The following is a 56,553-nucleotide window of genomic DNA, read 5'->3' on the forward strand; positions in this document are numbered from 1 at the left end:
TAACTTTATGATAATGGAGATTCCTCTTTTTTTGTAAAAAAAATATAGAACCAATGACTTTTTTGAAGTCATCAGTCCTATATATTGTAGAGCCTATTTTTGAAAAGGGAGGCGAAAGCTTCTCTTTTTTCGTTTATGCATTTTATATTCTCTTAAGATTATCCTAAAATAAACATTAAGGATAGAAATGCATAGATAAACATTACAAATTAACTTTAGACTTTGTTATAATAAATACCATATGTAAGTGAAGGGATGGATAATATTGCGACGATTTTTTGAAAATAAAAAATTAATTGTCCTGCTTGTTAGTGTCATCACTTCATTCAGTATGATTGCCTACTCAATATTTAGTCAATCACAGATGCCCAAACCAATCTTATGGGTGAATGATGTGACCGCTGTTGTGGGTAGATTTGTTTCTACACCTACGAATGCGATGATGCGCTTTACAGATTCAATTAACGATTTAATGAACACTTATGAAGAAAACCAACGATTGAAAAGCCAAATTTCTTCGCTTGAGGAACTAGAGGCTCAAAATGAGATATTACAAAGTGAGAATGAAGAATTATCTGCCTTACTAGACTTACAACCGTCTTTGGTGGGTAAAAATGTAATTGCTTCATCTGTTATTTCTAGATCACCTGATACTTGGTTAGACTCTATTACAATTGATGTAGGGGCCAATAGTGGCGTTGAGAAGAACATGTCTGTAATGACTGAGAGTGGTCTTGTTGGGCATGTAACTGAAGTATCTGCTACTAGTTCTAAAGTTCAGTTACTAATTACTGAAAATAATCAAATGACGAATGTTGCTGTCAGTATTCAAACGGATGATGGTATTGTGTCTGGTATTTTATCCGACTATGATGAAAAATCACAGGAATTGATTCTTGAACAAGTGCCGAAAGATGCTCAAATTTCTGAAGGTAACACTGTGACAACAAGTGGGCTTGGTGGAGTATCTCCAGAAGGGTTAATTATTGGTGAAGTAACCTCAGCTTCATCTGATAACTTTGGCTTGTCTCAGTCTGTTAGAGTAAAACCAGCTGCTGACTTTAAAGATATCCGAACTGTATTGGTTGTCATGACTTTGAATAACTCTTCAAGCGACTCATCTGCTGATAGTGAGGACCAAGCTGATGAATCATCTTCTGCCTCTTCAGCTAGTGATGAGTAGGGGAGGTCAGTATGTTACATTTTTTTAAGAATAACTTTTTGATTCCAAGTTTTGTATTCTTAATTCTATTGTTAGATGGTAGTGTCATGACCATGCTATCCTACAGTTTAGGTAGTGAGAACTTTCAAATCAGTCCCCAGTTTACGCTAATGGTGATCACCTTACTCGCTGTATATTTAATGAATGATACGAATATATTCTTAGTGAGCATTGTCATAGGTTTTATATACGACGCCTATTATTCTTCAATCTTGGGTGTGAATTTATTCCTATTTCCGATAATCGTCATTCTAACTAGGGCTGTCATTAAAAAGTTCCCAATGAATTTTTATACAATCTGGTTGTGGCTATTAATTGTTTATACTGGTTATACGCACTTTATCTATGCCTTGTATTATTTAATCGATATACATAATAGCGCCTATAATTACTTTTTAAGCCAAAACTATATACCATCATTATTATTCAATGCCTTCTTAGGATTTATTTTTATTTGGCTAATTCAGAAATTAGTGATTTGGTTTGAAAAATAATGCTTGATTAAAAATTAAAAAATGATTATAATGAATTTACAAATATGAAAAGTGTTGATTGGAAGAGGTTACGAACCTTTTATTAAAGAGAGCCTAGCGAAGCTGAGAATAGGTATAAAAATCGTATCTACACACCCAAGAGCAAATTATTAAAAATAATTCGTGCGTGAGCGTTAATCACAGTGTCAAGTTTGACACGCAGAGATAGTAATCGTGAGGTTACTATGAAAAAAGGTGGAACCACGTTTATTTCACGTCCTTTTATACCAACGGCGTTTGGTGTAGAAGGGCGTTTTTTTTATTCAACTGGAGGGTGGAAGTAATGAAGAATTTTACATTTAGTAATCTATTATTATCAATTATTTTATCGTTAGGATTAGTGTTTGCTGTAGGACAAACATCAGTTAGAGCAACGGAATCTGAGGATACGAGCGGCGAAACTTATGTTATCGGTTTAGACGATACATTTGCGCCAATGGGTTTCCGTGACGGGTCAGGTGAATTAGTCGGCTTTGACATCGACCTGGCCAATGCTGTAGCTGACCTATATGGTTGGAATTTAGAGTTTCAACCAATTGATTGGGCGATGAAAGAAACTGAGTTAAATTCAGGGAATATCGATATGATCTGGAATGGTTATGGCATCACACCGGAACGTGAAGAAATGGTTTTGTTCTCTGAACCTTATATCGAATCTGGTCAAACGGTTATTAGTAAAAAAGGTTCGGGTATTGAGGAACTTTCAGATTTAGCGGGTAAAACAATAGCCACTCAATCTGGGTCTACAGCCTTAACATTTATGCAAGAGTGGCCAGAAGACCTATACAACCAATTAGCTGATGAACCCGTCTTATATCCTTCATACAATGAAGTATTTGCTGATTTGGATGCTGACCGTGTGGATGCTATCTATGCTGGGGATATTTATTCTCGTTATACCTTAAATCAAAAAGGGACTTTGGATGAATATGAGTACTTTGTAGATGAAACATCTATCGAACCGATGGGTGTTGGTTTCAGAAAATCTGATACCGAATTAAAAGAACAAGTGGATGCGGGGATTGAAGAGTTAAGACAAAATGGTACATATGATGAAATTGAAGCGAAATGGTTTGGTGAAGATTCAGAATCCACGGGCTCATCAAATATTGTGATGACAGTATTACCATCATTATTAAACGGATTAAAACTCACTTTACTTTTATTTGCAATCGTATTAGTCATTTCAGTACCAATCGGTTTCTTAATCGGAATCTTACGTGTCTTTGGACCAAAATGGTTACAAGGAATTATTGAAGCTTATGTTTTCATCATGCGTGGTAGTCCACTAATGCTTCAATTGATGGTGATTTTCTTTGGTTTACCATATATTGGTATCGCTATGGATCGATTCCCAGCAGCTGTTCTTGCATATGTGATTAACTATGCTGCTTATTTTGCAGAAATCTTTAGAGGTGGTATTTCAGCAGTGCCGGACGGTCAATATGAAAGTATTTCGGTATTAGGTATTGGTAAAATCCGTGGTTTTAGAAGAATTATCTTACCACAAGTAGTAAACATTGTATTACCTTCAATTGGTAACGAAGTGATTTCCTTAGTTAAAGATACTTCATTAGTATATGTTATCGGTCTTGGCGAGTTACTAAGAGCCGGAAATATCGCAGCGAATACCTATGCATCGCTAGCACCATACTTAGTTGCGGGAGCTATATACCTAATCGTCACAGCAGGACTCACATTCGTCTTACGCAAATTTGAAAACCAATTGAAATGGTAAAAGGGAGGTCATCGTATGTCATTGAAAGTATCAGGACTAAATAAGGCTTATAAGGATAACCAAGTTATTAAAGATTATAATTTTGAAATCAACCCAGGTGAAGTGGTGATATTACTAGGTCGTTCAGGGACAGGTAAAACAACATTTATGCGTATTATCAACAATCTTGAAGAAGCTGACCGCGGCACGATTGAAATTAACGGCAAAGTCTTATCAAAAGACAACGGCACTAAAGCAGTCTATAGTTCAAATAGTGAACGCCGTGCTTATCAAAATGAATTAGGAATGGTTTTCCAGGATTATCAATTATTTCCGAATTTAACCGTAATTCAAAATCTGATTGAAGCCCCCTTAGCACAAGGTCTGAAAAATAAAGCAGCATTGATTGAAGAGGGTAAAAAATTATTAGCAGATGTTGGTTTATCTGACAAAGCAGATGTATTCCCATCCACATTATCGGGTGGACAGAAGCAACGGGTAGCAATTGCTAGAGCGTTAATGTTAAACCCAAGTGTATTGTGTTTTGATGAACCTACTTCAGCTTTGGATAGAGAATCAGCGGATCAAATCGGTGGTTTGATTACGGCCTTAGCTAAAGAACAAGGCAAAGCCATTCTGATTGTTACCCACGATACAGTCTTTGGTAAACAGATTGGGACAAGAATTGAATCATCTACTGCATTCGCCAAATAGTCCAAAGAAGGTTTTATCAACTTTTTAACTTAATTATGATGATTTTCTTGACGGGGTTAGGTTAATTTGGTAATATATATGATGTTGTAAAAAGTGTGAGCACCACACTGCAACCGCACATGATATCGTATATTAAGCGTCGAAAAGACCACGTGTCGTGGCGAGTCTAAGTCTATATAAGGAGGTGCGTTAGATGTACGCAATTATTAAAACTGGTGGAAAACAAATTAAAGTTGAAGCTGGACAAGCTATCTACATTGAAAAATTAAATGCAGAAGCAGGAGAAAAAGTTACTTTTGATCAAGTAGTTTTTGTTGGTGGTGACGATGTTAAAGTAGGAACACCTTTAGTTGAAGGTGCGACTGTTGAAGCAACTGTTGAAAAACAAGGTCGTCAAAAGAAAGTAACAACTTTCAAATACAAAGCTAAAAAAGATTCTCACCGTAAACAAGGTCATCGTCAACCATACACTAAAGTTGTTATCGACTCAATCAACGCTTAATTAAAAGTGTGATGACATGATTCAAGCAATTTTTAAAACTGACGAGAAAGATCAATTTGTTAGCTTTGAAGTTTCTGGCCACGCATTTGCTGGTGAATATGGGCAAGATGTTGTCTGTGCAGGCGTATCCGCAGTAGTTTTATCAACTGTGAATAACCTGACACGTATGGCAAGTATCGAACCGCTTATTGAAGCCGATGAAGAAAATGGCGGTTACTTGTATGTTGAGTTAACCAAGGATCTCTCTACGGAGCAGGGTCAACTTGCTCAAATGTTATTAACAAGTTGCTATTTGGCCTTGTCTGAAGATATTGAAGCCAATTACAGTGACTTTATACATGTATCCAAAACAACGAAATATTAGAGGAGGTTATCCCATGTTGAAATTTAATTTACAATTCTTCGCCCACAAAAAAGGGGGCGGGTCTACTGCCAACGGTCGTGACTCTCAAGCAAAACGTTTAGGTGCTAAACGTGCTGACGGTCAAGAAGTTTCAGGTGGTTCAATTTTATACCGTCAACGCGGTACTAAAATTTACCCAGGTGTAAACGTAGGACGCGGTGGAGACGATACTTTATTTGCTAAAGTTGATGGAATCGTTCGTTTCGAACGTAAAGGCCGTGACCAAAAACAAGTATCAGTTTATCCAGTAGCTGCTGAATAAATCGTTGATATATCAACATTTATAGGCTGTCTTATTTCCCCAAGGGGCAGATAAGGGGCAAACTACTCCGCAATGTTCAAATTGAGCATTGCGTTTTTTTGTTGTGCTCGCATTTTTTTCGTAAAGTGAGCATATACTTTATCTATCATCTTAGTGTCAGCATGACCTACTTGTTCAGCGATTATTTCCTTTGATACGCCGTTCTGAACAGCTAGAGATATAAACGTATGTCTAAAGTAATGGGTGCTCACAGGCTTGCTTATAATGCCTTTTAAGCTAACGTTCATCTGTGCAGGTCTAATAGGATATCCAGTATTGCCTACAAATAAAAGTCGTTGTTCTCTATTTTTATTCGTTTCTAACATTTTCAATTTAGCGTGTTGGATTTGTTCAGTTAACGCCTTTTTCACATCATCATTAAAAAATACCACACGATCGTCACCGTTTTTAGGAGCGGTAAATATTTTATGGTCATGGTCATAATTCTTGCTGACAACAATCGTGTGTTCTTCTAAATTAACATCATCAAAATTCAAAGCCACCATTTCACTAAACCGCATACCTGTCCCAGATTGTATGATTGCCATACGAGCATATTCTTCATTATCTTCACTTTTAAAATAGTCGATAATTTGATTTAGTTCATCAGGCTCTAGGTATTTTAATTTATTCTTTTCAGACCGATTGATTTTAGGCACTTCTAGCAGGTCTAGCAACATATGTTGGTCAATCCCTTTATACTTCATAGCAAATTTTATTACTTGTTTCAATGTGTTGTTGGCGAGTACAACTGACGAATATTTATATCTACCATCTGTTAACAACTCTAAATAATAGTTATTAATCATATTTGCTGCTAATTTTTCAAATTTAACGTTACCAAATTTATTGGTTAACAACTTTATATTGTTAGCTGTTCGCTGGGCAGTCGACTGTTTAACATTTTGCTTGTGTACTTTAAACCAATCATTTGCAATATCCTCTAAAGCTAAGCCACTTTGTGGTGCGTTTATTAATTCTTCAATTCGTTGATTTAATATTGCAGTAGCTTGCTTCCTAGTGCTTGCTGTGTTCTTTTCCATTGTCACGCTTACACGTTCCATTTTATCTGTAAGCGGATCTTTGTATCGTTCAACAAATTTTACTTTTCCATTAGCTGTTTTTTCCGACCACATTTAAAATTTTCCTTTCTTATGTTAAAATAGGGTATACAAAAAGCACACACATAGTGCGTTTTGTTAAAACTTCAGTACCTCACTCTTCGACCGACCAAAGTGTAGAGTGGGGTTTTTTGTTAATAAAAAAGCCGATGCATTTGCATCGGCGAAACCTGCATATTAAGTGCAAGCCAAGGGAATATCCTTGTTTCCTCAAATAAATATTACCATTATTTATTCAGGTGGTCAATGCATTTGTTTATTGAAAAGAAACCGCTATGGTAATCTAAGCTATCGTCATAAAGTTGTATGTTCTTTTTGACTCGTTCCATGACAATTTTTCCTTCTTTGAATCTTCTTTGGTTTAATTCCAATGAACAATTTTTTTTATGAACAGAAAATAGGACTACTAAATCGTGTATTTTGTGATATTGGATGGAATTTCTGCCTATTTTAATTTCTTTTCCTAATGATACAGTTCTTTGTCTAGGTCTCTCAATTTTATCCTTATCATTGAAAAAGTTTATAAAGTAAACATCATTATGAGCACATGAGTTTCTTATGTTCTTAATGAATTGTAAGTCTGAATGATTGATAACCTTATTGAAATCAGGATACTTGCTAATATAAAATTCAATAAATCTATTCAATGTCCCGAATTCAATTATTTCAAGAAAAACCCAAACAGATACTTCATTTTTTCGTTTTCTGTACATTTCCTTTTTATATTTATTGCCGCTAAAATGACTCATTGCTTTATTATATAAATATGGAAACTCATCTTTAAATTCATCCAAAATTGTATATCCATCTTCAGAATTATTTTTAGTCAGATGAGTCATCAAGTTTGTCTTAGAAATATGTTCAATATCAAGACACAGGTCAAATAGATAAGATCGTAAATATGTATCTATTGATGACATATCATATAGAGCCATGAAATCTAGACCTCTATATTTTCCGTCAGTTTTATAAAAGTTTTTTCTGTAGCTAATTAGCCGATAATAGTAATTTCGTTCTGATAGAATTTTAATGACATCTTCACTAGAGTGATAGTTAAAAGTTATTCCTCTATCTCTAATTTTTTCATATAAACCTTTAAAAGACTCTTTAGATTTCAGTTTTTCTCCTCCTAAATATGATATATTATTTTTGAAATATGAAAGTCCTATTTCAGCTCCCCAGCTATGAAGTAGGGCCGTTTTTTGTTTATTTTTTTAACATTAATTGTGTTTGTCTGTATTCAAATGCCTCAGCATCTTCGGTTACCTCGATTGCTAATTCTGTATGTGTATCTAATATTTCTTGTATTTTAGAGAAAGGGACTTTAAAGTACTCTTTTCTTTGATTAATTTGGTTAACTCTATACTTGGCTAATTTTTTATGAATTTCGTTTTCCAATCCAAATGCATTTTCACTAAAAATTAGAGCATGAATATCAAACTGGAACGGAACCGAAGCGCTACTTAATTCTCTAATTCTGTCTAGAGGCTCAAGCCTTCTGGTGACGCCTACTTTATACACATCTTCACCGAAAGAACCTATGTTAGAGATGATATATACATACCCGGCTGTCGCATGTCCTTCCCTATAATCGATATCTTCTTCTATTTCATCTAATTCTATTAACTTAGTTTCGTATTCTGTGAGTTGCCTTAGCAATTCTTCCTTATTTTCAGGGTTGGAGTCTTTCAATAAGTCTTGTACTTTTTGAATCATATTTGAATAATGTGTTCTATCTTTATTTAATTGTGCGCGTCTACTTGCAATTTCTTTTTGTAATTTTTTATCTTCTTTTTCTTTTTCTCGTTGCTCGCGCAATAACTGTTTCTCAGTTTCTTTTTGCATCTCAAATTCCGCTGCAAGGTATAATTCTTCTTTCTTTAGCTTTAAGTATGCAGGATGAATAGTTATCTCATTTCTTTTATATAGTTTATTTAGCTGAGTAAAGGTCCTTTCAATAGCCTTCACTTTACTCTCAACATTGCTGACTGTAATTTTGACAAGAAGTGCATCAGCTTCCCCATTAAAACCTCTAATCATAGCCTTAATAAGTTGGTTTTGCATAGTTTTCCCTTTAGCCGCACTGCCATTTAACTGCATAGGGTTGACAATAATCCCAGCCTTATTATCTTTTACCATTTGCTTTTCTTTATCTCTAATTGATGCTAATTTTTGCTTATATTTTTGGCTATCTGAAAATTTATATTTTCTTTCATAAAATCCATAATCCAAAATTTCTATGTCTTTTTCAGCATTAGAAATTTGATTCTTTAAGTCTTTCAATTCTGCTTTTTTCTGCGAAATCTGACTATCTAGAGCTTTTACTTTATTAGTCAAAACTTCATCAACTGGTAGCTTTTTCAAGAAATCAAACAAACCCATTACTTCCTCCCTAAATCATACCTTTGACTTTATACATATAAATAGCACTTTCCACAATATTCTCTGGTAACTCTAAATCTTCAGCTATTTCATATAATAACACAGCATCTTCACTATCTTGGTATCTAGCTATATGGTCCACAGGTATCAATTGACCGTAAGACCATCTTCGTGCCATCGCCTCATCCTTTGCATATTTATCGTAGTTAGTTATGTTCTTATGGGAAGAAGTGAAGTAATGACCGACTTCTTCTGCAACAGTTGATAATTGGGCTGATAGGGGTTTTCTTTTATTTACGTATATATGATTGCCCAAGATCATACCAGATAAATCATCGGGCATATCTTCTTCAAAATGGAAATACAGCTCATTATCATATTTAGAAATAAAATCTTCTAATTCATTCAAGTAATCACCTACTTTTTATGACGTTTTTTAATTTTCTCTATATAAGCTTGTACCTCAGCTTCTTCTTCATCGGTTAAATTATCATTCTTATGTGCTGCGATTAAGATGTCATCAGCTTCTTCAGATTTTCTTTGTTCTTCAAGTTGTTCCTCTGCGAATTTAAAAACTCTCTTTTGTCTAACAGGTTCTAGATCATTGTATATAGTGTTAATATCACTTAATTGAGTCTCCTCTTTTGAGAATCCTAAAATATAAGCAGATTCTAAATCAAGAGCTTTAGCAAAATCATCTACTTTATTTAAGGGAAATTCTCGTGTGCGATTAAAATATCTAGATATTGCTGATTTAGCCATATTAACGCGTCTAGCAAGTTCACTAATTGATAGACCTTTTTCTTTAGTTCGGTTTTCTATAATAGTAACTATTTCTTCGTTGGTCCTCATTTTGTAACCTCCTCAAATCTTGTTGGTTTGATTATAACACCGTTCCCAAATGGATACAATAAATAAGTTTAAGAAAGCATAAAAAATATTTTTTAAAACAAATTGTTGACATTCGAGAACAAACGGAGTATATTTATGTTGTTCCCGAAAGAGAACAAGAAGCGAAAGGAGGTATCTTATGAAACTTAATTTAAAAAGATTACGAGCTGAACGCATTGCACAAGGTCTGTCTCAAGAAGAAATGGCTCATCTAATGGGCTGGAAAAGTCGTGGAGCATACGCTAAACGAGAAAATGGCTTCGTTAATATTGGCGCTGATGAATTGGCTCATATGGCAGAAATTTTAGGATATGAAGCGGATGATTTAGGGATTTTTTTTACAGTAAACGTTCCCAAAAGAGAACAGTTGATTTGAAAGGAGCATAAAGATGAACGAAATTAACTTATTCAATTTACAAGAAAAAGAAGATGGTTCTGTTGCTGTAAGTGGTAGAGAATTACATGAGTTTTTAGAAATTGGTACACCATATGCAAAATGGTTTGAACGGATGACTGAATATGGTCTTGAAGAAAATACAGACTATATAGTGACGGACATTTTTGTCCCTAACTCAAAAGGTGGAAAACAAATACAAATTAACCATGCCTTAACAATCGACACTGCAAAAGAAATCTCGATGATCCAGAGAAATGAAAAAGGCAAACAAGCACGTCAATACTTTATCCAGGTAGAGAAAGCTTGGAATAGCCCAGAAATGATTATGAAGCGAGCATTGCAGATTGCTGACCGTAAAGTTATTGATTTACAAGAGCAGATAGCTTTGGACAAGCCAAAAGTGATTTTCGCTGATGCAGTATCAGCAAGTCACACCAGTATTTTGGTGGGTGAGTTATCCAAATTGCTGCGACAAAATGGTGTGGACATTGGTCAAAACCGCTTGTTTTCTTGGTTGCGTGAAAACGGGTTTTTGATTAGGAGAAAGGGTACTGACTTCAATATGCCGACTCAAAAGTCAATGGACCTAGAGTTATTTGAAATCAAGGAACGGACGATTAATAACGCTGATGGTTCTATTCGTACGACACGTACACCTAAGGTAACTGGAAAAGGGCAGCAGTATTTTATTAATAAATTTCTGAAAGAGTTAGAAATAGTTTCGGGGGTGTAGGCATGGAAGTGGTAAAAGTAAGGGCTATGCACAGTCCATATGTGTACGCCAAAGACATCAAGGTGCTAATTAATCAGAAAAACGTATCAAACTTCTTACGAGATTTCAGAGAATTTGTAGATGAAAATCCAACTTATTTTAGTCCATATCGTGGCTATCACAAGCGCACAGGAAAAGATTCACTTTATGATGTGATTCCGATTCTATGGTTTAACGAGAATAAGGAATTTGCGACTGCAGGAAGTAGAACCGTGACATTTAAGCAAGATTTACCAAGATTAAAAGAATTAGTAGAGATACACACATACAAAGTGGGGGAAATGTAAAAGATGAAAAAGACAATAAAAACACTCGCTTTAATCGCAGTAACTGTTACAGCAGTCAAAGCTTTCAAACGAGTGAAATTCAACCATTACTTAACTCAATACAAAGAAAATGGGAAACAAATAGCTGAATCTTGGATTCAATTAGATTGTGATGACTATTACCACACATTTTCTAGTAAAAAGATTGTTTTAAATTAAATTTTTTTCCATTTACGACCTTTTTCTTGGGTAGGTGGTAAACGGTCACCTTGATCAATGGTTACTTGTCTACCTTTTGGTACAGATCCACCTCTAGGCCCGACTTCCTTATACTCTCCTGGACGTTTATTATCCTCTCCGGGTTTGTACAATTGCTTTGGCATGGTTGTCACCTCATTTCTTTATTTAGTCACATCGCTCAGTTGGTAGATGGGTCGATATGCTAATTACAGTATAACAAGGTAAATAATATTAATCAATATATAGTGATGATGGTTGATTTCTAATACAACATATAGGGGGTTAAGAATTGATTAGTAGAGAATTAATACTAAATTTTATTAAAAATAACGAGTTAAGCACTCGACAGATAGCGTTAAAAGCTAATATCAGCTCACAAAACCTATATAACTTTTTAAATGGAAAACTGAAAAGTATGGATGTTAACACAGCATTCAAGTTAGCAGACGCATTAGGCGTTGATATTAACGAATTTAGAGAGGATGAGGAAGATGAATCACGATAGTAAGAAGTTTCTATATTGGTCAGTTGTCACAGTTGCATATTTTATCGGTTGGGTATCGGCAATTGAATTCAACTTCAATGGTTTCATTACAACACTGCTATTTTGGGCTTTAGTTGGGAATGCATATAGGACCTATCAATATGCTAAGACGGCAGATTTATTTGTTGGATTTGAGGAGGACTAAATATGAAAACAAAAACAATTGATTGGATTAAAGAGCAGCGCCAACAACAGATTGAAATATCAGTGAAAGCATATGCTGAAAGTGGCGATGTGGTGCATTTAGAAGATATAGAAGCTATCAATGAGCACTATGATGAAATTCTAAAAGATATGCAGATATCTAGTTACTTTCACGCAAGAAATTTTTCATAAAAAAAGCACCTACGGCAATAGGTGCTAAATAAAACTTAAGTTAAGGAGATTATATCATGCAAATTAAATTAAACAAAATGAGTATTAGAAATTTTAAAGGCATTCAAGCTTATGATCTTACACCAGAGGGTGAACCAGTAAATGTTCAAGGCGATAACGGTACAGGTAAGACAACGCTGTATGATGCATTCTTATGGGCGCTATTCGGTAAGAATTCAACTGATCAGTCAGATAGTAAATTTGACTGGAAACCATTAGATAGTCAAGGAAACGAATTACATCACCTAGAAACAGAAGTGGAATTGCTGCTTGATGTCGGTGGCCAAGAAAAGAAACTAAGTCGGATGATTGCAGAAAAATGGACCAAAAAGCGTGGGTCAATTGAAGATACATTTTCTGGTCATAGCACCACATTCAAGATTGATGATTTGTCAGTTAAGAAGAAAGAATATACCGACTATTTAGATGACTTAATTGGTGAAGAACGCTTTAAGTTATTAACCAACGTTAACTACTTCCCTGAGGTCCTTGATTGGAAGAAACGTCGTGAAGTCCTAATTGAAATGGTTGGAGATATTACCGATGCAGATGTTATTGCTTCAAATAACGATTTAAAGCCACTTTCAGAGCTTTTAAAGGGCAAGTCAGCAGAAGAACTAATGAAACTAACTAAACAGCAAATGAAGCAAGCTAATGACGATATCAAGGCATTACCGAGCCGAATTGATGAAGTGGATAGAAGTTTGCCTGACTTAACTGGCTTAGATAGGAAACAGCTACATACTGATGAATCAGCTAAAGAACAACTAATCAGTCAGTACCAAGAAGATATCGCAAATATCAAGAATGGCGATGGTCAAAGTAAGTTGAAAAATGACTTGGCTAACAAACAACTAGAATATCGTGAAGCATTATCTGACTATAAAGACCAACTAAAAGAAGAATATTCTGGCTTTGAGGAAATGCTGCAAGCTAAACAAACTGAAAAAAATGAGCTAGCAATGCAGTTAACAGAGGCTAACAACAAGATACAACAAGCTAACTTTAACCTTAAAAATGTCACAAAAGAGATTGAAGCCACAACAGCAGAAAAAGACCGCTTATCTAAACAGTTCTTTGAGGTCAGAGATGAAGTAATGCCTAGCTTTGATGAACATCGAACAACATGTAAGATGTGTGGCCAAGAATTACCTGGTGATCAAATTGAAGAAATCAGAGCAAACTATCAAAAAGAAGTAGAAGAATTTAATCAAGATAAAGCTACAAAGCTTGAAGATATCCAAGTAAAAGGTAAAGAAAAAGCCATGAAAATCAAGGATCTCGAAGAAACGGTTGAATCATTTGAAAAACAGAAATTGGATATCAATAGTGCAATTGGAAAGCTTGAAAAAGGTATCGCTGATATAGATGAATCTATTGCCCAAATTCAAACAGAAATCAAATCTATTAAAGATGACCAAAAACCGTTTGAGGATACTGAACTTGGTCAAAAGCTAACTAAAGAAGGTAAAGACATTCAAGCCAAAATCGATGCGGGTGATGCTAACCATGAAGATGATATCGCGTTATTAAACGAGAAAATCGACATCGTTAAGGCTGAATTACTCCTTATAAATGATGACCTATATAAGTTCACTACATACGCTAATCAATATAAACGTAAACAAGAGCTTATCGATAGCGAGAAAGAGATTTCAGCACACTATGGGGCGTTACAAACGCAACTTTACCTGTTAGAAGAATTCACCAGAACAAAAGTCAATCTTCTAACTGATGCGATTAATGAAAAATTCAAGTTCGTTAAATTTAAGTTGTTTGAAGAAAACATCAACGGTGGCCTTGAAGAAATTTGTGAGCCAACGGTTGACGGTAACAACTACTCAACAGGATTGAATAACGCAGCACGAATCAATGCAGGTCTAGATATCATCAACACCTTAATGGACTACTATGAAATTAAAGTGCCGGTATTCATCGACAATGCAGAAGGTGTAAATGAGCTAATCGACATTGACACACAACTCATCACTTTATCAGTTTCAAAACATAAAAATCTAAATGTATCTGAATTTTAGGAGGAATTAAAATGGCAAATAATCAATTAGCAAACACAAAAATGTCGTATGAAGTAAATGGTGAACAAGTCGAACTAACAATGAATACGGTTAAGCAATATCTAGTTCAAGGTCAAGCAGATAAGGTCACTGACCAAGAATTAGTAATGTTTATGAATCTATGTAAGTATCAGAAACTAAATCCGTTCTTAAAAGAGGTTTATCTTGTTAAGTATGGTAATAATGCTCAAAACATTACTAGCAAAGAAGCTTTTATGAAACGTGCGGAAAATCATCCTAAATACGATGGATTTAAAGCTGGAATTATTGTAATTAACAAAAGTAATGGTGAGCTAAATCGTAGAGAAGGTACTTTCCATTTGGAAAACGAAACCCTAGTTGGTGGTTGGGCGCAAGTATTTAGAGAAGATAGAAAATATCCAACTATTGCTGAAGTAAGTATGAAAGAATATTCAAAAAATCAATCTACTTGGAAAGACATTCCATCAACAATGATTCGTAAAGTAGCTTTAGTACAAGCTTTGCGTGAAGCATTCCCAACTGATTTAGGGGCAATGTATACAGAAGAAGAATCACAACCAATTCGTCAAGATGTAACGCCAACTGTTGATGATTCCGTTCAACAAGAAATCGAACAGAACGCAAATTCAGAAGAACTTGATTTTACTGAAGGAGAGATTGTAGATCCATTCCCTATTCAAGAAGAACCACATGAAGTACCTAAACAAGCTAATAATATTAAACCAAAAATAGAAAACACAAATCCTAACTTTGAAACAGTATTACCAGGGTTCTAATCATGCTAGAAATCGAAACATTTGGATCCAATTCTACAGGTAACTGCTATCTCTTAAAAGACGGTAGCAGTCACTTGTTACTAGAAGCAGGTATACAACCAAAAAGGATGCAACTAGATTGGTCAAAAGTAGAAGGAGTGCTAATAAGTCATGAACACCAAGATCACGCCAAATACGCTAGGGATATCGTTAACAGAACAGCGGCAGACATATTTTGCTCAGCGGGTACAGGAAGTGTACTCAGCGGTGTACCAAGCCACAGAGTCAATCATGTTGAAGCTAAGAGAAATTTTACCACCGATAATTGGAAAATTATGCCGTTTGACATTGAACACGACGCTAAAGAGCCTTTGGGTTTCCTCATCGAAACGCCGTCTGGCCAAAGAGTGTTGTTTGCGACAGACACATACTACATTCGATATAGATTTACTGGCATCACTCATTTAATGATTGAGTGTAATTACAGTCTAGAAATTTTAGTACGTAATTATCAGCATAGAAAAATTGATAAAAAGCAGCGTAATCGGATTATTACAAGTCACTTTGAATTAAACAATGTAAGACAATTTTTGCAATCTAATGACTTGTCAAAATTACAAGAAGTTCACTTGTTGCATTTGAGTGATAGAAATTCAGATGCAGAGCAGTTTAAACGAGAAATACAGGCGATTGTAGGCGTTCCAACCTACATAGCAGAATAGGAGGAGGTGAAGGTATGGCCAAGAGAGTAGTTAGCACAGTATTTTGGGAAGATGAGAAGGTAGTTGATATGTTTTCGCCAGAGGATAAGTATTTCATGCTTTACCTGCTGACTAATCCCAGAACAACATCAATAGGCATATATGCGCTACCAGTCAAGATAGCAGCATTTGACCTTGGCTATTCGATTGATTCAGTAAAGGTTCTGCTAGAGCGATTTGAGAACAAATACAAGATGATTGTGTACTCAAAAGAGCAACAAGAAGTAGCGGTACTGAATACTTTGAGATATTCAATTTCAAAAGGTGGTAAGCCCATTGAAGATATGGTTTTACGTGAGATTGAAAAAGTTAAAAACATCAGTTCTTTAGAAATGACTCATAGCCGAATGATTGAATGGTGGTCAATTTCTGGACGGGATATTGATTTTAAGATTAAAGAGATCTTTGAAAAAGAGATTTTTAAAAGAAAAGAAGCAAAAGAAAATAATACTAATAATAAAGCTAATACTAATACTAATACCGATACGGTCGACGTATCGTGCAACGATTCGCTAACCGATACGTTAGAAAATTCGGTAGCACCATCGGAAGAACAGGTTGGTGTCATCGGTGCCATTGATTTTTACCAACAGAATTTTGGTGTCTTGAATCCTTACACTAGCCAACAAATAGTTGATGCAATAGATACCTTTAACGATGACATTGTCATTAAAGCTATGCAGATAGCTTTAGATAATAACGCACGTAACTATAACTATGTTCGAGCCATTTTAAAGAAATGGTACGAAAACAATGCGACAACCATTGATGATATTGATGCACTAGAACTTGAACACAAAAATAAACAAGCTAAGAAGTCATATGGAAAGTCACAAAAAGAATCTGTAGCACCAAAATGGCTAAACCAAGAAACAAGACAAGAGAAATACCAAGGCAAAGAATCAGCTATAGAACCAAAACAAGTTAGTGATGATGAAATTGCAGCATTAGAAAAATTAAAGAGTTCAGTATTAGGGGGAGAATAAAATGGCAAAAATCATGATTAGCTCAACAGCAGGAAAAGTAACTTTTGAAGCAGAAGAAATTACACAAAGAAAGGTAATGCTGCTATTACAGTTAATTGGCACCCAAGATGAGCCGACTGTAACCATTGATACAAAAGCTTTTGAAGAAAAATTTGTTCCAGAAAAAGAAAAAGAAAAAGAAGAAATGGAACATGACAAAAAGTGGTACGAATATGGCGATTCGGTAAAAGTGGCGATTGATTGCCCTGCATGTAACACAAAACAACAAGTTTATGGTCGATATGGAAATCGCTATACAAAATGCCCAGATTGCTTCACAAAATTACACAATGATCCCGCCACAGTTGAAGGATTTGGAGTGAAAGACGATGAAGGCAATTTCTATTCAGCTAATTCTATTCACTACACAGATGATGAACAAAGAGAGTTAAAGAAAGTGTTTGGTAATGATGGCGAATAAAGAGATCATCATTCCTTACGAATTAATGGACTTGAACACATATATAAACAACAACAGGGCTAATCGCATGAAAGGTGCTAAATCAAAACGAGCATTTACAAGGTTATGTGCGTTGTCAGCTAAAGCAGCGATGAACCAAGGCCTTGAAATCAAAGAAGATGAAATGCCTATTGATTTGCATTTTAAATGGTATGTGCCAAATAGAAAAAAAGATAAAGATAATATCGCCTTTGGTAAGAAGTTCATTTTGGACGGCATGCTAAAGGCGGGGTTGCTTGAAAATGACGGTTGGAAACAGATAGGCAATTTCAGAGATTCGTTTTATATCGACAAAGAAAAGCCAAGAGTAGTAGTGGAAATTGAAGGAGTAAGCAAATGAATGCAGATAACACAATAATTTTAAACGGACGACTAACAAGAGATGTAGAGCTATCGCATATGCAAGACGGCAAGGCAGTAGCTAAGTTTACAGTGGCCGTTAACAGAGCGTACAAGGATGCCAATGGCGATAGACAAGCTGACTTTCATAATTGCGTGATCTTTGGAAATCGAGCTGAGGCAGTTGCTAACTATTTCCACAAAGGCGACATGATAGGAGTAGCTGGTGAACTGAGAGATAACAACTATGAAAAAGATGGTGTGCAGCACTATAACAAACAGATTGTTGTAGATAGTTTTGGATTTAGAGGTCAGAATAGCCAAAATAATAACGCTAGTGGCTCTCAAAACAACAACGTGGGCGAATACAACCAACAAACACAAAGCACCGCACAGGGGCAGTATGGAGCAAATAACGCTAGTCAGTTTGGTGGTTTTGCTAATCAACAAAATAGCATCAACGTCACAGATGATCAGTTACCGTTTTAGGAGGGTAGAATATGAATTACTTATCAACTAGAGATTTATACAAATTACTGTCTTTTGAATTTGACATGACCCAAACCAAAATGCGTGAAGATTGTGAAGTAAGGATGTTCCTTTGGCATAAAGACGAAGATATTAAGGATATGCTACCTAAAATTGACAAAGGATTAGCCCAGCTTTTTGGACATGATTATCGTAGTCCTGAAAACATCAGGAAGTATGAGCGCCACAGAGACATTGCACGCGATATTGACCCGAATATAATCGCTCAATACCGAATTAATAATGGCTATAGCATTAGTAAACTAGCAAGTTTAGCAGACATACCATACGAAACTGTCCGCAAAATAGAAAGTTCAATTTCAGAGATTTCATCTTGGAGACAATATCAGAATTTAGCAGCGATTATTGGCAATGATTTATTAAAAGCTGATAGCAAGTATAAAGAGCGAAAAGACAAAAATCGCAAGCCTAAGAAGAAATCAATTACATTTAAAAATATTGCAACAAGAGGTTCAAAACTAAGTTGGGAAATGGGACATAAGGTTGTGTATTAGGAGGCAAATAATGGTGAGTAAAGTTAGTTTAGAAGATCCATTGACACATTTAAGACGTGAAAGAGAACGATGCTTAAGCGAACGAGAATTATACGAATCCCGTCTGTTTGACTTAATAGACACGGTGATAGTAATTAATCAGACTATTTTAAATTATGACAAAGCCATTGAAAAATTAGAGGAGGAACAGCAACAGGAAAGGGAGCGTGAGAGGGAATGAGGGATATTAAGTTTAGAGCGTGGGACAACGGAATGGAAATGATGGTCTACCAAGGTGATGATGAAATCTATATCTGTTTTGACGGTGAGAAGTGGAAGTTGCTTGATTACTATAGAACGCATTGGGAAACAGATGAATATGGTATGAGTGAAATTGAACAGCCGTGGGAAGTTGAAAATATTGAACTCATGCAATACACAGGGTTAAAAGATAGTAACGGTGTTGACATATACGAGGGCGATATTATCAGAGGAATGGATGTGTTATCGGCTAGAACAGGCGGTAGGGTAGATGACAGAGAAGTAGTAGGACAAGTTGTCATTGATAGCTCATCAGTTTGGGGATTTTCTATTGTGGTGTATGAAACTGAATACCATTTAAATGACTTTTTAGAAAACGACCAAGAAGCGAAAGTCATCGGAAATATCTACGAAAACCCAGAATTATTGGAGGACTAACGATGAAACACCCAGACATTGAAAAATTAAAATATCAAGCATTGTTGGATCGCATCGAAGAATTAGAGAAACGTGTAGAAGAATTGGAGAAAAAGAAAAATGACAACTAAACAAAAAGTTATCACACTACAAGTTATCGCCGCTGTATACATAATCGGTAGTACGATCTATAACAATTTAGACGGTATTGACTGGTTATCAACAACAACAGGTATGCTAGGACTGATTGGGAATATGTTCTTGGTTTGGAAATCAAAAACTACTTTCGCCTTTAATATGACAAACAACGTGCTTGGTTTCGTTTTAAATTTCCAAAACCGCTTTTTCGCAGAAGTAGGGATGAACGTGTGGTACTTTGGGACACAACTTTTTAAAGGTATCCCGTACTTTAAAACAAACACGGACGAAGCAGGGGAAGTTATCACTGATGGTGTAACAAACAAGAAAGCACTGGCTAAACAAGTAACAATCGGATTCGCTGCTATGGGTCTGTTCTCACTATTACTAAAAGGAAATATGGTGTTCTTGGATAGTTTCCAAAATGGTATAGCAATTGCTGCTCAAAACAGAAATATGGGTGGTAAAGCAGACGGGTGGTTATTATGGATAGCTTCAAACTTGATCAACATTGTTGTGTGGGGTTGGGTAGGTAACTGGGTTATGGTAGGTAGTTTTATTGCATACGCAATCAACGCCTATGCTGGATATCTAAATTGGAGTGATTAATATGGGCTTAATAACACAAATACTAGTGTGCATTGGCGCTTTTGCCCTAATTGTCGTGGTAGGTACTTTTGTAGGGATACTACTTGTTACGGTAGAAGACATCATTGCAGAGCGTGAGCAGGAAAGGGAAAGATCAAAATGGCGTACAAAAAAGTAACGGTAATTCAAGGGAAATCAGGTTGCTTAGAAATAGACGGGGAAAGTGCCTATGAGCATGTAGATAGACAGGTTAAATCTAATAAGCAAGATATCTATGTAAACGAGGATATCGGTAGTATGGTGACTGAGAGAATCATTAGGGCAAGTGATATTGAAGCGTACTATGTTAAGGATGTAATAAACTAGAAGGAGTGTTGGCATGCTATTTCCAGAAGTTGATGAAAAAGCTACAAAAGAAAAAGTGGATAGTTTACTAAAGAACTATCATAAGATTAGACGTCTGTCAGGCATGCCAATTGAGCAGAAGGTCACAGCAACATACAGCCTAGATCCGAAAAGCTTTACGGGTATGAATTCAAGCGCAATTGAGAATGGGACTATTAAGAAATTAGATGCAGTTAGCTTATATCGAGATATCAATGCTGCAATTAATACCTTGGATGCTTATTCTAGAAAACGCATATACGATAAGTACATTAATTCTACTAGGTACTATGACTATGAAGTATTTAGTGCAGAACAGATTAGTGAAGCAACTTACTATCGTGAAGTTGGTAAAGCTATGATAGAATTTGCGGAAGCTTTTCAAAGTGGTAGTTTGCTAGTTTTTGAAAATGAGTGATTATTGATTGAAAGTTGACAGAGTGGTGATTGATTATTCGTGTATTATGCTAATTGAGATAAGTAGCGATGGCTTATCTCGATTTCCTCCTTTTTTTGGATCACCATTCGTGAGATAAACGAGTAAAGTCCTTGAGCCACGGAAATGGTGCAAGGCAAAAGTTGGGCACCTCCCGACTATATATAACAGTGACTATGCTTGGTAGCGAGAATACAGCACGATTCTGTGGGTTCGATTCCCACAATAGTTATAGCAAGGCACAGTCAGCTCAAATAATGAAGCTCATTTAACCATCACTGACTAACCTTGCTTATTGAAAACTGCATAAAATGTACAGTAGGAAGTGTCGCATAGCCCTTTGAAATAAAGGTCGTGTAAGTCGACTATTCTGGTCATAGTATGTAGTTTTGAGTAATATCGCTCAGTTGGTAAGTCATCCTTAGGGGTGACTTTTTTTAATACATTGAAAGGTGGTGGGGCTATGGCCAAAGGTAAATATCAAGAGTGGGTAACTGATGAAGGGCTTTTGAAAATTGAAGGTTGGGCTAGAGATGGCCTCACTGATAAGCAGATTGCACATAATATAGGTGTTACAGAGCAAACCTTGAACAACTGGAAAAACAAATACCCTTCATTATTTGAGTCCTTAAAAAGAGGAAAAGAAGTTGTTGATAGGCAAGTGGAAAATGCTTTGTTAAAACGGGCTTTAGGTTACAACTATGAAGAAGTAACTGAAGAAGAATCTGAAGATGGTTTCAAGCGCAAGGTGGTTTATAAGCATGTTTCCCCAGACACAACAGCACAAATATTCTGGTTAAAAAACCGTAAGCCTGCTGAATGGCGTGATGTTAAACAGATTGACGGCAATATGAATGTCAACACGCAAAACCCATTTGAAGAAATTTCAACTGACGACATTAAGAAGTTGATAAGAGATGGCTAAACAGCACATTGTTATCAGACAAGCGAAATTAGAACTCGCAAGACGTGACTTCTTTTATTATTGCCATTTGACTGCACCGAGTTTCTATAAGCCAGAAAGACAGTTTCTTGTTGATTTATGCGGCGAATTTCAAGGTTTTATTGAAAATAATGATGACGATGTATTGGTTATCAACATTCCTCCCAGACACGGAAAATCACGGACGGCAGGAAAGTTTGTTGAATGGGTACTTGGTAAAGATCATTCTCAAAAGATTATGACCGGTTCGTATAACGAAACCTTATCCACAACCTTTTCAAAATCTGTTAGAAATGCCATTCAAGAAGTTAAAGCGGACGAGAACATTACTGTGCTTAACGATGTTTTTCCACAGACGGAAATCAAACGTGGTGACGGTGCGATGAACTTGTGGGGATTAGTCGGTGGTTATCAAAACTACTTAGCAACTTCCCCCGGTGGTACGGCAACAGGTTTTGGTGCAAACATAATCGTGGTTGACGACTTGATTAAAAGTGCTTTGGAAGCGAATAATGCAGCAGTTTTAGATGGCCATTGGGACTGGTTTGTAAACACAATGCTTTCACGTTTAGAAAGTGGTGGAAAAATTATCATAATCATGACGAGATGGCATTCTAAAGACCTTGCGGGTAGAGCACTAGAAGAACTACCTAAGATAGGTTACAAGGTCAGACACGTCAATATGAAAGCTTTTAACGAAGAAACAGAAGAAATGCTTTCTGACGACATTTTGAGCTTTGAAGAATACAGTCGAAAAACAAAAGCGATGTCACCGGATATCGCCAACGCTAACTACCAACAAGAGCCAATCGACTTGAAGGGTGCTTTATATTCGGGCTTTAAAACATATCGAGAAAGGCCAGAATTTAAAGAGATTGCTGCTTATATTGATACGGCAGACACTGGTAGCGATAATCTAGCAGGATTTATTTACGGCGTTACATTCGATGATGATGCTTATATCCTAGATACGATATACACCAAGGAACCGATGGAAGTCACAGAACCGTTAACAGCTCGTAAATTTGCCGAAAATTCGGTCAATGTGGCTCATATTGAATCAAACAATGGTGGACGTGGATTTGCTAGGGCTGTTGAAAGGCAATTGCCTAATAATCGCACTGTTATTTCGAAATTTACTCAATCTAAGAATAAGCAAGCAAGGATCTTATCAAATGCTACTTGGGTCATGGAACATGTTTATTTCCCAGAGAATTGGCACAACAAATGGCCAGACTTGTATAAGGACTTAATGACTTATCAGCGTGAAGGTAAGAACGCTCATGATGATGCGCCGGATGCATTAACTGGTATTGGTGAGAAGATGGGTACAGGCATCGTAATCAAAACATATAAAGGTTTTTAAGGGGGTTGAAAATGGTATTTGTATATTCACGAGAAAAGGAAATTACACCAGAAGTGGTTAACGATTTCATCAAAGAACACCAAGCAATTGTTCCACGATATGAGGAGCTAGAAAAGCTTTATAAGAGCCAAGCACCTATTCTAGAACAAGAAGATAAAGACGAATATAAGCCAGATAACCGTATTGTGGTTAACTTTGCAAAGTACGCTGTTGATACGTTCAACGGCTTTTTTATTGGTATTCCTATCAAGATTCAGCACGAAGATGAAGAAGTAACGCAAATGGTAAACGACTTTATCAATCGACAGAACCTAGACGATGTAATTGCTGAAGCATCTAAAATGTCTAGTATTTATGGCAATGCTTTTGTATATGCGTTCCAAAACGAAGAATCGGAAACGTGTGTGGTGCATAATAGCCCATTAGATATGTTTGTGGTGTATGACGACACAATAAGCAGAATGCCTTTATTTGCCGTTAGGTACTACCTAGACGAAGAAGAAACTATTGTCGGGCAGTTATTCACAGAAACCTATCAATTACAATTTAGAGCTGATGGCGAAAGTCTTGTATTTGAAAATGAAGAAGCCCATTACTTTGGCATTGTTCCTGTTATTGAATTTATCGAAAACGAAGAACGCCAAAGTTTAATAGAGCCAATTGAAACGCTTATAAATGCTTATGACAAGGCAATTTCAGAAAAAGCGAATGATGTAGACTACTTTGCTGATGCGTATCTATCAATCTTAGGCGCTGATATTGGCGATGGTATGAATAGCATTCGAGATAATCGGATCATCAACTTGTTTTCAACCAATGGCGAAATTGATGCAAAGAAAATTAAGATTGAGTTTCTAGACAAGCCAGACGGCGATACTTCACAGGAAAACCTATTGAACCGTATTGAGCGCTTGATTTATCAAACTTCAATGATTGCAAATATCAATGACGAGAGCTTTGGTAATGCTAGTGGCGTGGCTTTGAAGATGAAATTACAGCCGATGACGAACTTGGCCATCATGAAAGAACGAAAGTTTACAAAGGGTTTAAGCCAGTTATTTAAGCTTTTCTTTACTTTGCCTACCAATGTACCAAGCGGTAAGAAAGACGAGTGGAGTGGGCTAAAATACACCTTTACACGCAATATTCCAGAGAACATTGCCGATGAAGCTTCAACTGCTGTCCAGTTACAAGGGATTGTGTCAAAAGAAACGCAACTTTCTACACTATCATTTGTGGATAATGCAGCAGAAGAAATAAAGCGAATGGAAGCTGAAACAGAACAGGAATCATCAGATGGTTATAATACTGATGAAAACGGTGATTTTATTGTTGATGAAAGTGGTGAATAGCCATGGTGCACAGCAAGGAGTATTGGGAACAGCGACAAATTGACCTTTTTGCTAAACAAGACAAGAACGATGATAAATTTGTGGCTAAAATGTCCAAAGAGTATGATCGTGTTGCTAGGAACCTAGAAAAGGAAATCGCACAATATTATGCTAGATTTTCAAAAGATGATGTCATTGAATATCGTCAAATGGTTCAGCAATTGTCTGAAAAAGAGCGAACATTGTTATATCAAAACTATGATGCGTTTATGAATAAGCACCCAGATTTACGCCACTTAATGCCTGTAAGGCAGTCTATTTATAATCTGAATAGGTTAGAGGGCTTACAACTTTCAACACAACAGCAGTTACTTGAATTGGGGTTAATCGAACAGTCAGAATTTAATAAAACACTCACTAAGGCTTACGAGAATGGTTATCTGTCCAGTATGAAAGGATTAGACAACGCTCAAGCCTTTTTTCGTGTAGACCCACTTGTGATGCAGGCGACACTTGATAGCAAATGGCTAGACGGAAACAACTATTCAGATAGGATTTGGGATAACAAAACAAAGCTGATTAACACATTGAACAACGAAATACGTGATGGTTTAATCCGAGGCGATAGCTACAATATCATGATTAAAACTTTGCGACACAGAACAGACGTTGGTTTAAGCGATTCAACTAGGTTAGTCCGAACGGAATCGGCTTATATATTGAATGAAGCGAATGCTAAAGCCTTTCAAGAAGCAGGTATCTTAGAATACGAAATAACTGCTGTTATGGATGCTAGAACAAGTCCAACGTGTAGAAGCCTAGACGGCGAACGATTTAGCTTTAAAGAGCGTGTTGTGGGTGCCACAGCGCCACCTTTTCATCCGTGGTGCAGGTCGACAACTATTCCAGTTGAAAATAATTAGGAGCGTGATTCTTATGTATCTTGACTAGCAAAGTGCTGAAGGAGAATTAATATGCAAGTAACATGCGACAATTGCCATAAAGAGTACGACGTGGTCATGCGAATGGACAGAATCGGCGACATTGAAAAGAATTATTTTAAATGTACGCACTGTCAAACTGAATATATTACCGCCTGTATTGACCCAAGCCTTCGTAAAAAGCAATTGAAAGTTAAAAAGCTATATCAACAATTAAAAATGCTAAAAGGTGAAAAGGAAATAATCAAGAAAGTTAATCAGATTAATGATCTAGAAGCTGAAATTAAGGCTGATATGGCGGAATTAAAAGAGAGACTTAACCATTAGCAAACGCTAGTGGTTTTTATTTTGTCCAAGCATTGATGACATAAAAAGCTATGGATACGTGCAAGCATTTATTCACGATAAAAGATATGGAAGGAGTTAAATACAATGAAATTCAACTTACAGTATTTTGCTGATGACAACGAGCCAATCGAAAACGGCGGTGAACCGGTAGATGAATCAATCGAAAACGCAGAAACGCCTGATGAAAAGGAAACTCCGGAGCTTAAATATTCAGACGAAGATGTGGATAAGATTGTTCAGAAAAAGCTGGCAAAAGCCAAAAAGGATAAAGAAGCCGCAGTCGAAGAAGCCACCAAGTTAGCAAAAATGAACGAGGACCAAAAAGCAGAATATGACCGTGAGCAGTTAGAAAAAGAATTAGCTGAATTGCGTCGGAAAGATGCTTTTTATAACTTGTCAAAAGAAGCCTCAAAAATGCTATCAGAGCATGACATTACGGCTGATGATGAATTGCTTCAAGTAGTCGTCAAAGACGATGCAGAAGGCACTAAACAAGCCGTAGAAAGCTTTGTCAATCTATTCAATGCCAAGGTTAAGGAAGGCGTTAAACAAGCGCTAGCAGGCAATTCGCCTAAATATCCTAATACTGGCAAAACACTTACAAAGCAACAGATTTTGGATGAAAAAGATGCAACTAAACGGGTGAAATTAATTCAACAAAACCCACAACTTTTTAAACAATAAGGAGAGATAAATTATGGCAGTAGAACCAAACTTAACAACAGAATTAGGAACAGCATTATCAATTGATTTCGTGGAGCAATTCGGGCAACGTTTCCGTACGTTACAAGAATTATTAGGTGTACAACGTACATTACCAATGGCAGCAGGAACATTAATCAAAACTTACACTTCATCTGTCACATTAGACGGTACACAAGTAGCGCCGGGAGATATTATTCCATTATCTCAAGTTACCTTAGAAGATGGACCATCTCACGAGTTGGAATGGGATAAGAAACGTAAAGCCGTAACTATGGAAGATATCCAAAAATATGGTTTTGATCGTGCGGTTACATTAACTGACAACAAATTAATCAATGAAATCCAAAAAGGCGTACGTACTAAATTGTTAACTCAATTATCTACTGGTACAGCAACTGCTACTGGTACAGGTTTACAACAAGTTATGGCTAAAAACTGGGCAACAGTTACAGCTAAATTTGATGAAGATGATGTTCAAGTGGTGTCTTTCATGAACCCATACGATGCCGGTGATTACTTAGGGAATGCAAACATCTCTACTCAATCAGCATTCGGTATGACATACATTGAGGACTTCTTAAACAACAGTGTTGTATTCATGTCCGCACAAATTCCAGAAGGTACTGTTTACTCAACGGCTGACGGGAACTTAGTTGCAGCGTACGCTTTGATGTCTGGCGGTCAAATTAACCAAGCGTTTGATTTCACAACTGACTCAACTGGTTTAATCGGTGTAACTCATGACATTAACAAACAACGTTTACAAGCTGAAACAGTAACTGCTTACGGCATTGAGTTATTTGCTGAACGCTTAGATGGTATTGTAGTCGGAACAATCGCACCAGCAGTTTAGGGGGATAATCTATGAACAAGGTCATTAAAGCATTTGTGGACAAACAAGACGGTGGACGACTTTATGAACCGGGGGTAGGTAATACCTATCCTCGTGAAGGTTATGAGCCAACTGCTGACCGCATCATTTTCTTGCGTGACAACGGATATATTGAAGCTTTAGAAAATGAGGTTACGGAAACAAAAGACGGTATTCAGAATCTAAATAATTTTACAAAAGATGAATTATTAGCATTAGCTAACGAGAAAGGGCGAGAAGTTACTAATAAGAACACTAAAAAGGAAATTATTGAAGCTTTAGAAGCAGAAAAGTAGGTGGTTAAATGGCACTTGCATTTGTAAAAGATCGTGTGATTATTCGAAAGCCAGAGCTTGAAGAAAGTCCGGTATTAGATGAACTTGTCAAAACTGCATCTGACCGAATTAACATTCGAGTGGGTGAAACTGAATTACCAGTTGAACTTGAAACGGTTGCTGTTGAAGTGGTTTGCGCCTTGCATAATCGTATGTATTACGAGGGTATCAAATCTGAAAACGCTGATACATTTAGCGTGTCATTTGTAGACGATGTTTTACGTGAATACGAAACAGACCTACATAGATACCGTGAAAAGAAAGCGAAAGATGATATTGAATATCGTGGAGGAGTGGTGAATTTCTTATGAGATTTAAACCACTCTTTTTATATTCAAATCAGTTAGTTGGCGAAGATGAATTATTTAACCCAATTTACGATTTAGTCGAATTTAAAGAAACCACAGGACGGTTTACTACATGGACCGAAAAGGAAGTCGCATTAGACGTTAGAAACGTAACTACAACGAGCCGAAAGATACTGACATGGGAATTACAAGCAAACTTGCTTAAAGCCTCAAGAATAGAATTTGAAGGCAAATTTCATAACATCAAGGAAATCATCGGTGACGATACAGACCGTTGGCGTATTTTAGTGGTTGACCGCTATGGAAGTGATGAACCGTGAACATTGAATGGCATGGCGTTGAAACGTTAAGCAAAAAGCTGCTTGAAAAAAGTGAAGCTGATTTTGCAGAAGTTGGCAGAAAGAATATCCGGGATATTTATTCACGTTCGCAAAAGAACGCTTATAGCGGCGGTAATGTACCCGCTGAAGGTGGTACACCGGTAGACACAAATGAATTGCGTATGTCGGCTAAGTATCGTGATGATGAAATGGGCTATTCAGCCCCTTATGCACCGCATGTCGAGTACGGTCATGTGACTAGAAGTGGGAATTTTGTTCCCGGTCAATACTATTTGAAGAAAAGTGTCGATGCACAACGTGAAATATACAAGCAAGACTTAAAAACCAAGCTAAAGGAGTGATAGCGTGTATCAGAAAATGAGCTTTACAAGCATCATTGCTTCAATTATCAAGCAAGTGCGAGTAAATACAGGTCTACCATGCTATGATAGCGTACCAATTAATGCACCAAAGCCATTCTATGTTGCAGAAATGGTTGGTAGTTTGCCTGAAAAAAGCAAAACTATGATGAAAGACCGCTATCAGGTCGTCATGCATGTATTCGCTGAAGGTGGTTCATCAGTACCGATTTATAATGCCATTCAAAAACTTGAAGAAGCGTTAACTGTTGATATTGATTTGCCGGATGATTACGAAGTGACGTTGCAAATTCCGACTGGCGTCAATCAGATTATGGATCAAGCTGACGGCAGTAAACATGCTGTTGTTGGCTTTGATTTTGTTGTGTTTAGCGGATATAAAATGAAAATTTAAAGGAGTGTATAAAATATGTCACAAGAATTAGAAACACAATTAAAAGGACAATTAAACAAAGCGATTGCAGGTAAAGATATTCTCTTATCTGTGTGGGATTCAACTGGATCTAAACTAATTGCGGTCGCAGGCCAACAAGGTCTAACTATCAACCGTGATAAAGATACAATCGAAGTAACTTCTAAGGACTCACAAGGTTGGAAACAAAACATTGTAGGTTTCAAAGAATGGTCAATCGACAATGATGGGGTTTATGTTCGTGACCACGATTCACACAAATTGATGAAAGAAGCTTTTGACGGTGATGACCCAGTATTAATCAAAGTAACTAACCAAAAGGCTAAAACTGACTTATTTGGCGGTTTAGCATTAGTGACTAGCTATCCTATTGAAGCGCCTTATGACGATGCTGTGACGTACACTGTAACCCTTACAGGTACAGGGGCTTTAGTCGACTTAGAAGATACACCAACACCAACACCAGTCTAGGAGGTAGAGAATGTTTACGATTGACGACGAAGTTTACACTTTAAAATTTAATAAACGCAAGCAAATGATTATTGAAAAACAAACAGGTAAGTCCTTAATGGCTGAATTTAACCAAACAAATGGAATGGTTTCGCAATTAACGTTGCAAGCGATGTTTACCGTTGGTTTAGTTGAAGAAGGGGAAGACAAACCTGTAAATGGACAAAAAGCGATTGATATTTATGACAAAGTATTAGATAACAACGGTTATCAATCATTAGTCACTGCCACTATTAACAAATTTGTGGAAGATATGGGTTTTTTATTCCGCTAGATCTGATTGAATCAGAATTTACAAGCGATAAAGACCTAACGCCAAGGGAAATAAAACTAATAGAACTAGCTAGCGACTTTCAAAGTGAAATGGAGCTAGCTTTTTTTGTTGTTGATTTGGGTATGAGTTTATCTGATTACCGGTCATTGACTGAAGCTGAAAAGCTTTTTATCAAAAAACGGAGTGAACAGAAATTCATCCACGATACAACTTGGCATAGGAACGCAACATTAAATGCTGAAGCGAATATCAACCGTGGGAAAAACAAGAAGTTTATTGACTTATTTCCTAAAACGAACAAAGCAGACCTTGAATATAACCACAAGGCAATTGAAACCGTTCTGGAAATGGATGCAACTCAAGGTAAGTCGTGGGTTGACAAGATTTTTCAAGCAAACGGTATGCAATTAACAAGTAATAAAGAAAGGAGCAATTAAATGGCAGATTATGTTTTAAGCGCTAAGCTGACGGCGGATGCTAATGGTTTTTCTAAAGTATTTCAACAAGCGAATCAGCAACTGACCAATTTATCAAAAGGCGTGCAAAATGCCGGGCGTGAGATTACTGGTTTCGGTAAAAATATGTCCCTTACGGGTGCCGGAATGACAGCAGGGTTCACTGCTCCTTTCTTAAAAGCAATCAAAACCACTAGCGACTTTCAAGCGTCTATGACTAGAGCGGGGGTAATCGCAGGAGCAAGCTCATCAGAATTAGACAAAATGACTGAATCGGCGCTTGAGTTAGGGGCCACTACGTCATTAAGTTCAACAGAAGTGGCGGATGCAATGACAGAAATGGCCGCTAAAGGTTTTGATGCTACTCAAACAATCGCAGCAATGCCCGGTGTAATTTCAGCCGCCGAAGCGTCTAGTGAAGATTTAGCATTAACTGCTGATACAGTGGCCAGTGCGTTAAATGGTTTTGGTCTTGAAGCTAGCGAATCTGGACGTGTTGCAGATATCTTAGCAATGGCGGCGAATGCATCGGCTGCGGGTGTTGGCGATATGGGTCAAGCATTTAAATATGCGGCGCCTATTGCGAATTCATTAGGAATTAGCATTGAAGAATTGTCGGCGTCTGTCGGTATTTTAACCGATGCAGGACTTGAAGGAGGGCAAGCGGGTACTACATTACGTACAGCGTTAACCCGTTTGACTAAACCAACCAATGAAGCAGAAACGGCAATGGACAACTTAGGTTTCTCCGCAGTTGATTCGAATGGTAATTTCAAAGATTTAACCACAATTGTTGGCGAGTTGAACTCATCAATGGATGGAATGACTGAAGCACAGAAAATGGCAACATTATCTACTATTTTCGGTACTGAAGCTGCATCGGGTATGAACCTACTTTTAGCGGCAAGTCAAGAAGAATTAGCAGGATTAACTACTGAACTAAAAAACGCAGAAGGAGCCAGCGCTGAAGCAGCAGCCGCAATGAAGGATAATCTAGCTGGTGATATAGAAAACTTTACCGGTGCGATTGAATCCGCAACAATAAGCCTTGTTACAAAATTAGATCCTCTATTTAGGGAAATAGTTCAATTTGCAACTGGGGTAGTGGAGAGCTTTGCGAATCTTGATGATGGAACACAAACACTAATCGCCTTTGGGGCACTAGGTATTGCAGCACTTGGTCCATTGTTAACTATCTTAGGTGTAATGACCATGGGTATCGGTGGGCTGGTAACAGCTATTGGTTTCCTAATTAGTCCGGTTGGCCTTGTGATAAGTGCCATAGTAGCTTTAGGGGCTATATTTGGACGTCAAATGGCTGTCAATGAAGCCTTTAGGTCAAATGTATTTAGTGTATTTGAAGCGATTAGAAGCAAGGTTACAGAAGTGATCAATACCATTATTCCGATAGTGTCAAATCTATGGTCACAAGTTCAACCAGTGCTTGAAAGTTTTGGTTCTAGTGTAATGGGTGTGTTCCAAAGTATTATTCCAATGATTGGTCCTGCATTATCAGGTATTGGCTCAAAATTGAGCGAAGCCTTTTCAAGTGCAGTAACGGTTATTCAAAATGTATGGGCAACAATCCAACCGATAATTTCTGGTTTTTCAGATACATTCGGTTCTTTTTTTACAAAAATGGCAAGCCAAACGGCTATTTTTACCGGTGTGTTTGGATTATTAGTTGCTAAACTTTCAGGACCCCTAACCGCTTTTTCCGGAATACTTATAAAGGTATTTACATCAATCGGTCCAATGTTCTCAAGTATTGGCGGAATTATTACCGGGGTAGTAGGCAAAATAGTTACCGTTATATCCGGATTATCTTCTGGGGCTTTGTCCCTTGGAACTGTCTTGAAGGGAGTAATGACGGTAATAGGAGGTATTGTTTCTCCTGCGATGATTGTAACTGGTGTAATAATGGGATTAATTGCAGGTTTCGCAACTTTAATGGCTACTAATGCTGAATTTAGAAATTCTGTGATTAGCATGATACAGCCCGCTATTGAAACCATAAAGACATCTTTTAGTCAGCTTGCAGCGGCAGTTATTCCAATGCTGACACAAGCAATGACCAGCTTAGTACCAACAGTCATGTTGATTGGTCAAACCTTTATGGCGATTATAACGGCGGTTTTACCAGTTGTGATTTCGCTGTTTAACCAGTTAGTGCCAATTATTATGCAGTTGGTAATGGCATTTATGAGTGTGGTAGCACAAGTAATGCCACTGGTCGCAACTTTAGTGAGTGCTTTGCTACCAGTAATTCAAAGCATCATACAAGCGGTAATGAACGTTGTTACATCGGTGGCTCCGGCAGTTATAGCGATAATTCAGATGATTGTTGCAGCTATTAATGCGATGCTACCAATCATCATGTCTATTATCACGATTGTGGTGCAAGTGGTGTCGGCGGTAATTGCCACCATTTCGCCAATTGTCGCTTTTATCGGAACTGTAATTTCTGCTATTATGTCAGTGATCACACCAATCATCGTGTTTGTAGCTGGGGTAATTAGTTCCATAATTGCAGTTATTACACCAATTATTGCTGTTGTCACTGGGATATTTAACACAGTTTTCACGGTTGTAAGTGGCGTTTGGCAAAACATTATGACCTTTATCGGTTCAGCAATTAATGCCATTGGTCAAATTATTAGTAGTTTAACTGGTATTGTCGGCGGTGTATTTAACAGCATTTACAGCACTGTTACTGGCACCATGCAGAATGTATCAAGCGCAATCACAAACGTGTTTAGCGCTATTCAAAATGCGTGGACAGGGTTGCAAAGCTTTGTTAGTGGCGTGTTCAGTGGTATCGGTAGTGCGGTCCAGCAACTTGTAAACCAAGTTAAAGGGTTTGTTAACGATGTTATCGGCGGTGTAAATGCTGCGGTTGGATTAATCAACAAGATTCCGGGCGTTTCAATCGGTACCATTCCATATTTGCAACATGGTACAGATAACTGGTCTGGTGGTTTTGCAATGATGAACGAAGGTGGCCGTGGTGAGTTGGTTAACTTACCGAATGGTGCCCAAGTAATTCCACACGATGTCAGCATGCGCTATGCCCGCGAAGCTGGACGGATGAATGCTGATAACACTGGTAGTAAATACGTATTCAGCGGGACAGATACAAGTAGAATTGAAAGCTTGCTAACTAGAATTGCGGAAAGTGGCTCACAGATTGTCCTTGATACAGGCGAATTTGTAGGGGCTACATATCCACAATACGATAGAGTAGGCGGAAGTCATGCAAGTTTAGTAGAAAGGTGGGGTGGATAATGGAACAAATCATTGAAAAGATTAATTTTGGTGAATTTGACAGCCAAAAGCGTAAAATGCATTTGTTAGAAAGGTCTGCCCCAACACCAGCTAGAAAAGAGAAACGGGAATCGCTAGCGTATATGCAGGGTGATTACGATTTTTCTGGACTAGACGGCCAAGAGTATCACGAATCTAGAGAATTATCCTACACATTTTATGTTTTAGAACGTGATTATGAGTACAGAAAGCATAATCAGACGGTAATTGAAAGTGAATTGATGAGATATGGCGAAATACCGCTATATGATAGCTATTCAGTTGGGTATTACTACCGTGCGAAATGTATGGGAGTGCGTGTAACGGATGACCACTTATCCAACAGATTAATTATCGAAATTACTTTCAAAGGTTATCCTTTCAAAACAAGTATTTTACCAGAGGGTCATGATATTTGGGATTTATTTAATTTTGACTTGGATGTTATTCAGTCAACCAGTTTTGAATTTAAATCGAATTGGAGTAATTTCAAGCAATTGAATGTTGGCGACATGGCTACCTATGGCGCATGGGCAACTCAATATTATGATCCGAATAGCTCAACAGGCGGTGGCGCTAGCATTAGCCCACGTTTTCACGGTATCACTTATAGAATTGTTGATAAGATTGCGGTAAAAATCTCTGATTTAAGGCCATCTAGATATGCTTATAAGCTAGCTAACCATGATGGCTGGCTACTAGAACAGGATATCTTGCAAGCTCAAACGGAGTTTTTGGATATTATCCTAGAAAATTCTGGAATTGCTGACGTACCACCTAAAATCACAACCAACCATAAGGTCACAATTGTACGTGGCAATGAAATTTACAATCTAATGCCCGGAACATACGAAACAGAGCAATTTGTTTTAAAATCGGGCAAAAATAGTCTGCAACTATATATCCCTAATGTTACTTTGAAGATTGATTTTACTTGGTATAAGGAGCTGATTTAATGTATCGTGTGACAATTTACGATGGACCAGATGACCCAGTTGGGGAAATTATCCACATGGACGGTGCTAAAGTTCGGAAAGCTCCTTTTAAGCTGAATTTGAGAAAAGAAGGTATTGATGATGTTTCAATCAAGATGAATGTCAACAATCCCGGATGGCTAAAGATGCACCCAAAACGTACACTGATTGAAATTTACAATGAACGTACAGGTAATTATATTTTCAAGGGTAGAGTATTAAAGACCACAAGAAAAATGAATGAAGCTGGTATTTTTACGAAAACTTTCGCTTGTGAGGGTAGACTAGCCTATTTGCATGATTCAGAGCAATCGTGGGAGAAAGTACAAGATACTACTATTGCTGATTTTTTCAAAAAATTGATTGAAAATCATAATGAGCAAGTAGAATCTTATAAGCGTTTCAAAGTTGGTCGTGTAACGGTCAAAAATAACACTGACAACGTTTATAGGTATATCGGATATGGTAGCACCTATGATGAGATTAAAGAGGACTTAATGGACTCTCTAGGTGGATATTTGCAATTACGTGATGAGCCGGACGGTACTTATATTGACTACCTTGAGGAAATTGGGGAAGTTCGAGAAGAGCCAATTCATTTAAAAAATCGACTGCAATCTTTTGAAAGTGAAATTGACCCAACTGAAGTTATTACTCGCATTCGAGTACTTGGGGCAACAATTGATGAAGAACTAGAAGATGGCTCTGAAGAAACACAAGCTGTAAGTAGTCCTAGAATTACAATGGCTAGTGTGAATAATGGTAAAGATTACATTGTGGATGAAGCGCTAGAAAATGAATTCGGTATTCAATACGGGACTATTATTTATGATGACGTCCGTGAGCCTACAACACTTTTAAATCGTGCCAAATCGTACAGAGATGCGCAGCAATCAGCAAAAATAAGCTATTCAATTACAGCGTTGAACATTGACCTAATTAGGACTGACGTTGAAGCTTTGGTTCTAGGGAATACTTATCCAATTATGGCCAACATTGAATTTAACACAGTTGATTATTTGCAGATTGTTGAAATGACAATTGATTCTGAAAACTTACAGAAACACCAATTGACAGTCGGATCTACATTCAAGACTTTAACGCAATATCAAGCACTGCAAGCTAAACGCTTAACACAAGTATATACGCTGAAAGCAACAGTTGATAGGCAGTCTAGACAGTTGAATTTAGTTTCTTCTGGTCAAAAGCAACTTTCGGAACTGTATAATGCCGTTTCTGAAAATGCTGGTAAGGTACCAGATATTGAGGAACAATTAAAACAGATTTTAGAAAGCCTTGAAAATGGCGGTGGAAGTGATGTTGACGAAAACGGTTATGCAACCAACCGTGTTTTCCCAGTCGACTACACGCTACCTGGCATCAATTTCTTCGTACGAGCAGGTAAATCACCGGGGTCAATTGAGTACGATATGACGTACGGTATGCGTGACGGTGTGCTGCATAGCGGTCAGGATATTGGTACTAATGGCGATAGAAACTATGCAGCACACGCAACGACTGATGGCGTGGTCCGTAAGGCTGAATTTATGTCGGGTGGTATTGGTAATGCTGTGTATGTGGAACATACTGCTGACGGTTACTGGTCTAACTACATGCACTTGAAGTCAATCAGTGTATCAGTTGGTCAGACGGTAAAAGCTGGTGACGTGATTGGTGTAATTGGTGGTACGGGCGGAGATTACGCACCGCACTTGCACTTTGAATTATCGCCTGACGGTGTATTTCATTCTGGTGGGAACACAGTTAATCCTCAGCAATATTTAGGAATTACTGGGGATAATCAGACGAGCTTACCTAACCCAGTAAATAGATAGGAGGCAGATTTAATTGGATGAAATATTGTTTGAGTATGAACATAAAAATAGGTTGAATGTTGATGAATTAATTTTAATTCTTACAGAAGTTTCGAATTTAGGCTATGGAAATGAAGACATATCATGCAATTGGGAATATAAAATCAGTGGTGTGGTTGTAGATAAGGATGTAACAAATAAAATTCTAGTTGACATTCACTAGTTGTTTTTCGATATACTCTAATTGGAAAATGGAGGTATATATGAATACAACTGTAGAGGAAAAGCTTAAACCATTTGTAGATTCAGTGAAGCTTAGTTTGCAAACAGAAAATTATTACGCTGCATTATCAGTAGCCTTTATATTGCCGGATATCTGTTCAAAATTAGAATTTCCAGATAAATACACAGGTAGCCGTTATATATTATGGTTTGAAAAGTATTTAGAAGAATTTTATCAACATGAAGTAGGAGCAGATCACGAAATACACGTTTTTTTGTCCGCTAAAGACTTTTATGCTTTAAGATGTGCATTTTTGCATCAAGGCCAAAGTGATATTAGTGAACAGGATAAGCAGGAGACGATAAATAACTTTATATTTACTAAACCGGATAAAATTAACAATATTAATATACATCGTAATTATTATTCAAGTAGAATTGGTAATAGACAAACTAATAAATTGCAATTACAGGTAGATACTTTTTGCGAAGAAATTCTAAGCGGTACCGCTGAATGGTTAAATGAAAATAAAAATGATTCAAATATAAATAATAGATCGTTAAAATTAATGCATATTTTTAACAATTACATATAAAATAACAAATTATTCATAAGCCACTTTAAAAGCTGGCTTTTTTAGTATCACAAAAAGGGAATATATCAAATAAATCAAGCAAACAGATCACATTAATTGTGGTCTTTTTTTCTATTCATAAAAATAAAGGAGTTGATAACAATTGGATTGGAGCAATATTAATACAAACAGAGATACAAGTGGTTTAGGACCAATTGAATACGACCAAACGAAAGTGCCAGCGCTTATCCGCAAACATGCGGATAATGTTCGTGGCAAATCATATGGTCAGCAAGTTCGTGAAGCACAAGCGAGAAACGCTGAAGTGTCGGGTTTAATTGCTACTGAGGCAGTTGATATTTCAAATGAAACTAAAGCCCGACAAAATACTGTCGAAACACAATTCAATTCCGTTCAGCGAGAAATGACAGATAAAGATGTGATTAGCGCACCGGAGATTATTGCGGCGAGGGGTGGTAAGGACACTTTAGGGGCTAGGTTGGATAATACTATGTTGCATCCTGAATCATTTGGAGCTGTTGGCGATGGAGACGAAAGCGAATCAATTCAAAATGCTTTTAACGAAATTAGCGGTAATACATTAAAGTTTGACAAAACAAAAACATATTCTTTTAGCAAGAAAATTATCATTGAAAACAAGAAGAATTTTACTGTTGACTTTAATGGTGCAACTCTTCTGGATTTAGGTACCCCTTTACCTGTGGTTGAAGGTGGTAATACGTTGAACCCTGTAGGTATTAAGTTTGTGAATTGTGAAAACTTTTACGTAAAAGGTTTAGTAAGTGACACAGCGATTAGCGTATCATCAAACACTCGTATCGATCATGGAAATGCAAGTTTAAAATCTGCCACTGTTGAATTTGAAAGATGTTTAAATTTTGATATTGAGAGACCTATTTTTAAAGGTTCACAAGGGTCAAATCCAATATCTGGATATCCGTATTATATGTCGTTGTCAGAAGCCTTGAATTTTGGGCACATAAAAATATTTCAATCTAAAAATGTTGGTTTGATTGATTTTGAGCTAAAAAGTAGTGATACAACTAATGAGGTTATCCAAATTGGAGAAACAGATGGCGTAAGAATTATAAATAGTGCGATAGATGATGAAGCGAATAACGTTTCGTGGGGGAAATTCATTAGATGTACGAATGTAACCTTTGAAAAAACATCCTATTCTAGTAATAAACCAACATCATTTATTGACGTTTCTGGTGATGAAATAAAATTCAATGACTTAAATCTAAACTATCCAAATGGTAAATTGTTAGACGCTACGAATGAGTGGGGAGAAATTGGTGGTCCGATTAAAAATGTGACATTAGAAAATATAAAGGCGATAGTAGACGTAGGAATTTTTGTATCAAAAATGGCAATGGATTGGGCACCAGAAGGGTCAGTGGAACACATATCGCCAGTAGATTCCATCAGAGTTAATGATAGTGTGTTTGGAGATAAGACCGAAGATGGAAATACGGGCGGAAGCTTTATAAATAACGCAAATAGAATTATAGAAATAGAAGTAACAAACTCAAAAATATATAATATGGGACGTATTATATCAGGGTCCATTATAAGACCGGAAGAATTTTTTAAAAATACCCGTAGAAAATTTACCAATTGTGAGTTTGTAAATAATTCCATCTCGGGTTATATAAGACCTTTAAATTCCACAGGAAAAAATACTTTTGATAATTGTTACTTTTACAATAGAAGAACAGGGGACATGTTATCAATCGGAGATGAACATGCTGCCTATGAAGGTTCTATCGAAAAAAGTGATACTAAATATATATTTAATAATTGTACATTTGAAAATATAAACTTAAAAATGGAAGCAAATATTATATTTAACAACTGTACATTTACCAATTGTAATTTTAAAAATGACACTATGCAAAACACCGTTCAAGAATTTAAAAACTGTGAACTCAAGTGGAATTCAGAACACCTTGTGTTTGCTGGGTATGCCTCGCAATCTCTATTCCAGCTGATGGAATCAAAAAAAGTAGTTTTTACAAATTGTACATTTACAGGCAATCCAAAATACGACTCAGGATTAATGTTTGATGTGGTTTACCAAAGACGAAATCACACCTATGAATTTTATAATTGCATATTTGATTTAGACCGATTTGGTGCGTCAGGCAATAACATAGTAGTGTCTCTGGAAAGACCAGCTAATATAAACGTAACATCTGATTACTTATTTAGTGATTGTAAATTCAGAGGTAAGACTATTCCCGCAAGGATCGTAGGAGGAAGTCGAATCAACGAGGCAACTAGACGACTGACACTTGTTAATTGTTACTCTGACCAAATAGCATATGAACAAAGTTTGTATGCAATTAATATCGGTGATGGTCAAGCTTTATCTAGCTTCGAGTTAATATTGCTCAATAATACGTTTAGCAACTCAGAAAACATCTTATCCATAAATCGTGATTTTTTTGGAAAGATAATTGAAAAAAATAATACAGGAGTTTCACTTTAAATAGAACAATAATTTAAAGTATAGTATGAATTTAGTAAAGGTAGTCGAGCAATTGGCTGCCTTTTTATTATGTAATGAAAGGGCGTGATAAATGCAAAAAAAGCGTATAATTTAATACTAAATTCTAATAACATTATTGTTAGGAAAGATGACAAAAATTCAACGATACAGGTAAAGAAAAAAAGGAGATTTATATATTATGACAACTTTTTACAATCAATCAGCTAAACGGTTTTACTTTGACACACCTCAAACAGACAAATTGCAAGCTTTTGCTGTACAAAATTCAACAGGAGTACTGATTGACGGAACTTTCACAAACACTGGTTCAGAAGATTCTAAAGTCACCATTACGCTTAACGGTGCTGATATTTTGTATGAAAAAGCAATTTCAGCAGGCGCCAATGAAGTGATTCCGTTCAATATCGTCCTTCAAGCTGGCGATATTGTGTATATCAAACAGTCCGTAGCTAATGCGGTCAACGTGTCACTTAACGGATCAGTTGGATAATAAACAAACTAGCGCTCATTAAGTTGGGCGCTTTTAATTTATTTGAAAGGAGCGTGAGAAATGAATAAAAGCAACGGTCACGAGGTACCTTAATCATTCTGTCAGACACCCAAACGATATGCTATATTATAGTAAAAGTTTGGGAGGTCTATATATTGGAAAAATGGCAATGGTTTGTAGAAAATTGGTTTAATGTTTTCACGATTATAATTGCATCATTATCTGCACTTTATGCTTTTAAAGCTAATACTTTAAGTAAGATAGCAAATGATAATAGTAAAGTAGCAAACGAGTTGAGTGAAAGGGCAAATAAAATTGCTGAAGAAACAAATTATAATAATTATTATAAATTTATAACAGAAGTAATAGCTAGACTCAAATCTATCAAAAGCGAACTAACACAAGAGGAAGTGATACATAGCGATCGAATGAACGCTTATTCCAAGGCGAAGTCTTTAGAAATATATTGCATAGAAAACCTTAATAAGGATTTTATGATTCCTAATAAAGATTTTAACTTTTGGGAGTATCTTGATGAGTTCATTAATGATTTATTTAACTATATTGAGGAAAGTAGTCCTGAAATCATAATTAATGAGATTGATTCAGCAATTTCAGAATTAGAAAAAAGATTATAAATAATTTAAACCACCACTAACCTGGTGGTTTTTTTGTTGCTCAAATTTAGAAAGGAAGTGGAAGATGGAAATGTTATTTAGAGTGATTGAACTCGAAACATTATTGATTGAATACAGAAACGTAGGCAGTACTCTGGTTTATTGGGTGTTTTTATTTTTGGTTTTGCTAGACCTTGTGACAGGTATTGCTAAAGGATTTATTAACAAGGAGGCAAATAGTACTAAAGGTTTATTGGGTGTAATTAAACATCTGCTAGTGGTTTTATTAGTTCTATGCGTTACACCATTTTTAAAATATTTACAACTTGAACCAGTGGCACAATCATTTATCTTATTTTTCATAGCGCAGTATGGAATTTCAGTAGTAGAAAATTGGGGGCAATTAGGCTTGCCATTGCCAAACACTGTTTCTAAATACTTTGACAAGCTTAACCGCGAAACCAATGAGATTGATTTAACTAAAGCAAAAATTGTAGTAGATGAGAAAAAGGAGGAAAAATAAGATGGCAGAAGAAATTAAAACAGTTGAAGATTTAATTAAAGAAATCGAAGCACAAGAGGACGGAATTATTAAAGATGGCAAGGGTACTGACGAGAAAGGGGACCAAAAATAATGGCTTTAACAATTAAAAAAGACCTAGCGCCAACAGTAGCTGGAACGAACGGTTTTGGGAATGAAAACCAAAAACGTAAAGTAACCGTCCATTTAACAGGGAATCGTGGAAAAGGTGCGAATGCTAAAATGCATGCGAAACTGCAAAAAACTATCTATCCGGCTAGCTGGCACATTCAAACGGACGATAAAGAATCAATCCAATCATTTGAGTACTCATGGCAGTGTTATCACGCTGGTGACGGATCTGGAGATGGTAATAAACATTCAATCGGTATCGAGGGATGCATCAACGTTGATGGTGACTATGTTAAGATGATTCACAACTTAGCGGAAACAGTTGCTATTGTTGTTCGTGACAACGGTTTAGATCCAGTTAAAGATGTTGTACGTCATTATGACTGGTCAGGTAAACACTGTCCGTCTCAAATTATGGATGGTTGGTATGGCATTACATGGGCTAAGTTTAAAAAAATGGTGGTAGATTACTACAACGCTGGTAACACAACAGTTAAACCTGTAGCGACGTCTGCTGCTAAAGCGAAAACATCAGCAAATGGTATCGTTAAGAAATACAGTGAAAAAGGTGTATTCTATCCTAACGAGACTATTATTGTTAGAGATCAACCTTCTACGAAAGGTAAAATCATTACCAAATATTACAGCGGTGAGAATGTAACTTACCATACAGTGCATAAAGGCAATGGCTACGTGTGGTTGCAATATACACGGGCTAAAGGTGGCCAAGGCTATATTCCTATTCGCGAATACTATGGCGGGTCAAAATACGGTCCAAAATGGGGAACAATTAAATAATTGCAACTTTCAAAAGGGTAGTGGGCTTAATTGTCTGCTACCTCTTTTTTGTTGCTAAGAAAGTAAAAATATCTGGTAAAATAAAAATAGCCCAATAAAATGGGCTACCGGTATAATATTCTTAGCACTTATATTATACCATTTCTATTAACTTTTAGGAGTGGTAAGTTTGAAACAAAAATTTAAATTTGCAATTACAAAATCTAGTATATATGCGAACAATCAAAATGATAATTTTACTTTTGACATCAATAATATAAGAAGTGTTAATGTGAATTTTGGCATTATTCCAATGCACAACTTTTTTAGTTCTAGCTCTCATGATGTTTTTGATCAACTTGTTTTTGATTCAGTATATTTTATAGTCGGACTCTTTAAGAATACTTCAAATGAACAAAGGTTAGTTAACATTCTTGTTTATTCTAATGAAGATGTTGAGGACGTTGAAAGAAATATCTACGGCATTAATACTGAGTATGATATAGATATTTTTAATTTTGATACACCCACATCATATGTAGTTAAACTAGGTTTTTATGTTGGTAATGATGATTTTCAAGATAATAGAGAAGCAGCTATTTTTTATATGAACAGACTTGTCGAAAATCAATTGTTTGAGTCTGTAATTCCTTTTGAAAATCAAGGGGGATGGATTCATGAATAGCGGAAATATACATTATTTAAAGCAGAAATCTCTGCAAATTCCTGATGAAGGTATCTCAATTGAAAGTAAGGATAAGGAGATGAATTTTGATATGCAACCAGACACTTTTATGAAAGAAATAAAAGATGATATGCGGGAACGTGAAGAGCGCTCAGAACGACGTTTCCAGGAACAACAAGAGTTGCTATTAAATAGAATTGATAAAAAGCTAGATGATAGATTAGGTAATATAGAAGATGATATTAAGGAGCTAAAAAGCAGCAATGTAAGATGGAGCATTGGTATTATCGCATCAATTGTCGTGGCCATCATTGGAGCTATACCACAACTGATTCAAGTAATTACTTCGTTAATGCAGAATTAATATAATTTATTCAATAGTTACCCCTCACCCTAAACGGTGGTGGCAAATTTTCCATTAAAATAACTCATATTATTTATGTGCTTCCCTCCCACTTAGCACGTTAAAAGCCCTTACTTCCTTAATCGGAGGTAGGGGCTTTTTTTGCGTTTCCTGTTATAATGTATTCGGTGATAATATGAAATTAATATCAAAAAATAAAGTAAGTAATACATTCAGCATACCTGATTGGCTTAAAAGTAAAGGTTACATGCCAAATCTTGATTATGCTAAGTTAACCATTTATAAGGGTAGTCCTGTGTTCAGTCTATTTAGATTAATAGATGATAAATACGTGACTTATGCAATCGTGGTAATTGACGGGTATAGATATGTATTTGAGATGACCAAAGGCAGCAGGGATGTTGTTAGTGAGTTTGAACAGGAAATATCTACATTAATATAGAAAAAGCCCCTATAAAACAAGGGGCAAAAAAGGGGCAATATTTTTCTTTTTTCTATCTGTGGTGACCTGTGATAAAATTAAAAAGTTGATTTTATGCATTTTCTACTTATAGCGATGCCTAGTTAAAGCTTTCGACAGTATCAGTTTATCCAGTAGCTGCTGAATAATCTGATATGAATAAAGCGCTTGAACTTAAGGTTCAGGCGCTTTTCTTTTGCCTGGAAAAATCCCCTAATCTGTTTAGAACAGCTTAGGTTATTGTTGCTATTTTGGCATAAAGACAAGATGGATGTATCCGTGATGGCTTCTCGTGTGTTTTAGTCGCAATGATTGACAGGAAGCTATTCTTCGTTGAAAATAGGTATGTAGTAGCATAATGAGAGAGAGGAAGTACTATGTCAGTAGAAAATATCAACCAATTATTTGGTGTATTGCATGACTCAACGATTTTGATTCAGGAAGCGCTGGAGTTTTCTTATCTAGAAGCTTTATTTGAAACTTTGCAAAATCTTGCTGATGGTGAAGTGCAACAAATCGACCAGCGACCAAGTGATGAAGTGGCTGAGCAATTGAAAGAGATTTATAGTAATATCAATCTACAAGAATACGAAGCTGAAGATATTCGTAAGGCGGTTCAATTTGCCTTTATTGAAGGGGAAAAAGCTGATCAATTACAAGCTAATTATCATATGACACCTGAAGCTATCGCGGTTTTAATAGGGTACTTTGCTACTAAACTGTTAGACCATGGGCATCTAGCTGATAAAGCAGATCATACGGAAATCACCTTCTTTGATTCGACAATGGGGACTGGAAACTTGTACGCCATTATTTATAATGCTTTGAAGGCTTCTGGTTATAAAATTCAAGGATTTGGCTATGATAACGATGACTTAATGTTGTCAATCGCGGATGTTTCCACCCGTCTACAAGATATCCCAGCTAATTTATATTTAGGAGATTCATTACAAAATCTGATTGTCCCACCAAGTGATCTAATTGTAGGTGATTTACCCTTAGGCTATTATCCAGTAGATGAAGTAGCAGACACCTATTCTTCGGCTAAAAATCGTGCAGAAGGTCAACATGCTTTTGTTCATTATTTGATGGTAGAACAAGGGTTACGTTACTTGAAACCGAATGGTTGGGGTATTTATATTGTGCCTGCTGGCCTTATCCAAGATGAAAATATAAAGACCTTAATTGAAGCCATTGGTGAGCATGGTTATTTCCAAGCTTTATTGTCACTACCAAGCAATCTTTTCAATAATGAAAAATCTAGAAAAGCTATTTTATTAGTGCAAAAAGCGGGCGACAAGGCTAAACAAAGTGAGAATGTACTTGTCGGTGAAATTCCGGACTTGAAGAGTCAGGAAGATCTGCCTAAGTTTTTGGGGGCTTTTGAAAACTTTCTTGAGAAAATGAAGTAGGCTTTGAAATAGCTACTTTGCAAAAAATGCATTTCCCAGAGAATAGAATCCAAATGTCTTTACCATAACGAAACATGTCATGTTATAATGAAGGATATAAAATAATATTGATTTAAGATTAAAGGAGAGAAAGCATGTCTAAAGTAATTGCTGTAAACGCAGGTTCTTCTAGTTTAAAATTTAAAATTTACGAAGTGCCTAGTGAAGAGGTTGTAGCTTCAGGTCAAATCGACCGTATTGGAATCGGTAACTCTAACATTTCTATTAAGTATGGTGAAGGCCAAAAATTTGAGGATGTTAAAGATATAGATAACCATGAAGTAGCTATTGAATTCTTATTAAACCAATTAAGCACTTTAAACATTATTACTAGTTATGATGAAATATCTGGTACTGGTCACCGTGTGGTAGCTGGTGGAGAAATATTTAAAGAGTCTACGTTATTAGATGATGAGGCGATTCAAAAAATTGAGGAGTTAGCAGAATTTGCACCTCTACATAATGGACCAGAAGCTCGAGCTATTCGCGCTTTCCAAAAAGTATTGCCTGGAAAACCTGCTGTCGGCATTTTTGATACATCATTCCACTCAACAATGCCTGAAGTAGCATATTTATATTCTATTCCATTAGAGTACTATGAAGAATTTGGTGCTCGTCGTTATGGTGCACATGGCACTTCACACAGATATGTAGCCAATCGGGCAGCTGAACTAATGGGTAAACCTATTGAAGATTTAAAAATTATTACTTGTCATTTAGGTAACGGGGGTTCTATTACTGCTGTAGAGGGTGGTAAATCTGTTGATACTTCTATGGGCTTCACACCATTAGCAGGTATTACAATGGGTACACGTTCAGGTGATATTGATACATCTTTAGTTCAATTTTTAATGAAGAAATTGAATATTACTGATATCGATGACATGGTCTCTATTTTGAATAATAAATCTGGTTTATTAGGTTTATCAGGTGTGTCATCTGATATGCGAGATGTTGAAGATGCAGCTGATAATGGTGACCAACGTTCACAAACTACCTTAGAAATCTTCTACGACCGCGTACGTAAATACATTGGTCAATACATCGCTGTAATGGGTGGCGTTGATGCCGTTGTATTTACAGCAGGTATTGGTGAAAACTCTGGCCGTACACGTGCAGAAATCATTGATGACCATATGGCATTCTTCGGTATGAAGATCGATGCCGCAGCAAACGATACACGTGATGAAGCAAAAATTTCTAGCGAAGATTCGAAAGTTGCTATCTACACGATTCCAACGGACGAAGAGTTAGTAATCGTTCGCGATACTGTACGTTTAGGTAACATTAACGAATAATCAAACATTTTCCAAAAGACTCAAGTTGTCTCTAATTAGGCAGCTTGGGTCTTTTTTATCGAATGATGTAATTTAATTTCATTTATATCCATTTTTTCAGGATAGATGATAATTTATTGAAAAAATATTTCAACATGCTATAATAAATTTTAAGTTAAACGTTTTCAGAAAAGAACGCAAGGCAAAGACTAAATGAGGTGACTATATGTATGGTTTTTCCGTATATTTAAATGAGGCAATTGACCGTGATTACATCGACCGCATGGTTGCTGCTGGTTTTACTGGTATTTTTACATCAATCCATATTCCAGAAGATGATCACACTGCCTATCTAGATCGGATGCGGGACCTAGGCGCCATTGCGAAGGCTTATGACTTGTCGCTAGTTGTGGATATTTCAGGGTCCAGTCTCCATAAAATTGGTGGGTCATTTGAAGATATCAGGCCGATTATGGATCTAGGGATTACAGGTCTGCGGATTGATTATGGCATTGGTTTTGAAACGGTGGCTGGTTTAAGTCGTGAAATTCATATCGCATTAAATGCCAGCACACTGACAGCAGAAGATTTAGACCAACTCCACTATTATCAAGCGGATTTAAATCATATTACCGCTTGGCATAACTACTATCCGCGCCCAGAAACTGGCTTAGGCATGGGCACGTTTAAACGCCACAACCGTTGGCTAAGGTCGACGGGTCTTCGGACCATGGCTTTTGTCCCTGGTGATGACAAAATGAGGGGGCCAATCCGTGCTGGTTTACCGACGGTTGAAGCCCACCGAAGCCTGCATCCTTTGGCGGGAACCCTAGATTTAATCACTAATGGGTATATTGACGATGTCTATATCGGTGACCCAGCAATTTCACGAGAAGCCCTTTTTCAATTTAAAGAATATATTGAAAAAAAACGGATTTGTTTAAGGGTGGAAAGTGTAAGCGACGCGGCTACTGAACAAGTGGAATGGATTTTAGGCGACCATACTAATCGGCAAGATGCGGCAGCTTTAGTTGTTAGAAGCCAGGAATCAAGACGACAATTAAGGTCAAATAATCCAGTCAAAGCAGTGAATACTGGTGCGCGACAATTTGGCGCTATCACTGTCGATAATGAAGGCTACGGACGCTATCAGGGTGAAGTACAAATTTGTAAGGTTGATTTATTAGAAGATGAGAAAGTCAATGTGGTTGGACGGGTGACTCAGGCTGATAGAGACTTGATCGCATTCATTGGGCCAGGACAAACATTTAAATTATTGCATAAGTAATGGAGGAAGAAAGAGATGAGTGTAGAAATTAATCAGTTAACGACTGAGAAGCGGAATCCAAATACGATGCATTTGGACCAGATGTCAGTTGGTCAAGTACTTGAGCTGATGAATAAGGAGGACCAACAGGTGCCTGAAGCGATTGCGAAGGCGCTTGGACAAATTGAAGCGGCGGTTGAAATGATTATTCAGTCTTTAAAAGTTGGCGGCCGGTTAATTTATTTTGGCGCTGGGACGTCTGGTCGCCTAGGCGTCTTGGATGCAGCTGAGTGTGTCCCAACTTTTGGGGTCTCACCAGACTTAGTGGTCGGCTTGATTGCGGGTGGTGACAAGGCCATGGTTGAAGCGGTTGAGGGCGCTGAAGATTCGCTGACCTTGGCAGAAGAAGATTTCAAGAAGCTGAACTTAAATGCCAAGGATACAGTAGTTGGGATTGCTGCTTCTGGACGGACGCCTTATGTCATTGGTGGCTTGCAATACGCCCAAAGTATAGGCGCGAAAACGGTTTCTATTGCCTGCAATCAGCAAGCGAAAATTAGCCGTTTTGCTCAAATCCCTATTGAAGTAGATTGTGGGCCAGAAGTTTTAACTGGATCAACCAGACTAAAAGCGGGGACAGCACAAAAGTTGATTTTAAATATGTTGTCAACGGTATCGATGATTGGTATCGGTAAGGTCTATCAAAACTTGATGGTGGACGTGCAAGCGACCAATGAAAAGTTAGAAGAACGGTCAAAAAGGATTATTATGGCAGCAACTGAATGTACTTATGAAGATGCAGCAAGCTATTTTGAAGCTGCCAATCAAAATGTCAAAGTCGCCATCGTGATGATTTTAACTAATTTAGATGCGACAGAAGCCAGCCAAAAAATTACAGCAGCCAATGGTTTTGTTAACAAAGTAATCAAATGATAAGGGGATGGGTATCATGGCTAAAATCAGTAATGAAGCACGTTTAGCACAAGCAATTTACCAACATATTGGCGGACCAACTAACACGAGCAAAGTCTACAACTGTATGACTCGAGTCCGGATCAACATCAAAGACGACCAAAAAGTGGACTTGGAAGCCTTGAAACAAGTAGATGGCGTCATGGGCGTTGTTGAAGACGGAGACACCTTGCAAGTGGTTGTAGGTCCAGGGACGGCAGCCAAGGTAGCCACTGTTATGGCTGACCAAGGTCATGTCCAACAAGGACGCCAAGTTCAAGAAAACCTTGACCAAGATTTAACTTCAGGGCGTTCTGAAGCTGAACGAATCACTGCAGAAAATAAAAATAAACAAAAACAAAAGAATAATACCCCTTTTAAACAAGCACTAAAAGTCATTGCGTCGATCTTTGTGCCTTTAATTCCAGCCTTCGTCGGGGCAGGTATTATCGGGGGAATTGCCTCAATTATTCAAAACATGCTGACGGCGGGTGCTTTGGAGCCGGGTATGTGGGACAACATTTTTCTTGTCCTTAAAATCCTTCAAAACGGTTTATTTGCTTACTTAAACATCTACATTGGTATTAACGCCGCCCGGGTATTCGGTGCAACAGAAGGCCTCGGTGGGGTTGTCGCAGGAGTTACTTACTTAACTGGTATGTTACCTGAAGCGCCACTACCAAATATCTTTACAGGTGGGGACTTAGCGGCCGGTCAAGGTGGAGTCATCGGGGTTATTATCGCCGTTTACCTCTTGTCACTGGTTGAGAAGGGCTTACGTAAATTTATTCCAGATGCCATCGATATCATTGTAACGCCAACTATTTCTCTACTAGTTGTTGGGATGATGACGATTTTCCTAATTATGCCAATCGCAGGGTTTATCTCTACTTCACTTGTAGGGACAATTAACTGGGTATTACAAGTTGGAGGTGCATTTGCTGGCTTTATCTTAGGTGCAACCTTCCTACCTTTAGTCATGTTTGGATTGCATCAAATCCTTACCCCAATTCATATTGAAATGATTGCGGCTACAGGAAAAACCGTACTACTACCAATCCTTGCTATGGCAGGTGCCGGTCAAGTAGGTGCCGCCTTTGCCTTATGGTTGAAATGCCGTCGAAATAAACAATTAACCAATATTATTAAAGGATCATTACCTGTAGGGATCCTAGGAATAGGTGAACCATTAATTTATGCCGTAACTTTACCATTAGGTCGACCGTTCGTAACAGCCTGCTTAGGAGGCGGTATCGGTGGTGCAGTCTTAGGTGCAATCGGTGGCGTTGGTGCTACTGCCATTGGACCATCAGGTGTCGCCTTAATTCCATTGATTGCTGACGGACAATGGCCAGCGTACGTCATGGGTCTTGTCGCAGCTTATATTGGTGGCTTCATCCTAACTTACTTCTTCGGTGTGCCCCATACTGCCCAAGAAGCCAGTGAAATTACCGGATCGCCATCAAATACCATGGAAGCATTAGACAATTTATAGTAAGATATGAATAACTGGAAAAGGGCTGTCAACTCCTTGCTGACAGTCCTTTAAATTTGTGAAATGATAAACGTTAGAGAGGTGCCAAGATGGCAAGAAATGTCCTTCAAACAATCAATGAAATGCTGAAAGACTTACCCAAGTCTGAACAAAAAATTGGTCAACTTGTTTTAGAGCGGCCAAAAGATGTTATCCAGATGAACGCGACCGAGCTCGCAAAAGAGGCTAAGTCAAGTCCAGCGGGGGTTATCCGTTTTTGTCATTCGATTGGGATCAGTGGCTTTACCGCGTTAAAACTCGCTTTATCTGCTCAAACAAGTCAAAGAGGCGATTTAAACTATACGGATATTGATGCAGACGAAGGTCTTGATACCATCAAAGAAAAGTTGGCAACCAATGCCAGTGTAGTCTTCGCCGATACCAATGTCAGTCTCTTAAACCAAGATATCGATCAAGTGACGGACTGGATTATGGCTAGTCCAGTAGTCTTTTTATACGGACTGGGTGCATCAAATATTGTAGCCCAAGACTTCCGACAAAAATTTACCCGGATTGGTAAGCAAGTCATGGTAACGCAAGACCAACACGAACTAGTCGCAGCCATGGCTATTGCCCCAAATGACTCACTATATATTGGAATTTCTAATTCAGGTGAAAAAGCTGAAGGGACCAGAGTCATAAAGATGGCCAAAGAACTGGGTTTAAAAACGGTTTCCTTAACTAAAGCAGGTACCAATACGCTTGCCAATTTAGCCGATATTCCCTTACATACAGCGGACACCAAGGAGGCTTTGTTACGGAGTGGGGCAACCATTTCCTTGTTAGCCCAGCTTTATGCCATTGACCTGCTGTTCTTTTCTTATATGACGAAAAATTATGACACCCATGTTCAAAATTTGGCCTTAACTAAAGAAGCAACCACCTCAATCGAAAGCTTTTACCAAGACTAAAAAAGGATTTTAAATAAGGACAGCCCCTATTTAAAACTGAAAGCAAATTTCTGCTAAGTAGACTAGTTCTTTTCCAAAGGGCTAGTTTTTTTCTTACATCACTCAGGTTTACCAAAAGTGATGATTTTTTACGGGATTTAATCGTCTTTTAATGAAGGACAAAATTTGCTAAGATGGTAGGTAGAAACTTGAAAGAGAAAGGATGAAGTCAGGTGCTAAAAATATATGGCTTAAAACAATGTTCCACAACACAAAAGGTGAAAAAACACTTGGAAGACCAAGGGTTAACTTTTGGGGAAATTATCGACATCCGTGATCAACCACCCGTGGCTGAAGAAATTTCTTGGGCACTGGACCAAGTAGACGGTAAATACACAAAAATTTTGAACACATCGGGCGGTTTATACCGTGAATTAGGCTTAAAAGACAAACTAACCGATATGTCAGAAGAAGCCTTTCTAGCCTTACTGTCTGAACAAGGCATGTTAATTAAACGACCGTTAATTGTAGGCGACCAAGTCGCTACAGCAGGTTCAAAAGTCAATTTTTTGGACCAGATCTGGGTAAGTAAATAAGGCTATGAGAATAAAGTCAGGCAAATAAAGACAAGGGGCAATATAGGATAAAGGTTCTTGGAGGGGTTTTATTGGAAATTGAAGCGTTAAAGGATTTAATTGCAGGACATGAAAAAGACATGTTCGCCTTTTTAGAAGAGTTAGTCAATACAGAATCAGGCATTGATCAAATTTCTGGTGTTAATCAAGTGGGGGCAATGATCAGCCAATGGTGTGAAGATATTGGCATGACCACGCGGACCATTCCCCATGATCAAGCAGGGGACTTGTTGATTGCTGAATATAAAACAGCTGAAAACAAGAACCAGAAACCCATCGTTTTATCTGGGCATATGGATACTGTCTTCAATGCCGGTGTAACCAAAGACCATCACTTCCGTATATTATCGGATAAACCAGGATTCGCCAAGGGTGCCGGCCTGATGGACATGAAGGGTGGCATCGTCATCGCCATTTATGTAGTGAAAAACCTGATTGAAATGGGCTATCAAAAACACCCCCTAAGTCTAATTTTTATTCCGGATGAAGAAACCCTCCACCGGTATTCAGATACCCGCCAGGAAATGATTGGAGAATTACAGGACGCAGCCTTAATGCTGAACTTTGAACCCACATCAACCTTTGAAGAAATAGTGGTCGGCCGTCAAGGTGGTATGATGATGAACGTAACCGTCGAAGGGGTCCAAGGTCATTCCGGTATGGAAGTTGAAATTGGCCGGTCAGCGGTTGTGGAATTAGCTCAGAAAGTCGTTGCCCTAGAAGCCTTAACCGATATCCCGCGCAAGAAATTGATCAATTGCGGCATTATCAATGGGGGCGTTTCTGCCAATACGATTCCAGGTACTGCCAAAGGAAACTTCTCACTGAGATTCCCAAACCAGACCATTAAAGAGGAAATTATCGCAGACATCGAACGTGTTATTGCTGAACCCTATATAGCAGATACAATGACCAAATTTGAAATTGAATCTGGCGTAGATGCCATGGTTTACACCGATAAAGTCGATCAATTAGCAGACCATTACTTAGCCACGGCTGACAAAATGGGTTACGGTCCTCTAGCTAAGGTCGAAAGCCAAGGTGCATCCGACGCCTCTCTAGCATCTCTTGTAGACATTCCCGTTATTGACGGCTTGGGTATTGTGGGGACAGGTGCCCACACCCTTGAGGAAGAAGCTGATTTGACCTCACTTGTACCAAGAGTCGCACTATCCATTCAAGCCATCTTAGATTTATAATAAACTAAGCAAACCAAATAACCACCAACCTAGAGACATGACATCACTTAGTTGGCGGTTTATTTTGTTTGAGTAAATCTTTTGCTGAGCATTTAGTCAGCAATTTGTTCATTGTCTAAATTCGTACGAACCACTAACACATCACATGGGGCATTACGAATCACATATTCAGAAACAGAGCCGATAAATAAACGTTCAACAGCATTTAAACCAGTCGCACCAATCATAATTAAATCTGCTTTATTTTCAGGCGCTAAAGTATGGCAAATTTGGTACTTGGCGGAACCATAATCAATCACAGTTTCCACTCGTTCAATCCCTGCTTTACGCGCTTCTTCCTCATAATCAGTTAACATGACTTTAGCACGTGTTGTAACTGCCTCAGGAATGACCTCATTATATATATTTGTTGTTTGGAAGGCAGAGGTGTCAATAATATGGGCAACAATTAGGGTAGCATTATTACGCTTAGCAACAGCTACAGCCTTTTTAAACGCTAATCTAGACTCGTCCGAACCATCAATTGGGGCTAATATACGTGAATATTCTTGATACATTTTCCTCACGCTCCTTTGTACTTATTATACCACTTAAAAAGTATAAAGTAAGCGCTTAAGTATCGTTTTGCAGTTATACAGGTAAAAAAATGAAAAACAGCGATAATGATTGACTTTGTAGAAGGTTCCTTCTCTTACCTTGTATCCTACGTGATCGAAAAATGGATTAATACAACAAATTTAACCAAGGTTGAAAAAAGCCTGTATTAATAAAAATGTAAGGGCTTGCTAAACTAAAGCTATCAAATAAATGAGGAGGCAATTAGATGGCTGATTGGTTAAATATTGAAGGTAAGGTGTTAGTAGTTACGGGTGGTTCCTCAGGAATTGGTCGGACTATTGTAGAAAGGTTACTAGCGTTGAATGTAAAGGTGGCAAATCTTGATATTTCGGATAATGGACTGACACATGAAAACCTATTATTCGTACAAACAGATGTAACTTCTGCTTTAGCTGTAGAAAACGCTGTAAATGAAGTGGTGGCAACTTTTGGGACGATTGATGGTGTCGTGAATAATGCTGGTATAAACATTCCGAGACTTTTGGTAGACTCAAAAGATCCACATGGTAAATATGAATTAGATGAAAAAACGTTTGATAAGATGTTAGCTATTAATCAGAAAGGTGTATTTTTGGTTGCACAAGCGGTAGGAAGAGTACTTGTAAACAAAAATGCTGGTGTAATTATTAATATGGGTTCAGAATCTGGTTTAGAAGGTTCGGAAGGACAAAGTCCATATGCAGGAACTAAGGCAGCTGTTTATAGTTATACAAGATCATGGGCAAAAGAATTAGGTAAGCACGGTGTACGTGTTGTCGGAATTGCGCCAGGTATAATGGAAGAAACAGGTTTAAGAACGTTAGCTTATGAAGAATCATTAGCTTATACTAGAAACATCACAGTTGAAAAATTAAGAGATGGCTATTCTAGTACATCTACTACGCCACTGGGTAGAAGTGGAAAACTAGAAGAAGTGGCAGATTTAGTAGCATATCTATTTTCAGATAAATCAAGTTATATTACTGGTGTGACAATTAATGTGGCTGGTGGAAAAACTAGAGGTTAGGATGATTTGAAATGGCAATTATTAATAGATGGTACCAAATTTTACAAATTATGGATAACTATCAAAGTATAAAGCAAAAGGAATTGGCTGATTTATTAGAGATTAGCCGTCAAACTTTATCAAAAAATATCTATCTATTAAATAATGAGCTAGATCAAATTGCATCAATCAGTACTGAAGATGGCATTTATACTTTAGATGTTTTTGATATCAATGAATATGAAAAAATACTAGCAGGAAAATTAAAAAGAGAAAGTGATTTTAACTCTGCAACTAAGAGAATGGCGTATATTTTAAAACGGTTAATTGGACAAGAAGAAATAATTACGATTGATCAACTCTCGGAAGAAATGATGGTTAGTAGGGGAACAGTTTCAAATAATATATCTATGCTACGAAAAATTATATCTGATTATGAGGTAGAAATTATAGGAAAGACTAACAATGGCTTAGTAATTATTGGTGAAGAATTGGACATACGCCTAATTTATGTTAACTATGTTATGGAATATTTCCCACCGGAACTAGTAACTGATTCTTTTAAGAATTTGTTATCTTCCTATTGTTATAAGAATGATATCCCAGCCCATATCACGAGATTGTTAACGAGTGTAATAGAAGTAAGTATCTTAAGAGTTAGAAATAATCAGTTGCTCAAATCTATCAATCCTTATTATGAGAATTTTATAAAAGACACAGAATTTTTTGAATACATACATTATCTAATTGAAGAAAATTTTGAAATATCTTTGAGTGCAACTGAGATGGACTTTATTGTTTACCCGCTTAATGTGTTTAACCAAGGTAGCGGGATTAAAAAAGTTTATAACATGAACATGACTAGACATTTATTTAATCAAATAATTGAAAATGTAGAGCAAGTGTTTTCAATATCTATATCTAAGAACCAGTTTTTCGATATCATGCGGTATCACTTAACCCATCTCACTAACAGGTTAGTTATGCAGCTGGATATGAACGATTTATTTTTTGAAGAAATTGCAGAGAAATATCCTTCCTCATATGCGATGGCAGAAGAAACATCTAGAACAATTGCAAATGTAGTAGGTAGAGATGTTCCCAAAGCTGAGATTAATTATTTAACCCTATATTTTGAAATGGAACTTAGTGAAAACAGTGTTCCAAATAAGCGACATATAGCAGTGATTTGTCATACGGGGATGGGAACGGCTTTGATTATTAAAAACCAGTTGCAAAAAGTAATCGGACATGATGTTCATATAACAGCATACTCTCAGCAAGTAGTTTCCGATGAAACGTTGGATAAATATTTTGCTATATTTACAACAATACCATTAAGAACAAGAAATACTAAGGTGCCTGTTATACAGATGAATTCTATAGTGAATGATTCATTTGTTAAAGAACAGTGGAGAAAGATTGAGAAAAACTCTCTAATTTCTGATAACAAGTTGGAACTTGTTATATCTAAAATTTCTGCCAATTCAAATTATCTAGATCTTATTAATCAAATGTCCGAGGAATTGATTGAAGCAAACTTGGTGGATGATAATTTTAAGGACAGTATTTTAGAAAGAGAAAATATGAAGTCTACTATTTTTGATCCTACAATTGGCATGCCTCACGCCTTGAATTTCAAAAATAGAAAGATAGTTTTAAATTTTGGGAAATACGATAAGGATACAAATGATATTCCAAAATTTGTCTTTCTTTTAGCAATTCCCAATAATGCAGATGAAGAAATTAATAATT

Annotated in this window: 72 protein-coding genes and 2 other annotated features (1 of these 74 only partly in view); of the genes, 65 read left to right on the top strand and 7 right to left on the bottom strand. The window is 37.1% G+C overall.

From position 1 onward, the window contains the following. Nucleotides 1-265: 265 nt before the first annotated feature. The 7 genes from mreC (at nt 266) to rpmA (ending at nt 5,353) form a co-directional block, all read left to right on the top strand. On the top strand, nt 266-1,183 hold the full coding sequence (gene mreC, locus ACFW0C_RS08695; RefSeq protein WP_378106834.1) for a rod shape-determining protein MreC: 918 nt from the start codon (nt 266-268) through the stop codon (nt 1,181-1,183). Between the two features lie 11 nt (nt 1,184-1,194). After that, a complete protein-coding gene (mreD, locus tag ACFW0C_RS08700; RefSeq protein ID WP_290490804.1) occupies nt 1,195-1,716 on the top strand; it encodes a rod shape-determining protein MreD in 522 nt (173 codons plus the stop codon). A 45-nt stretch (nt 1,717-1,761) separates the two neighbouring features. Next, nucleotides 1,762-1,980: a binding site (T-box leader), on the top strand. Nucleotides 1,981-2,038: 58 nt separating this feature from the next. Continuing rightward, on the top strand, nt 2,039-3,493 hold the full coding sequence (locus ACFW0C_RS08705) for an ABC transporter permease subunit (RefSeq protein ID WP_378106835.1): 1,455 nt from the start codon (nt 2,039-2,041) through the stop codon (nt 3,491-3,493). Nucleotides 3,494-3,508: 15 nt separating this feature from the next. Continuing rightward, nucleotides 3,509-4,186 carry an amino acid ABC transporter ATP-binding protein gene (locus ACFW0C_RS08710; protein ID WP_290490802.1) on the top strand — a complete coding sequence of 226 codons (678 nt, stop codon included), beginning with the start codon at nt 3,509-3,511 and terminating at the stop codon, nt 4,184-4,186. 101 nt (nt 4,187-4,287) lie between these two features. Further along, nucleotides 4,288-4,364: a sequence feature (ribosomal protein L21 leader region), on the top strand. Between the two features lie 15 nt (nt 4,365-4,379). Next, the gene (gene rplU / locus ACFW0C_RS08715) at nt 4,380-4,688 is read left to right on the top strand and encodes a 50S ribosomal protein L21 (protein ID WP_290490801.1); all 309 of its coding nucleotides are present in this window, start codon (nt 4,380-4,382) and stop codon (nt 4,686-4,688) included. Between the two features lie 16 nt (nt 4,689-4,704). After that, nucleotides 4,705-5,052, top strand: coding sequence for a ribosomal-processing cysteine protease Prp (locus ACFW0C_RS08720; RefSeq protein WP_290490800.1), 348 nt, complete (start codon nt 4,705-4,707; stop codon nt 5,050-5,052). Between the two features lie 13 nt (nt 5,053-5,065). Next, nucleotides 5,066-5,353 carry a 50S ribosomal protein L27 gene (gene rpmA, locus ACFW0C_RS08725; RefSeq protein WP_290490799.1) on the top strand — a complete coding sequence of 96 codons (288 nt, stop codon included), beginning with the start codon at nt 5,066-5,068 and terminating at the stop codon, nt 5,351-5,353. Between the two features lie 62 nt (nt 5,354-5,415). Here rpmA and ACFW0C_RS08730 read toward each other — a convergent pair whose 3' ends face one another. From ACFW0C_RS08730 to ACFW0C_RS08750, 5 genes are all read right to left on the bottom strand, one after another. Next, nucleotides 5,416-6,528: a tyrosine-type recombinase/integrase gene (locus ACFW0C_RS08730; protein WP_378106836.1), complete on the bottom strand. Its 1,113-nt coding sequence runs from the start codon at nt 6,526-6,528 to the stop codon at nt 5,416-5,418. Between the two features lie 212 nt (nt 6,529-6,740). After that, the gene (locus tag ACFW0C_RS08735; RefSeq protein WP_378106905.1) at nt 6,741-7,682 is read right to left on the bottom strand and encodes an Abi family protein; all 942 of its coding nucleotides are present in this window, start codon (nt 7,680-7,682) and stop codon (nt 6,741-6,743) included. A gap of 37 nt (nt 7,683-7,719) precedes the next feature. Beyond that, nucleotides 7,720-8,895, bottom strand: a complete 1,176-nt coding sequence (locus ACFW0C_RS08740; protein WP_378106837.1) for a DUF4041 domain-containing protein — start codon at nt 8,893-8,895, stop codon at nt 7,720-7,722. A 10-nt stretch (nt 8,896-8,905) separates the two neighbouring features. Further along, nucleotides 8,906-9,304, bottom strand: coding sequence for an ImmA/IrrE family metallo-endopeptidase (locus tag ACFW0C_RS08745; protein WP_378106838.1), 399 nt, complete (start codon nt 9,302-9,304; stop codon nt 8,906-8,908). 8 nt (nt 9,305-9,312) lie between these two features. Then, on the bottom strand, nt 9,313-9,747 hold the full coding sequence (locus tag ACFW0C_RS08750; RefSeq protein ID WP_378106839.1) for a helix-turn-helix domain-containing protein: 435 nt from the start codon (nt 9,745-9,747) through the stop codon (nt 9,313-9,315). Nucleotides 9,748-9,925: 178 nt separating this feature from the next. Here ACFW0C_RS08750 and ACFW0C_RS08755 point away from each other — a divergent pair, with 178 nt between their 5' ends. Genes ACFW0C_RS08755 through ACFW0C_RS08770 form a run of 4 tightly spaced genes read left to right on the top strand, consistent with a single transcriptional unit; the run spans nt 9,926 to nt 11,440 of the window. Beyond that, complete coding sequence (locus tag ACFW0C_RS08755; RefSeq protein WP_378106840.1) at nt 9,926-10,162, top strand: helix-turn-helix domain-containing protein; 237 nt, start codon at nt 9,926-9,928, stop codon at nt 10,160-10,162. Between the two features lie 13 nt (nt 10,163-10,175). Next, a complete protein-coding gene (locus ACFW0C_RS08760; RefSeq protein ID WP_378106841.1) occupies nt 10,176-10,916 on the top strand; it encodes a phage antirepressor KilAC domain-containing protein in 741 nt (246 codons plus the stop codon). A gap of 2 nt (nt 10,917-10,918) precedes the next feature. Continuing rightward, nucleotides 10,919-11,242: a hypothetical protein gene (locus tag ACFW0C_RS08765; protein ID WP_378106842.1), complete on the top strand. Its 324-nt coding sequence runs from the start codon at nt 10,919-10,921 to the stop codon at nt 11,240-11,242. A gap of 3 nt (nt 11,243-11,245) precedes the next feature. Then, entirely contained in the window at nt 11,246-11,440 is a 195-nt protein-coding gene (locus ACFW0C_RS08770) for a hypothetical protein (RefSeq protein ID WP_325756554.1), read from the top strand. Here the strand turns inward: ACFW0C_RS08770 and ACFW0C_RS08775 are convergent. Further along, nucleotides 11,437-11,604: a YjzC family protein gene (locus ACFW0C_RS08775; protein WP_325756553.1), complete on the bottom strand. Its 168-nt coding sequence runs from the start codon at nt 11,602-11,604 to the stop codon at nt 11,437-11,439. The two genes, ACFW0C_RS08770 and ACFW0C_RS08775, sit on opposite strands and share 4 nt — an antisense overlap. Before the next feature lie 146 nt (nt 11,605-11,750). On the opposite strand from ACFW0C_RS08775, the gene ACFW0C_RS08780 reads away from it, so the two are divergent. The 52 genes from ACFW0C_RS08780 (at nt 11,751) to ACFW0C_RS09035 (ending at nt 53,195) form a co-directional block, all read left to right on the top strand. Continuing rightward, nucleotides 11,751-11,966, top strand: coding sequence for a helix-turn-helix transcriptional regulator (locus ACFW0C_RS08780; RefSeq protein ID WP_325756552.1), 216 nt, complete (start codon nt 11,751-11,753; stop codon nt 11,964-11,966). Further along, entirely contained in the window at nt 11,953-12,150 is a 198-nt protein-coding gene (locus tag ACFW0C_RS08785) for a hypothetical protein (RefSeq protein WP_378106843.1), read from the top strand. Before ACFW0C_RS08780 ends, ACFW0C_RS08785 begins: the two co-directional genes overlap by 14 nt. Before the next feature lie 2 nt (nt 12,151-12,152). Continuing rightward, nucleotides 12,153-12,341, top strand: coding sequence for a hypothetical protein (locus tag ACFW0C_RS08790; protein ID WP_378106844.1), 189 nt, complete (start codon nt 12,153-12,155; stop codon nt 12,339-12,341). A 56-nt stretch (nt 12,342-12,397) separates the two neighbouring features. Beyond that, nucleotides 12,398-14,416 carry an AAA family ATPase gene (locus ACFW0C_RS08795; RefSeq protein WP_378106845.1) on the top strand — a complete coding sequence of 673 codons (2,019 nt, stop codon included), beginning with the start codon at nt 12,398-12,400 and terminating at the stop codon, nt 14,414-14,416. A gap of 11 nt (nt 14,417-14,427) precedes the next feature. Continuing rightward, on the top strand, nt 14,428-15,213 hold the full coding sequence (gene bet / locus ACFW0C_RS08800) for a phage recombination protein Bet (protein ID WP_378106846.1): 786 nt from the start codon (nt 14,428-14,430) through the stop codon (nt 15,211-15,213). Nucleotides 15,214-15,215: 2 nt separating this feature from the next. Further along, on the top strand, nt 15,216-15,914 hold the full coding sequence (locus ACFW0C_RS08805; RefSeq protein WP_378106847.1) for an MBL fold metallo-hydrolase: 699 nt from the start codon (nt 15,216-15,218) through the stop codon (nt 15,912-15,914). A gap of 14 nt (nt 15,915-15,928) precedes the next feature. Continuing rightward, nucleotides 15,929-16,939 carry a DnaD domain-containing protein gene (locus tag ACFW0C_RS08810; RefSeq protein WP_378106848.1) on the top strand — a complete coding sequence of 337 codons (1,011 nt, stop codon included), beginning with the start codon at nt 15,929-15,931 and terminating at the stop codon, nt 16,937-16,939. A 1-nt stretch (nt 16,940) separates the two neighbouring features. Next, nucleotides 16,941-17,399, top strand: coding sequence for a hypothetical protein (locus ACFW0C_RS08815; protein WP_378106849.1), 459 nt, complete (start codon nt 16,941-16,943; stop codon nt 17,397-17,399). Beyond that, nucleotides 17,386-17,778 carry a RusA family crossover junction endodeoxyribonuclease gene (locus ACFW0C_RS08820; RefSeq protein WP_378106850.1) on the top strand — a complete coding sequence of 131 codons (393 nt, stop codon included), beginning with the start codon at nt 17,386-17,388 and terminating at the stop codon, nt 17,776-17,778. The genes ACFW0C_RS08815 and ACFW0C_RS08820 overlap by 14 nt, the downstream gene beginning before the upstream one ends. Beyond that, on the top strand, nt 17,775-18,266 hold the full coding sequence (locus ACFW0C_RS08825; RefSeq protein ID WP_378106851.1) for a single-stranded DNA-binding protein: 492 nt from the start codon (nt 17,775-17,777) through the stop codon (nt 18,264-18,266). The genes ACFW0C_RS08820 and ACFW0C_RS08825 overlap by 4 nt, the downstream gene beginning before the upstream one ends. An 11-nt stretch (nt 18,267-18,277) precedes the next feature. After that, a complete protein-coding gene (locus ACFW0C_RS08830) occupies nt 18,278-18,820 on the top strand; it encodes a hypothetical protein (protein ID WP_378106852.1) in 543 nt (180 codons plus the stop codon). Between the two features lie 10 nt (nt 18,821-18,830). Beyond that, the gene (locus ACFW0C_RS08835; protein ID WP_378106853.1) at nt 18,831-19,040 is read left to right on the top strand and encodes a hypothetical protein; all 210 of its coding nucleotides are present in this window, start codon (nt 18,831-18,833) and stop codon (nt 19,038-19,040) included. Continuing rightward, the gene (locus ACFW0C_RS08840; protein ID WP_378106854.1) at nt 19,037-19,498 is read left to right on the top strand and encodes a YopX family protein; all 462 of its coding nucleotides are present in this window, start codon (nt 19,037-19,039) and stop codon (nt 19,496-19,498) included. Before ACFW0C_RS08835 ends, ACFW0C_RS08840 begins: the two co-directional genes overlap by 4 nt. Before the next feature lie 99 nt (nt 19,499-19,597). Then, a complete protein-coding gene (gene pnuC / locus ACFW0C_RS08845) occupies nt 19,598-20,224 on the top strand; it encodes a nicotinamide riboside transporter PnuC (RefSeq protein ID WP_378106855.1) in 627 nt (208 codons plus the stop codon). A 138-nt stretch (nt 20,225-20,362) separates the two neighbouring features. Next, entirely contained in the window at nt 20,363-20,569 is a 207-nt protein-coding gene (locus tag ACFW0C_RS08850; protein WP_378106856.1) for a hypothetical protein, read from the top strand. A gap of 13 nt (nt 20,570-20,582) precedes the next feature. After that, nucleotides 20,583-21,005 (top strand): ArpU family phage packaging/lysis transcriptional regulator, encoded by a 423-nt coding sequence (locus ACFW0C_RS08855; protein WP_378106857.1) that lies wholly within the window; start codon nt 20,583-20,585, stop codon nt 21,003-21,005. A 481-nt stretch (nt 21,006-21,486) separates the two neighbouring features. Continuing rightward, complete coding sequence (locus ACFW0C_RS08860) at nt 21,487-21,948, top strand: helix-turn-helix domain-containing protein (protein ID WP_378101251.1); 462 nt, start codon at nt 21,487-21,489, stop codon at nt 21,946-21,948. After that, nucleotides 21,941-23,332, top strand: a complete 1,392-nt coding sequence (gene terL, locus ACFW0C_RS08865; protein ID WP_378106858.1) for a phage terminase large subunit — start codon at nt 21,941-21,943, stop codon at nt 23,330-23,332. The genes ACFW0C_RS08860 and terL overlap by 8 nt, the downstream gene beginning before the upstream one ends. An 11-nt stretch (nt 23,333-23,343) precedes the next feature. Next, on the top strand, nt 23,344-24,684 hold the full coding sequence (locus ACFW0C_RS08870; protein ID WP_378106859.1) for a phage portal protein: 1,341 nt from the start codon (nt 23,344-23,346) through the stop codon (nt 24,682-24,684). A gap of 2 nt (nt 24,685-24,686) precedes the next feature. After that, complete coding sequence (locus tag ACFW0C_RS08875; protein ID WP_378106860.1) at nt 24,687-25,586, top strand: minor capsid protein; 900 nt, start codon at nt 24,687-24,689, stop codon at nt 25,584-25,586. Nucleotides 25,587-25,688: 102 nt separating this feature from the next. Then, on the top strand, nt 25,689-25,931 hold the full coding sequence (locus tag ACFW0C_RS08880; protein ID WP_378106861.1) for a hypothetical protein: 243 nt from the start codon (nt 25,689-25,691) through the stop codon (nt 25,929-25,931). A gap of 105 nt (nt 25,932-26,036) precedes the next feature. Then, nucleotides 26,037-26,636: a DUF4355 domain-containing protein gene (locus tag ACFW0C_RS08885; RefSeq protein ID WP_378106862.1), complete on the top strand. Its 600-nt coding sequence runs from the start codon at nt 26,037-26,039 to the stop codon at nt 26,634-26,636. A 13-nt stretch (nt 26,637-26,649) separates the two neighbouring features. Further along, nucleotides 26,650-27,510, top strand: a complete 861-nt coding sequence (locus tag ACFW0C_RS08890; protein ID WP_378106863.1) for a hypothetical protein — start codon at nt 26,650-26,652, stop codon at nt 27,508-27,510. An 11-nt stretch (nt 27,511-27,521) separates the two neighbouring features. Further along, a complete protein-coding gene (locus ACFW0C_RS08895) occupies nt 27,522-27,824 on the top strand; it encodes a hypothetical protein (RefSeq protein WP_378106864.1) in 303 nt (100 codons plus the stop codon). Between the two features lie 8 nt (nt 27,825-27,832). After that, a complete protein-coding gene (locus ACFW0C_RS08900; RefSeq protein WP_378106865.1) occupies nt 27,833-28,174 on the top strand; it encodes a phage head-tail connector protein in 342 nt (113 codons plus the stop codon). Then, the gene (locus ACFW0C_RS08905; RefSeq protein ID WP_378106866.1) at nt 28,171-28,491 is read left to right on the top strand and encodes a hypothetical protein; all 321 of its coding nucleotides are present in this window, start codon (nt 28,171-28,173) and stop codon (nt 28,489-28,491) included. Before ACFW0C_RS08900 ends, ACFW0C_RS08905 begins: the two co-directional genes overlap by 4 nt. Beyond that, entirely contained in the window at nt 28,488-28,853 is a 366-nt protein-coding gene (locus ACFW0C_RS08910) for a hypothetical protein (RefSeq protein ID WP_378106867.1), read from the top strand. Before ACFW0C_RS08905 ends, ACFW0C_RS08910 begins: the two co-directional genes overlap by 4 nt. Before the next feature lie 4 nt (nt 28,854-28,857). Continuing rightward, a complete protein-coding gene (locus ACFW0C_RS08915) occupies nt 28,858-29,265 on the top strand; it encodes a DUF5072 family protein (RefSeq protein WP_378106868.1) in 408 nt (135 codons plus the stop codon). 15 nt (nt 29,266-29,280) lie between these two features. Continuing rightward, the gene (locus ACFW0C_RS08920) at nt 29,281-29,754 is read left to right on the top strand and encodes a phage major tail protein, TP901-1 family (RefSeq protein WP_378106869.1); all 474 of its coding nucleotides are present in this window, start codon (nt 29,281-29,283) and stop codon (nt 29,752-29,754) included. A gap of 10 nt (nt 29,755-29,764) precedes the next feature. Further along, nucleotides 29,765-30,067 (top strand): hypothetical protein, encoded by a 303-nt coding sequence (locus ACFW0C_RS08925; protein WP_378106870.1) that lies wholly within the window; start codon nt 29,765-29,767, stop codon nt 30,065-30,067. Between the two features lie 89 nt (nt 30,068-30,156). Then, on the top strand, nt 30,157-30,504 hold the full coding sequence (locus ACFW0C_RS08930) for a phenylalanine racemase (RefSeq protein WP_378106871.1): 348 nt from the start codon (nt 30,157-30,159) through the stop codon (nt 30,502-30,504). Next, nucleotides 30,505-33,807, top strand: a complete 3,303-nt coding sequence (locus tag ACFW0C_RS08935; protein ID WP_378106872.1) for a phage tail tape measure protein — start codon at nt 30,505-30,507, stop codon at nt 33,805-33,807. Next, nucleotides 33,807-34,781, top strand: a complete 975-nt coding sequence (locus tag ACFW0C_RS08940; RefSeq protein ID WP_378106873.1) for a hypothetical protein — start codon at nt 33,807-33,809, stop codon at nt 34,779-34,781. The genes ACFW0C_RS08935 and ACFW0C_RS08940 overlap by 1 nt, the downstream gene beginning before the upstream one ends. Next, nucleotides 34,781-36,634 carry a peptidoglycan DD-metalloendopeptidase family protein gene (locus ACFW0C_RS08945; protein ID WP_378106874.1) on the top strand — a complete coding sequence of 618 codons (1,854 nt, stop codon included), beginning with the start codon at nt 34,781-34,783 and terminating at the stop codon, nt 36,632-36,634. Before ACFW0C_RS08940 ends, ACFW0C_RS08945 begins: the two co-directional genes overlap by 1 nt. Nucleotides 36,635-36,647: 13 nt before the next feature. Beyond that, nucleotides 36,648-36,836, top strand: a complete 189-nt coding sequence (locus ACFW0C_RS08950; protein ID WP_378106875.1) for a hypothetical protein — start codon at nt 36,648-36,650, stop codon at nt 36,834-36,836. Between the two features lie 40 nt (nt 36,837-36,876). Further along, nucleotides 36,877-37,431: a hypothetical protein gene (locus ACFW0C_RS08955; protein WP_378106876.1), complete on the top strand. Its 555-nt coding sequence runs from the start codon at nt 36,877-36,879 to the stop codon at nt 37,429-37,431. Nucleotides 37,432-37,573: 142 nt separating this feature from the next. Further along, the gene (locus ACFW0C_RS08960) at nt 37,574-39,925 is read left to right on the top strand and encodes a hypothetical protein (RefSeq protein WP_378106877.1); all 2,352 of its coding nucleotides are present in this window, start codon (nt 37,574-37,576) and stop codon (nt 39,923-39,925) included. Nucleotides 39,926-40,124: 199 nt separating this feature from the next. Next, nucleotides 40,125-40,436, top strand: coding sequence for a hypothetical protein (locus tag ACFW0C_RS08965; protein WP_059134484.1), 312 nt, complete (start codon nt 40,125-40,127; stop codon nt 40,434-40,436). A gap of 155 nt (nt 40,437-40,591) precedes the next feature. Next, the gene (locus ACFW0C_RS08970) at nt 40,592-41,074 is read left to right on the top strand and encodes a hypothetical protein (RefSeq protein ID WP_378106878.1); all 483 of its coding nucleotides are present in this window, start codon (nt 40,592-40,594) and stop codon (nt 41,072-41,074) included. Nucleotides 41,075-41,138: 64 nt separating this feature from the next. Continuing rightward, nucleotides 41,139-41,576 carry a phage holin family protein gene (locus tag ACFW0C_RS08975; protein ID WP_259799923.1) on the top strand — a complete coding sequence of 146 codons (438 nt, stop codon included), beginning with the start codon at nt 41,139-41,141 and terminating at the stop codon, nt 41,574-41,576. Nucleotides 41,577-41,687: 111 nt separating this feature from the next. Continuing rightward, a complete protein-coding gene (locus tag ACFW0C_RS08980; protein ID WP_378106879.1) occupies nt 41,688-42,503 on the top strand; it encodes an N-acetylmuramoyl-L-alanine amidase in 816 nt (271 codons plus the stop codon). A 169-nt stretch (nt 42,504-42,672) separates the two neighbouring features. Continuing rightward, the gene (locus ACFW0C_RS08985; protein ID WP_378106880.1) at nt 42,673-43,167 is read left to right on the top strand and encodes a hypothetical protein; all 495 of its coding nucleotides are present in this window, start codon (nt 42,673-42,675) and stop codon (nt 43,165-43,167) included. Then, complete coding sequence (locus ACFW0C_RS08990; RefSeq protein WP_378106881.1) at nt 43,160-43,531, top strand: hypothetical protein; 372 nt, start codon at nt 43,160-43,162, stop codon at nt 43,529-43,531. Before ACFW0C_RS08985 ends, ACFW0C_RS08990 begins: the two co-directional genes overlap by 8 nt. Nucleotides 43,532-43,706: 175 nt before the next feature. Then, nucleotides 43,707-43,973, top strand: coding sequence for a hypothetical protein (locus ACFW0C_RS08995; RefSeq protein WP_378106882.1), 267 nt, complete (start codon nt 43,707-43,709; stop codon nt 43,971-43,973). A gap of 395 nt (nt 43,974-44,368) precedes the next feature. Continuing rightward, nucleotides 44,369-45,403 carry a class I SAM-dependent methyltransferase gene (locus ACFW0C_RS09000; protein WP_378106883.1) on the top strand — a complete coding sequence of 345 codons (1,035 nt, stop codon included), beginning with the start codon at nt 44,369-44,371 and terminating at the stop codon, nt 45,401-45,403. A 134-nt stretch (nt 45,404-45,537) separates the two neighbouring features. Then, nucleotides 45,538-46,740: an acetate/propionate family kinase gene (locus ACFW0C_RS09005; protein ID WP_378106884.1), complete on the top strand. Its 1,203-nt coding sequence runs from the start codon at nt 45,538-45,540 to the stop codon at nt 46,738-46,740. Between the two features lie 205 nt (nt 46,741-46,945). Continuing rightward, nucleotides 46,946-48,007, top strand: a complete 1,062-nt coding sequence (locus tag ACFW0C_RS09010; protein WP_378106885.1) for a DUF871 domain-containing protein — start codon at nt 46,946-46,948, stop codon at nt 48,005-48,007. A 15-nt stretch (nt 48,008-48,022) separates the two neighbouring features. Next, a complete protein-coding gene (gene murQ / locus ACFW0C_RS09015) occupies nt 48,023-48,919 on the top strand; it encodes an N-acetylmuramic acid 6-phosphate etherase (RefSeq protein WP_378106886.1) in 897 nt (298 codons plus the stop codon). 16 nt (nt 48,920-48,935) lie between these two features. Then, a complete protein-coding gene (locus ACFW0C_RS09020; RefSeq protein ID WP_378106887.1) occupies nt 48,936-50,432 on the top strand; it encodes a PTS transporter subunit EIIC in 1,497 nt (498 codons plus the stop codon). Between the two features lie 89 nt (nt 50,433-50,521). Next, nucleotides 50,522-51,382, top strand: a complete 861-nt coding sequence (locus ACFW0C_RS09025; RefSeq protein WP_378106888.1) for a MurR/RpiR family transcriptional regulator — start codon at nt 50,522-50,524, stop codon at nt 51,380-51,382. 212 nt (nt 51,383-51,594) lie between these two features. Beyond that, nucleotides 51,595-51,957 carry a Spx/MgsR family RNA polymerase-binding regulatory protein gene (locus ACFW0C_RS09030; RefSeq protein ID WP_378106889.1) on the top strand — a complete coding sequence of 121 codons (363 nt, stop codon included), beginning with the start codon at nt 51,595-51,597 and terminating at the stop codon, nt 51,955-51,957. Between the two features lie 71 nt (nt 51,958-52,028). After that, the gene (locus ACFW0C_RS09035; protein ID WP_378106890.1) at nt 52,029-53,195 is read left to right on the top strand and encodes a M20/M25/M40 family metallo-hydrolase; all 1,167 of its coding nucleotides are present in this window, start codon (nt 52,029-52,031) and stop codon (nt 53,193-53,195) included. 92 nt (nt 53,196-53,287) lie between these two features. On the opposite strand, the gene ACFW0C_RS09040 is transcribed toward ACFW0C_RS09035, so the two are convergent. Then, on the bottom strand, nt 53,288-53,752 hold the full coding sequence (locus tag ACFW0C_RS09040; protein WP_378106891.1) for a universal stress protein: 465 nt from the start codon (nt 53,750-53,752) through the stop codon (nt 53,288-53,290). 266 nt (nt 53,753-54,018) lie between these two features. Between ACFW0C_RS09040 and ACFW0C_RS09045 the strand changes: the two genes are divergently transcribed. Then, nucleotides 54,019-54,819, top strand: a complete 801-nt coding sequence (locus ACFW0C_RS09045) for an SDR family oxidoreductase (protein ID WP_149256529.1) — start codon at nt 54,019-54,021, stop codon at nt 54,817-54,819. Nucleotides 54,820-54,830: 11 nt separating this feature from the next. Next, nucleotides 54,831-56,553 carry the 5' portion of a BglG family transcription antiterminator gene (locus ACFW0C_RS09050; protein ID WP_378106892.1) on the top strand. Its footprint extends 116 nt past the window's final position, so the window shows 1,723 of its 1,839 coding nt (coding positions 1-1,723); the start codon lies at nt 54,831-54,833; its stop codon lies beyond the right edge, outside the window.

This window comes from Aerococcus sp. NPDC058936 (genome assembly GCF_042741995.1).
Lineage (GTDB): Bacteria > Bacillota > Bacilli > Lactobacillales > Aerococcaceae > Aerococcus.

Bases quoted from the DNA above. Each gene is read 5' to 3' on its own strand.
- mreD (WP_290490804.1), top strand. From the start codon at position 1,195: ATGTTACATTTTTTTAAGAATAACTTTTTGATTCCAAGTTTTGTATTC.
- ACFW0C_RS08705 (WP_378106835.1), top strand. From the start codon at position 2,039: ATGAAGAATTTTACATTTAGTAATCTATTATTATCAATTATTTTATCG.
- ACFW0C_RS08710 (WP_290490802.1), top strand. From the start codon at position 3,509: ATGTCATTGAAAGTATCAGGACTAAATAAGGCTTATAAGGATAACCAA.
- rplU (WP_290490801.1), top strand. From the start codon at position 4,380: ATGTACGCAATTATTAAAACTGGTGGAAAACAAATTAAAGTTGAAGCT.
- ACFW0C_RS08720 (WP_290490800.1), top strand. From the start codon at position 4,705: ATGATTCAAGCAATTTTTAAAACTGACGAGAAAGATCAATTTGTTAGC.
- rpmA (WP_290490799.1), top strand. From the start codon at position 5,066: ATGTTGAAATTTAATTTACAATTCTTCGCCCACAAAAAAGGGGGCGGG.
- ACFW0C_RS08730 (WP_378106836.1), bottom strand. From the start codon at position 6,528: ATGTGGTCGGAAAAAACAGCTAATGGAAAAGTAAAATTTGTTGAACGA.
- ACFW0C_RS08740 (WP_378106837.1), bottom strand. From the start codon at position 8,895: ATGGGTTTGTTTGATTTCTTGAAAAAGCTACCAGTTGATGAAGTTTTG.
- ACFW0C_RS08750 (WP_378106839.1), bottom strand. From the start codon at position 9,747: ATGAGGACCAACGAAGAAATAGTTACTATTATAGAAAACCGAACTAAA.
- ACFW0C_RS08755 (WP_378106840.1), top strand. From the start codon at position 9,926: ATGAAACTTAATTTAAAAAGATTACGAGCTGAACGCATTGCACAAGGT.
- ACFW0C_RS08760 (WP_378106841.1), top strand. From the start codon at position 10,176: ATGAACGAAATTAACTTATTCAATTTACAAGAAAAAGAAGATGGTTCT.
- ACFW0C_RS08765 (WP_378106842.1), top strand. From the start codon at position 10,919: ATGGAAGTGGTAAAAGTAAGGGCTATGCACAGTCCATATGTGTACGCC.
- ACFW0C_RS08770 (WP_325756554.1), top strand. From the start codon at position 11,246: ATGAAAAAGACAATAAAAACACTCGCTTTAATCGCAGTAACTGTTACA.
- ACFW0C_RS08775 (WP_325756553.1), bottom strand. From the start codon at position 11,604: ATGCCAAAGCAATTGTACAAACCCGGAGAGGATAATAAACGTCCAGGA.
- ACFW0C_RS08785 (WP_378106843.1), top strand. From the start codon at position 11,953: ATGAATCACGATAGTAAGAAGTTTCTATATTGGTCAGTTGTCACAGTT.
- ACFW0C_RS08790 (WP_378106844.1), top strand. From the start codon at position 12,153: ATGAAAACAAAAACAATTGATTGGATTAAAGAGCAGCGCCAACAACAG.
- ACFW0C_RS08795 (WP_378106845.1), top strand. From the start codon at position 12,398: ATGCAAATTAAATTAAACAAAATGAGTATTAGAAATTTTAAAGGCATT.
- bet (WP_378106846.1), top strand. From the start codon at position 14,428: ATGGCAAATAATCAATTAGCAAACACAAAAATGTCGTATGAAGTAAAT.
- ACFW0C_RS08805 (WP_378106847.1), top strand. From the start codon at position 15,216: ATGCTAGAAATCGAAACATTTGGATCCAATTCTACAGGTAACTGCTAT.
- ACFW0C_RS08810 (WP_378106848.1), top strand. From the start codon at position 15,929: ATGGCCAAGAGAGTAGTTAGCACAGTATTTTGGGAAGATGAGAAGGTA.
- ACFW0C_RS08815 (WP_378106849.1), top strand. From the start codon at position 16,941: ATGGCAAAAATCATGATTAGCTCAACAGCAGGAAAAGTAACTTTTGAA.
- ACFW0C_RS08820 (WP_378106850.1), top strand. From the start codon at position 17,386: ATGATGGCGAATAAAGAGATCATCATTCCTTACGAATTAATGGACTTG.
- ACFW0C_RS08825 (WP_378106851.1), top strand. From the start codon at position 17,775: ATGAATGCAGATAACACAATAATTTTAAACGGACGACTAACAAGAGAT.
- ACFW0C_RS08830 (WP_378106852.1), top strand. From the start codon at position 18,278: ATGAATTACTTATCAACTAGAGATTTATACAAATTACTGTCTTTTGAA.
- ACFW0C_RS08835 (WP_378106853.1), top strand. From the start codon at position 18,831: ATGGTGAGTAAAGTTAGTTTAGAAGATCCATTGACACATTTAAGACGT.
- ACFW0C_RS08840 (WP_378106854.1), top strand. From the start codon at position 19,037: ATGAGGGATATTAAGTTTAGAGCGTGGGACAACGGAATGGAAATGATG.
- pnuC (WP_378106855.1), top strand. From the start codon at position 19,598: ATGACAACTAAACAAAAAGTTATCACACTACAAGTTATCGCCGCTGTA.
- ACFW0C_RS08850 (WP_378106856.1), top strand. From the start codon at position 20,363: ATGGCGTACAAAAAAGTAACGGTAATTCAAGGGAAATCAGGTTGCTTA.
- ACFW0C_RS08855 (WP_378106857.1), top strand. From the start codon at position 20,583: ATGCTATTTCCAGAAGTTGATGAAAAAGCTACAAAAGAAAAAGTGGAT.
- ACFW0C_RS08860 (WP_378101251.1), top strand. From the start codon at position 21,487: ATGGCCAAAGGTAAATATCAAGAGTGGGTAACTGATGAAGGGCTTTTG.
- terL (WP_378106858.1), top strand. From the start codon at position 21,941: ATGGCTAAACAGCACATTGTTATCAGACAAGCGAAATTAGAACTCGCA.
- ACFW0C_RS08870 (WP_378106859.1), top strand. From the start codon at position 23,344: ATGGTATTTGTATATTCACGAGAAAAGGAAATTACACCAGAAGTGGTT.
- ACFW0C_RS08875 (WP_378106860.1), top strand. From the start codon at position 24,687: ATGGTGCACAGCAAGGAGTATTGGGAACAGCGACAAATTGACCTTTTT.
- ACFW0C_RS08880 (WP_378106861.1), top strand. From the start codon at position 25,689: ATGGACAGAATCGGCGACATTGAAAAGAATTATTTTAAATGTACGCAC.
- ACFW0C_RS08885 (WP_378106862.1), top strand. From the start codon at position 26,037: ATGAAATTCAACTTACAGTATTTTGCTGATGACAACGAGCCAATCGAA.
- ACFW0C_RS08890 (WP_378106863.1), top strand. From the start codon at position 26,650: ATGGCAGTAGAACCAAACTTAACAACAGAATTAGGAACAGCATTATCA.
- ACFW0C_RS08895 (WP_378106864.1), top strand. From the start codon at position 27,522: ATGAACAAGGTCATTAAAGCATTTGTGGACAAACAAGACGGTGGACGA.
- ACFW0C_RS08900 (WP_378106865.1), top strand. From the start codon at position 27,833: ATGGCACTTGCATTTGTAAAAGATCGTGTGATTATTCGAAAGCCAGAG.
- ACFW0C_RS08905 (WP_378106866.1), top strand. From the start codon at position 28,171: ATGAGATTTAAACCACTCTTTTTATATTCAAATCAGTTAGTTGGCGAA.
- ACFW0C_RS08920 (WP_378106869.1), top strand. From the start codon at position 29,281: ATGTCACAAGAATTAGAAACACAATTAAAAGGACAATTAAACAAAGCG.
- ACFW0C_RS08925 (WP_378106870.1), top strand. From the start codon at position 29,765: ATGTTTACGATTGACGACGAAGTTTACACTTTAAAATTTAATAAACGC.
- ACFW0C_RS08930 (WP_378106871.1), top strand. From the start codon at position 30,157: ATGGAGCTAGCTTTTTTTGTTGTTGATTTGGGTATGAGTTTATCTGAT.
- ACFW0C_RS08935 (WP_378106872.1), top strand. From the start codon at position 30,505: ATGGCAGATTATGTTTTAAGCGCTAAGCTGACGGCGGATGCTAATGGT.
- ACFW0C_RS08940 (WP_378106873.1), top strand. From the start codon at position 33,807: ATGGAACAAATCATTGAAAAGATTAATTTTGGTGAATTTGACAGCCAA.
- ACFW0C_RS08945 (WP_378106874.1), top strand. From the start codon at position 34,781: ATGTATCGTGTGACAATTTACGATGGACCAGATGACCCAGTTGGGGAA.
- ACFW0C_RS08955 (WP_378106876.1), top strand. From the start codon at position 36,877: ATGAATACAACTGTAGAGGAAAAGCTTAAACCATTTGTAGATTCAGTG.
- ACFW0C_RS08965 (WP_059134484.1), top strand. From the start codon at position 40,125: ATGACAACTTTTTACAATCAATCAGCTAAACGGTTTTACTTTGACACA.
- ACFW0C_RS08975 (WP_259799923.1), top strand. From the start codon at position 41,139: ATGGAAATGTTATTTAGAGTGATTGAACTCGAAACATTATTGATTGAA.
- ACFW0C_RS08980 (WP_378106879.1), top strand. From the start codon at position 41,688: ATGGCTTTAACAATTAAAAAAGACCTAGCGCCAACAGTAGCTGGAACG.
- ACFW0C_RS08990 (WP_378106881.1), top strand. From the start codon at position 43,160: ATGAATAGCGGAAATATACATTATTTAAAGCAGAAATCTCTGCAAATT.
- ACFW0C_RS08995 (WP_378106882.1), top strand. From the start codon at position 43,707: ATGAAATTAATATCAAAAAATAAAGTAAGTAATACATTCAGCATACCT.
- ACFW0C_RS09000 (WP_378106883.1), top strand. From the start codon at position 44,369: ATGTCAGTAGAAAATATCAACCAATTATTTGGTGTATTGCATGACTCA.
- ACFW0C_RS09005 (WP_378106884.1), top strand. From the start codon at position 45,538: ATGTCTAAAGTAATTGCTGTAAACGCAGGTTCTTCTAGTTTAAAATTT.
- ACFW0C_RS09010 (WP_378106885.1), top strand. From the start codon at position 46,946: ATGTATGGTTTTTCCGTATATTTAAATGAGGCAATTGACCGTGATTAC.
- murQ (WP_378106886.1), top strand. From the start codon at position 48,023: ATGAGTGTAGAAATTAATCAGTTAACGACTGAGAAGCGGAATCCAAAT.
- ACFW0C_RS09020 (WP_378106887.1), top strand. From the start codon at position 48,936: ATGGCTAAAATCAGTAATGAAGCACGTTTAGCACAAGCAATTTACCAA.
- ACFW0C_RS09025 (WP_378106888.1), top strand. From the start codon at position 50,522: ATGGCAAGAAATGTCCTTCAAACAATCAATGAAATGCTGAAAGACTTA.
- ACFW0C_RS09040 (WP_378106891.1), bottom strand. From the start codon at position 53,752: ATGTATCAAGAATATTCACGTATATTAGCCCCAATTGATGGTTCGGAC.
- ACFW0C_RS09045 (WP_149256529.1), top strand. From the start codon at position 54,019: ATGGCTGATTGGTTAAATATTGAAGGTAAGGTGTTAGTAGTTACGGGT.